Here is a 56840-nt window from a genome sequence, read left to right on the forward strand (position 1 = left end):
CCGCGCCTGGACGGGAGGGCTGGCGGCGTGCCTCGTCGCGGTGCTGCTCTTCCACGTCCAGGCCTTCGGCTTCCTCGCCTTCGGGCTGCCGTGGCTGCTGCTCACCACGGCCGTCCCGGAGGACGCCACCGCCAGGGGGCTCGCCGCGCGGCTGGGGCCCCGCGTGCCGGCGCTGCTGGGCGTGGTGCCCGGCGTGGCCCTCTTCCTGGGCTGGGTGGTGCTGCGCTTCGGCGAGCCACCGGACATCCAGCCCGGCCAGCCGTGGAAGGCGTGGGGCCCGACATTCTCTCCGCAGAACCTGGCCTGGAAGGGCTTCGAGCAGAACCGCGCCGAGTTCTTCGACGTGCTCGCCAACACGTTCCATGACGGCTCGGACCGGTGGGCGATGTACGCGGTGGGCGCGGTGGCCCTGGCCGGGTGGGTGGCGGGGCTCGCACGCCCGGCAGCGGCCGGCCCGCGACGGTGGTGGGCGTGGGCACGGCTGCCGGGGCTGGGCCTGCTGGCGCTGGCGCTCTACTTCCTGCTGCCCTTCGACATCCGCGGCTACGTCTACTACCTCAACACGCGCTACGCGCACCTGGCCGCCGTGCTGCTGGTGGCCACCGTGCCGGTGGCGGTGCCCCAGTGGCGGCGCCCCCTGGGGCTCGCCGCCGCCGCGTGCGCGCTGGTGCTGGCCTTCGTCATGGTGCGCGGCTACCGCGCCTTCTCGCGCGAGGCGGACGAGTGGGCGGGCCTGGTGGCCGCCACCGCGCCGAAGGCGCGCGTCATGGGGCTCATCTATGACGGGGGCTCGCGCGTGGTGCGCTTCCCCGTCTTCATCCACAGCGCGGCGGTGCTGGCGCGCGAGCGCGGGGGCGTGCCCAACTTCACCTTCGCCTCCACGCCCCACTCGCCCCTCAGGTACCGGGACGTGGTGCCTCCCACCTTCCCCTCCGAGTGGCGGCCGCACCAGCTGGACATGGAGACGCAGGGCGCCTGGTACGACCACTTCGTGGTGCGCGGCATCCACCCCTCGCGCGTGTTCGGTGAGCGACTCGGCTCCGAGCTGGTGGTGGTGACGCAGTCCGGCCGGAGCTGGCTGGTGCGCCGCCGCTGAAGCGCCCCCGGCCCGAGTGTGGGCCAGTGGGCGCACGTGCCGCGCGGTCCATGCCCCGCGCCGTGCGGCGTGCGGTAGAAGGCGCGGGCATGAGCCCCACCGAACCCCGCCCCCTCCTGGACGCGCTGCGCGCCGGCACCCCGCTGCCCACCTTCCCCGCCGACGCGGTGGAGGCCGCCCGGGCCCTCGCGCGCGACGTGGGCGCGGCCACGCCCGCCGCCGTGGAGGCCCTGCCCGAAGCCCTGGCCGCCGCCGTGCTGGAAGCCGCCGTGGTGGACGGCGTGCCCGCGCTGGCCGAGGCCCTGTCGGGCTCGGCGGTGAAGCCCCTGGCCAAGGCCGCGAAGAAGGCGCTGTACCGGCTGCGCTCGCGAGGCGTCGCCGTGGCCGAGGCCCCCCGCCCGGCGGCCGCCGCGACGCCCGAGCCCGCGCGCGCCGCCGCGTCGGCGCCTGAGGCCCTGCCCGCCATGGCGAGCACCATCACCAGCGCGGGCGAGCGGGCGCTCGTCCTGGGCCGCGTGCTGCGCGGCGGCGGCGTGGAGATGGTGCAGGCGCTGGTGTCGGACGTGGAGGGCGTGGTGGAGCTGCGCCTGGGGGAGAAGAGCCGCGGCAACTGGCGCCGCATCCTCCGGGAGGCGCTGGAGCGCGGCGGCGCGGTGGAGCTGCCCCAGCACGAGGCCGCCGCCCTGCTGGCGGAGGCCGCCGGCACCAACCTCCGCGCGCGCACGCCCTTCCCTCCTGACCTGGACGTGGCCCTGCGCCACTTCGGCGTGCAGGCCCAGGTGGAGCCCACCGTCCTGCCCCCGCCCGAGCCCGAGGACGTGCGCCGCGCCCTGGAGGGAGACCGCCTCCACGAGACGCCGGAGCTGGCCACCTGGCTGCCGCCGGAGGCCGACGTGAAGCGGCTGCTGCAGAAGCTGGACGAGGTGATGCACAGCCCGCTGGCCCTCAGCGACGTGCAGCGCCAGGAGCAGCTCCAGGCGGCGGTCCGCGCCGTGGCGCGCGAGGTCTTCGCGTCGGAGGCCCGCCCGCGCTACGCCCTGCGGCTGTGGCGGATGGCGGACTTCTTCGAGCGCACCGCCCGCCCGCATGAGGCCGACCTGGCCCGGGGCGAGGCCCGCCGCCTCTTCCACGGCGCCGACGAGCCCTTCTCGCGCTTCGCCGAGCGCCTCTTCGAGAAGGTGCTCGCCCTGGTGGCCGCCGCCGGTGCGCGGGCCGGGGCCGCCCAGGCCGCCGCCACGCCCCCCGCTGGAAATGCAGAGGCCCCCGCGGCGGCGGCGCCTGCTCCCTCGCAGGAGCGGCGCAGCCCAGGGGGCCTCATCCTCCCCTGAGCGCCGGGGAGGGAGCGCGCTCGCGTCACGCTGGCGAGATGCGGGCGCGCAGCAGCAGGTCCAGGTTCTCCCGCTCCCAGGCCAGGGCGCGCGAGTAGTCGTGGAAGCGCTTCTCGTGCTCCATCAGCTCGGGCGGGTGGATGCAGCGCCGCCCGTCCTCGCCCCGCCGCGTCCGGTAGATGTGGTGGAGCATCTCGTGGAAGACGATCCACTCCACGAAGTAGCGGGGCACCACCGGCTGATCCAACGCCGGGTGGATGCGGATGACCTTCGAGTCCGCCGAGTACGAGCCCATCTTGATGCTCTTGCGGGGGCCCTTCACCCGCGGCGCCGGGCCGTAGGTGATGGCCGCGTCGATGCGACTGGCGAAGTACCGCTCGTTCAGCCGGTCGAAGATGCGCTCCAGGTCATGGTGCTGTCCTTCTGGCTCCAGGCGGATGCGCTTGCGCATCTGCGCGGGGGACAGCCGTCGGATGTAGATGCGGTTGCGTTCGATGTAGCGGTCCAGCAGCACGCTAGCGTCCGGGTCGCCCTTGCGCACGAAGCTGGCGAGCGCCTGCAGCACGTCGTCCGGCGCGGCCAGGAACATGTGGTGCAGCCGCAGCCGCCACATCGCTCGCTGGCGCTGGAACGTCAGCATGGTGTGCGTGTTGTCGTGGATCTCCACCGCGACCTTCGCGCGCAGGCGCGTGCGCAAGCGGCGCTCGAGCACCCGTCGCCACACCTTCACGAGCCGGTTGGGCTCGGGAGCGACCGGAAGCTGCCGGGCCACCCGGCCGGCCGTGTAACTCCTCTTCTTCACTACGTTTTTCTGACTCTTCGGGCGCGCCATAAGGGTCTCGGATTCTAGAGACCCCTCTGACATGTGTAAACGCGCCCGGTAAGACGAAAACCTAGGAATTCCAACGACTTAAGGGCACTCAAGCCCACCCGTGCCCACTTGTCCGCCCCAGGGGCAGGATGCCGCATACGCGCCAAGTGCCCGACACGACTAGCGCCGGCTCCGGCATGGCACCTGGAGTACGAGCGGCCCTTCGCTCGCCGGCTCTACGAGGTAGGACTTGCTGCCCTTGGGTGCGCGACGTCCCGGGCAGGCGTAGCGGACCCGGAGCGAGCCGGGAGGTAGGGAGACGACCTTGTTGACGGGCAGCTTGTCGCCCCCCTCCTGGCGCAGGGCCGTCCGGGCCGGGGCATCGAAGCGGACGGCCACCAGGGTGGGGCCGGGAGTACCGGCGGCCGCGGTCGCGACGGACTCGCCCCCCGGTGCCGCGTCGCTGGCGCTGCCCGCGTCCGGCGCGGCGGCCGCGAGCGCACTGCCCGCATCGACGGCCGGAGCCAGCGGGGACGGCGCCTCGCCCGTCGCCGGCGGTGGCGTGTCGGTGCCGGGCGCGGAGTCCCCGGGAGCCGGCGACTCCGGGGGCTGCTGGCCGGCGGGCTTGGAGAGGTCCATCGGCGGCACCGTGGGCCGCGGGTACAGGGCCCAGACGACACCGGTGCCGAGCGCGAGGAGCACCAGTCCGCCCACGGCCGCCAGCAGCACGCCGGGCACCTTGCGGCGCGGCGCCGAGGGGGTGGCCTCGGTGCTCGCGTACAGCGCCTCGTCGTAGGTGGCGTAGCCCGCGGTGGACTCGTCGTCGTCCGGGTCCGGCCCCAGCGTGGGCGTGGGGTCGGTGTGCTCCACCGAGGACAGGCCCGAGTCGGTGGGGAAGTAGTCGTCCTCCTCGTCCGGCGCGGAGGCGCGGCGGGAGGCGAGCACGCTGGAGCGCGACACGGCCCGCTGGTTCACCGTGGCCGGGGTGATGGAGACCGAGCGCGACACCTCGTCCTCCACCTCCAGGTGCAGCGCGGAGGGGCGGCGCGGCGGGGACGGCGGGGTGAGGGAGACGGACTGGGACGCCTCCTCGTCCGGGCGCGGCGTGCGGCGCGGCGGCGCGGGCGCGGTGGTGGAGACGGACTGGGACGCCTCCTCGTCCGGGCGGGGCGTGCGGCGCGGCGGCGCGGTGAGGGGGGCCGGCGGCGGCGACACGCGGCGCGAGCGCGGGACGTCCTGGGCGGAGGACGTGCGCGGCGGCGGAGGCGGCGACGAGGGCTCGGCATGCGGGCCGGAGCGGCGCGCGGGCGGCTGCGCCACGGGCGGCGCGGTGGGCGGGTGCCGGGGGCGCTCCTCGCGGCCCCGGTAGCGCATGGAGATGGTGGACTCGGCCTCTTCCACGTCCTCCAGCTCCGCCGCCACCTCGGCCGCGAGCTTGTAGCCGGTGGGCGTGGTCTGGATGGCGGTGGACACGTCCGCCTCCTCGTCCTCCTCGTCCTGGCGCCCGCCGGTGGGCAAGTCCCTCGGACGCGCCATCAGCGTGGCGGGCTCGGGCTCGTCGGCGTACGGCGGGGGCACCGGCACCGCGTCACCGGACGTGCGGCGCGGGGTGGGCCGCGCGGTGAGGCCCGGCGTGAGCTGCGCGGCGGCGCCCGGGGCCAGCTCCCCCGCGGGCGTGGTGGACGACAGCGTGGGGGCGGTGGACTCCAGGGGCGGAGGCCGCCGGGGCGGCTCGGCCTCCTGGGCCAGGCGGGCCGGCAGCGGCACGGTGACGTCCCGCCGCCCGGCGCCCTTGGCCACGGGGATGTGGAGGATGGTGCGCTCCTCCTCCTCGCCCAGCAGCCGGGCGACGTACTCGGAGATGTCCAGGCTCTGCCGCAGCGCGCCCGACTCGAGGAAGGCCTCCAGGTCCGCGCGCACCGCCGAGGCGCGCTGGTAGCGCTGGGCGCGGTCCTTCGTCAGGCACCGCATGATGATGCGCGACAGCGCTTCCGGATAGTCGGCGCGCAGCAGGTGGGGCGGCGCCGGGTCCTCGTAGCGGATGGCGTAGAGGATGCCCTCCGTCGTGGGCTTGGCGAAGGGCTGCTTGCCGGTGGTGATTTCGTACAGCATGGTGCCCAGCGCGAAGATGTCCGCGCGGTGGTCCAACCGCTCCTGCGACACCTGCTCCGGCGCCAGGTAGAGGAACTTGCCCTTGATGACGCCCGGCTTGCTGCGCTCCATGAACGCGCCAGCCTTGGCGATGCCGAAGTCGACCAGCTTGACGCGCCCGTCATAGCCAATCATCACGTTCTGCGGGCTGACGTCCCGGTGGATGAGCTCCAGCGGGCGCCCGTCCACGCCCCGGCTGTGGTGCGCGTAGTCCAGGCCCCCGGCAATCATCGCGCAGATGCGCGCCGCCACGCCGCAGGGCACCGTGGCGCCGTACTTCGCCTCCTCCGCCACGACACGCCGGAGGTCCACGCCCTCCACGTACTCCATGGCGATGAAGATGTTGTCGCCCTCCTTCCCCAGCTCGTGCACCTGCACGATGTTGGGGTGGTGCAGCTGCGCGGCGATGCGCGCCTCGTCCAGGAACATCTGGACGAACTCCGGCTCCTCCGACAGGTACGGGAGGATCCGCTTCAGGACCACCAGCTCCGGCTCGGGCGGACGCTGCGCCAGGAACAGCTCCGCCATGCCGCCCACGGCGAGCCGCTTGATCAGCAGGTACTTTCCGAACGGGATGGCCGTCTGGGGCGAGCTCACGGAAGGGAATGCCGTCTGTCTGGGGGTGGATGACGCGGACTTTTCCTGAGCTTACCCACAATCAGAGGGTTGTGGGAGCCAGTGGCCCCACCCGCATCGGTAGGTACCGGACAGGAGCGGACAAACCCGGAAACGCGCCACCACTCCCAGTGCTGGCCCGGAGTGGATGATCATTCGAAGCCCCTGCTTCCGGAATGACAGGCCGTCCGCGAGAGGGAAATCACGGGCTTGTGACAGCTCCGTGCCCGGCCGCTCCGTGATTGGACGCCCCCCCGGGCTGCGGTGTAAGAGCGGGCCACCTACAAAGCATCCTGGAGGCATGACCCAATGGTGATTCGCAATGGGCGGTTGGCGCTGGTGGCTGGTCTCACCGCGCTCGCGGTGGCCTGCTCTGACCGTGATGACGGCAACGCGTGTGATGCCAATACCGACTGCGCCGACGGCCAGGTCTGCACGGCGAATGTCTGTGTAGCGCCGCCCCAGACGGATGCCGGGACGGATGCCGGCACGGACGCCGGCACGGACGCCGGGACGGATGCGGGCACGGATGCCGGGCCGACCAACACCGACATCCCGAGGGACCTGACCAGCCCCGAGAACACGCAGATCCAGGCGTTCCTCGCGGTGAGCACCACCGGCACCGTCGCGGTGAACCCGCCGCTGCCCATCAACAACGTGTTCGTCACGTACATCTCGCCCACGGTCGGCACCACGCCGGCGGGCTTCTACGTGCAGGCGACCGCGCCGGGCCCCTCCCTGTTCGTGAAGCTGAACGCCGCCACGCAGACCCCGCCGCTCGCGGTGGGTGACAAGATCTCCTTCAACGCGACGGAGAAGACCGTCTTCAACGGCCTCAACCAGGTGAGCGCCATCACCGGCCTCACCCGCGCGAGCGCGGGTGCCCCCGTGAAGAACCTGGTGGACGCCACGCCTGCGGGCCTCACCGTGGACATCAGCGGCCGCACGGACGTCAAGAGCGCCGCTGCGCTCGCGGCCTACGAGTCGGACCTCGTCCAGGTGCGCGGCACGGTGGCCAGCCCGCCCACCCCCTCGGGAACCAGCTTCACGACGTTCACCTTCGTCACCGCGGGCTCGCCCGCGCCGTCGCCCAACTTCATCCTGCGCATGCCCAACGCCGTGGCGACGGCCTCGGGCCTCGCCCAGCAGTGCAACTTCACCGCGGTGGCCGTGCCCTACAGCCGCTTCGGCACCACGGCGCAGCTCTCCCCCTTCAGCGCCGACGACCTCGTCGTGGCCTGCCCCGTCAACGTGACGGGCGCGCGCTCGGTGGGCCCGACCTCGGCGGAGGTGCTCTTCAACGTGGCCGTGGACGCGGCCACCGTGGCGGTCTCCGACTTCACCATCACCCCGGAGCTGGCCATCAGCGCGGTGGAGGTCACCGGCACCAAGGTGAAGCTCACCACCGCGGCCCAGGCCGAGGGCACCGCGTACACCGTGGCGGTGGCAGGCGTGAGCGGCACCAACGGGGCGCCCGTGAGCACCAGCGCCGCCAGCGCGAAGTTCTGGGGCGGCAGCGACACGGCGCCCGCCGGCCTGATCATCAACGAGCTGGAGTATGACAACTTCACGAACACGACGCCCCCCGCCGCGGATGACAAGGAGTACATCGAGCTCATCAACAACTCCGACGCGCCCGTGCACGTGGGCAACATGGTGGTGGTGCTCGTCAACGCGACCCCCAACGGCACCACGCCCGCCGCCAGCCGCCAGGAGTACCGCCGCATCGAGCTGACCTCCGTGACGGACGGCACCACCGCCACCGACACGCTCGCCCCCGGCGCGCTGCTCGTCGTCGGCCCCGCCACCGTGACCAGCTCGCTGCCCGCGGGCGTCCTGCGCGTCACCGTCGCCAGCCCGCTCAATGACCTCATCCAGAACGGCGCGGACGACTCGGTCGGCCTGCTCTACTACCCCACCGGCGTGCTGACCGACGCGCTCTGGTACGAGACCGAAGACGAGGCGCCCGTCACCACCTTCACGGCAACCATCGCGACGGGCGTGGGTGACAGGGAGGTCTCCTTCGTCGAGGGCACCCAGTCCGCGCTCTTCGAGAGCAACGGCAGGGACGTGTCCTTCCAGCGCAAGGTGGACACCGGCGCGCCCACCAAGGTGGTGGACGCGAACAACAACTCGACCGACTTCGAGGTCGTCGCGCCCACCCCGGGCACCAGGCGCTAGCCTCGGACGTCGCCTGAAGTACCAGGCCGCAGCCTCCTTCCGGGGGGCTGCGGCCTTCGTCTTTTCAGGGCCCGTGGCCAGGCCCGAGCGCGCCAGGGCCGGGGCCGCCGCTACAATGGCCGCATGTCCCCTCCCCTTCCCGCCTTCCTCCGGGGCCTGCGGCCCACGCTGCACATCTCCCACCGCGGTGGCGCGGCGCTCGCGCCGGAGAACACGCTGGCCGCCTTCCGGCAGGCGGTGGAGCGCTACCGCACGGACATGCTGGAGCTGGACGTCCACCTCACCCGCGACGGCGAGGTGGTGGTGGCCCATGACGACACCCTGGAGCGCTGCACCGACGCCACCGGGCCGCTGGCCGCCCTCACCCTGGCGGAGCTGCGCCGCGTGGACGCGGGCTTCGGCTTCAGCCCGGACGCGGGCCGCACCTTCCCCTTTCGCGGCCAGGGCGCGCGCATCCCCACCCTGCGCGAGGTGCTGCGCGCCTTCCCGGGCCTGCCCCTCAACGTGGAGCTGAAGCCGGACGTGCCCGGCATCGAAGAGGCCTTCGCCCAGCTCCTGAAGGAGGAAGGGGCCCTGGAGCGGGTGTGCATGGGCAGCGAGCAGGATGCGATTGCAGAGCGGCTGGCCGCGCGGCTCCCGGACGCGTGCCACTTCTACCCGCGCGACGCCCTGGCCGCCTTCGTCATCGCCCTGCGCGGCGGGGACACGCCCCCCGAAGAGGCGCGCTTCACCGTGCTCGACATGCCCCTGTACTTCGGCGACATCCGGCTGGTGGACCCGGACTTCCTGCGGGCGTGCGCCGCGCGGGGCAAGTGGGTCAACGTGTGGACGGTGGACGACGCCGGGGAGATGCGCAGGCTGCTACAGGAAGGGGTCGGCGGCATCATGACCGACCGGCCGGACGTCCTGAGGCAGATCATGGACGCCTCCACGAAGCCGGGTTAAGCCCAGGTTCCATGCCTCGCCCCACCTCGCGCCCGCGCCCGTCCGCCACTCCGGCCGCTCCCGCCGTGGAAGCTGCCCCGGCCTCCCGCCCCCGCAACACGGTGCGGGTGAAGGTGCCCAAGGCCCGGCGCTTCGTGGCGCTGGCGGGCAACATCGGCGCGGGGAAGACGACGGCCGCGAAGATGATCAGCCAGAGCTTCGGCTACCAGCTCTTCGACGAGCCCGTCATCGACAACCGCTTCCTGCGTGACTACTACGCGGACATGTCGCGCTGGTCCTTCACGCTCCAGCTCGAGTTCCTCATCCGGCGCGTGGAGCACCACGAGCTCATCCACACGTACAAGCGCAGCTGCGTGCAGGACCGCACGCTGTACGAGGACCCCGAAATCTTCGCCAAGTACCTCCATGGCCTGGGGCACATGACGGACGCGGAGCTGGACCTGTACTACGAGTACTTCCAGCGCCTGTCGCGCCACATCATCCGCCCCGACAAGGTCATCTGCTTCGAGGTGGGCAGCGTGGACGTGCTGCTGCAGCGCATCCGCACGCGGGGCCGCGAGGAGGAGAAGGGCATCCGCCACCAGTTCCTGCGCGGCCTCAACGGCTACTACGCCAGCTTCCCCCTGGTGCTGCAGGAGAAGTACGGCGTGGACTGCCTGGTGCTGGACGTGTCCAGCCAGGACATCCGCCGCGGCAAGGGGCGCGAGGAGTTCCTCGACCGCGTCTCCAGCTTCCTGGCCTGAGCGGGCGCCCTGACGAAAGGGCCCCTGCTTCGGCGGGCCCTCACTTCGCGGCGGGCGGCGGCGTCACCGACTGCTGGGACACCAGCACCCAGACGCTGTCCGTCTTGTCGCTGTACATCATGGTGATGGCCACGTTGCGCCAGCCATGGTCGAACTTGAAGACGAAGCCGAACGTCTCGTACAGGTTGCGCTTCGCCAGCCCTTCCTGGAAGCGGCCGTAGAACTCGCGCACCTTGGTGCACGGGGCCACCTGGTCGAAGAAGCTCCGGCCCAGCTGCCGGTCCCGGCTGATGCGCGCCATCCGGGCCTCCGTCTGGTTGAACTTGAGGATGCGGCCGTCGCGGTCCAGTTGGATCATCCCGAACGGCAGCGTGTCCAGGTCCGCGGTGTCCAGGTCCTCTACCTGGCGGAGCAGCTCATCCGCCGACGCCTGGGACGGAGGCACGGAACGCGTAGAAACCGACGGCGCGGGGGACAGGGCCACGGGGTGCTCCAGGGGAAGGGGGTTGCTTCCGGGGTGGAAAGCAATGCCCACACTGATAGGAACGTGGGCCTCGAATCGCAACCGGGTTCTCTCCGCCTTCTGGCGTCGAACCCCGCAGCCATCCACCGGACGACAGAGCGCCCGCAGGCCAGACGCCCCGTCCTACAACCGAAGGTGTGAGATGTCCGACCTGAGCCCCAAGAACCCGAAGGACACGGAGGTGGTGATGACGCAGCTCATCCTGCCTCCGGATGCCAACAACCTGAACGCCGCGTTCGGCGGGAAGGTGATGCAGTGGATCGACATCTGCGGGGCGGTGGCGGCGCAGCGCCACTGCCGGCAGGTCGTCGTGACGGCCTCCATGGACGACCTGCACTTCCACGCCCCCATCAAGGTGGGCTGGGTGGCGCTGCTGCACGGGCGCGTGCTGGCCGCCTTCCGCACGTCCATGGAAGTGGGGGTGACGGTGCACGCGGAGAACCCGCTCACCGGCGAGCGGCACCTCACCACCAGCGCGCTGCTGACCTTCGTGGCCATCGACAAGGACGGCAACCGCGTGCAGGTGCCGCCGCTGAAGATGGAGACGGACGCCGACCGCGCGGCCTTCCAGGAGGCCGAGGCCCGCCGCGCCCAGCGCCTGGCGCGCCAGAAGCAGAACCAGTCCTGGCTGGAGGTGATGAAGCCGGTCTCCGGAGCTTGAGGCGGAGCTTGAGGCGGAGCTCGAGGCGGAGCCTCTAAATGAAGAAGGCCGGGGGAGGCACCTGCGCCCCACCCCGGCCCGCTGTCGACAGCCCTTGCGGGCGTCAGGTCGCTCAGGTCGTGAACGACGTGCCGCAGCCGCAGGAGGACTTCGCGTTCGGGTTGTTGAACTTGAAGCCCGCGCCGGTGATGGCGGAGACGTAGTCGATCTCCGTGCCGGACAGGTACTGCTGGCTCATGGGGTCGGTGGCAATCTTCACGCCGTCCTGCTCCCACACGGCGTCGCCGGCCTTGGACTCCTTGACCAGGTTCAGGTCATAGCCCAGGCCGCTGCAGCCGGCCGGCACCACGCGGATGGAGAAGAAGTAGCCCTCGAAGCCCTGGGCCTTGATGACCGACTTCACCTGCTGGATGGCGGCCTCCGTCAGACGCACGGCCACCTGCTGGGCGGCCTGGGGGGCCTGCGAGTTGGCGGGGGCGGGGGTCGTGGTGGTGCTTTCCATGTGCGGAATCTCCTCTTGACGGGCCTTATAACGCCCGGCCCGGGAAAATCCATGCCCGAGACCACCACGGAGCCTACCGCCATGCCCATCCCGGAGATAACCCCCGCCCGGCTCGCCGAGCTGCTCGCCGGCCCGCCCGGAGCGCGCCCCGCCCTGCTCGATGTGCGCTTCCCGGACGAGCACGCGTGGGTGGCGCTCCCGGACTCGGTGCTCATCCCCCTGCCGGAGCTGGACGAGCGCGCCGAGGAGCTGGAGGCCCTGCGCGGCAGGCCCGTCGTCGTCTACTGCCACCACGGCGTGCGCAGCCTGGACGGCGCGGCCTATCTGCTGTCCCGGGGGCTGGAGGCCGTGTCCCTGCGCGGCGGCATCGACCTGTACTCGCGGCAGGTGGACCCCACCCTGCCCCGCTACTGACGCGGCGCCTTCGCTAGCCCACGAAGGCGGAGAGGTCCTGCTGCTCCTTGTTGATGATGCCCGGCTTGATGTCGACCTCGAAGATGAACGGGTCCTTCAGCGGTCCGCCGTGGAGCTCCAGCTTGTGGCGGCCCTCGAACAGGTCCATCTTCAGGCCCTTGCCGTTGTAGCTGCCCACCTCCTGGCCGTTGCGCCGCACGCTGATGCCGCGCAGGCCGTCGGGCTTCAGCGTGAGCTGGAGGTGGCCGCGGCGGAACTCGTAGGTGAGCACCTTGGGCTCACCCATCATCCCGAAGGCCAGCTGCTCGGCGTCCTCCTTGTAGATGCCCTGCTGCTCGTTCTCCAGGATGAGCGTGTCCTGCAGGTGCGCGCCGGCGGCCAGCGTCAGCGGCGTGAAGCCCAGCTCCGTCACCGGCTGCTCGCTGTGGCACTGGGGGCCGTGGCGCACGGACACCTTCACCCGCTCGTTGGAGTTGACGGTGACGTGCACGGGCTGCCCGTCCGCCGGCCGGGCGTTGAGCATGGCGATGATGGGCTTGTGGAAGACGCCCACCACGGCCAGCAGGCCCACGATGAAGCCCACCATGGCCACGTTGCGCGTGGCCATGTTGCGGCGCGTGCGCCGCGAGGAGTCCTCGAGGGCGCGCTCCACCTCGTCGTCGTCCTTGCGGCGGGCCGCCGGGGCAATGCCGGACACGCGGCGCGGCGGCGGCTCCGGCATCTCCGCCCGGCTGTCCACGCGGCTGGAGGTGCGCCGGCGCGGCGGCGGCGCTTCCGCCGCGGGCTGGATGGACGACTGCATGCCCGTCGCACGGCGGCGGGGCGGCGCGGGCGGGGGCTCCGGCGGCGGCGGGAGGATGGTCCGCTCGTCGTCGTGCTCCTCGTCCTCCATGCGGGTGCGCTCGTCCACCGCCTCCAGGTTGGCGCGGGAGCGCGGCGGCGGCAGCGGCGTGTTCTCGTCGGAGACGACCGGCGCGCGCGTCAGCGACGAGCGGCGCGGGGCGGGTGACTCCGTGGAGGCGCTCCGCAGGTCCGAGCGGGAGTTGGTGCGCGCCACCCGGGTGGAGTTGGGGTTGGAGGGCCGGCGGCGAGAGGGGTGCTCGTCGGTGCCCGACGGGGCCTCCCACTCGCCCGGGTCCTCCTCGGCCACCACCGGCGCGGCCACCGAGGTGGCGCGGCGCGGCGGCAGCGCGGGGCGCTGGCTCGACGCCCGCCCGCGCTCGCGGTGGGACGGCTCGCCCGGGGGCGCCTCCCAGTTCATCTCCGCGGCGGCGGAGGACTTGCCGCGGCCCCGCTCGGCGGGCGGCGGGGGCGGCTGCGGCGTGCCGGAGGGCGCGGAGTCCTCGCCCACCGGGTTGACCTGGCCCTGGGCCTTCTCGTCGGCCAGGCGGTCCGCGAAGAGCGTCTCCATCAGCTCGGAGATCTGCACCGAGCCGGCCACCCAGCGCTGCCCGACGAGGATCTCCTCCAGCGCCACCTGGAACTGCCGCGCCTCCCGGTAGCGGTCGTCCGCGTTCTTGGCGATGGCCCGCATCACCACCGGGTCCATCTCCTCCGGCACGTCCGCCACCTGCGACGGCGGGGCGATGGCGCACTCCATGGCGGCCTGCAGCGTGGCCAGCTCCGAGTCGCGCTTGAGCGGCCGCACGCCGGTGAGCAGCTCGTACAGCACCAGGCCGATGGCGAAGATGTCCGCGCGCCCGTCCAGCGGCTTGCCCGCGGCCTGCTCGGGCGCCATGTACGCGAACTTGCCCTTGATGGCGCCGGACTTCGTCAGGGACGCCTGATCCGCCGCCTTGGCGATGCCGAAGTCCACCAGCTTCACCGAGCCGTCGAAGCTGATCAGGATGTTCTGGGGCGAGATGTCGCGGTGCACCACGCGCAGCGGCCGGCCCGCGTCGTCCGTGCGGCTGTGGGCGTAGTGCAGCCCCTCGCACGCGGCGGCGACGATGCGGATGGCCAGCGGCCGGGCCACCCACTGCCCGGAGGCCGCCGCCTTGCGCATCACCCGGCCCAGGTCCTCGCCATGGATGAACTCCATGGCGATGTAGTAGGTGCCGTTGGCCTCGCCGAACTCGTAGACCTGGGCGATGTTCGGGTGGTTGAAGCGCGCGGCGATCAGCGCCTCGTTCCGGAACATCTCCACGAACTCACGGTCCTCCGCCAGGTGCGGAAGGATGCGCTTGACGACGAGGTTCTTCTGGAACCCCTCGATGCCCATCTGACGCGCAAGCCAGACCTCGGCCATGCCGCCCGTGGCGAGCTTCTTCAGAAGCTGGTATTTCCCGAATGATTGAGGGTTCATCCCGGGACTCTGGCCGCTGGGAGCAGCTCAGGTGGAATGCAGCAGGGCACAGCATCTTAGAGGAGCGCCGCCTCCATGGCAAAGGTGGCACGCATGGAAAACCGGCTGGGCCCTGGTTGCCTGCCTGGTCTTCGCCATGCCCGTGGGCGCGGCCCCCTCGGACGATCAGATCCGCGTGGAGCGCCGGGGCGACCTGCTGGAGCTGCGCTGGGCGGACTCGGAGGAGCGGCTGCAGGGGACCATCCACCCCGCCAATCCCCGTGAGGGCGAGCCCTTCACCCTGTCGCTGCATGTAGGCAACTTCCAGGGCCCCGAGTTCGACGGCCCCCTCACCCTCACCTTCCACCAGCAGGGCTCGCCCACGCAGGTGACGAAGACGCTGACGCGGCAGGGGGTCAACTGGCACACCGAACTGGTGCCGGACGAGGCGGGCCCGTGGGAGCTGGAGGTCCGCTACCGCCGCACCCACCTCAAGGTGCTCACCGCCCGCTTCACGGTGGTGGAGCCGCCGCTGCCGCGCGGGCTGGGCTGGGGCCTGGTGGCGCTGGCGGCCGGCACCGCGCTGGCGCTCGGGGTGCGCGCGGGCCTCCGGCGGATCCGCGCGGCCACGCCGGGGACGGGCCCCACGCCGCCGCCGGACGCCACCGTCGGAGCCACGGGCGCCGTGGTGCCCCCGGGCACGAGCGCGGTGTCGGGGGAAGGCACCGGAGCGGCCCCGGAGTCCCGGCCTGAGTCCACCACCGCACCCGAGTCCGGCACCGCCCCCACCCCGCCGCCCGATCCGCCGTCCAGCCAGTAACTCCTTCCAAACGGCGCGCAGTCGTTACAGGGCCGCCTGCCCGGGAAGTGGAACTTTCGTTCCCTCTTTCGGGCACGTCACCACCCTGTCACGGGGGTTTCGGGCCTCAGGGGCCTCTCTTCCGTCCACCACCTGACGCGCGAGGGCTGGCGGGCCGGCGGGCACCGGTGTTGCACAGGGTGCCTCCCGACTGCGGCGGGGAGGCGAAGGAATGGGCGGGTGGGGGATGGATGATCGGGCGAGGCGGGGCCTTCTCGCCGCAGTCCTGCTGGGCATGCCGGCGTTCGCGAGCGGTGGCGCTCCGGGCCTGGCGGCGGAGGACTCCAGCACGGAAGCGGCGGAGGACACGCTCTCGGGTGGAGTGGTGGACGGCGTGGAGGGGACCGAGGGCAGCGTGCCGGCAGACATGGCCGCCGAGGGGCCCACGGGCGACGACTCGGATGAGGTGATGGAGGGGGCGCTGGCCGAAGCGGTGCCAGCGAAGGGGGCTTCCGAGGAGCAGCTGTCGCCCGTGGGCCCGGTGCCGGGCAAGGCCGCGCCGGGTGCGGAGCAGAAGCAGGGCAAGAAGAAGAAGAAGGTGAAGGCCGGCGAGGCCCAGGACGACTCGCTGGGTGAGAACCCCGACGCCGCCGACGACAAGGCCGCGGAGGAAGCGCAGCCCGTGCGCGTCTTCGGCCGCGTGTACGCGAGGGCCCGCGCGGACGAGCGCCAGAAGTACCAGCGCTCGCTGAGCATCCCGTCCGCGCGCGTGGGCGTCAGCACGTCGCTGTCCAACCTCGAGGCGGAAGTCACGGCGGACCTGGCGGACGACTCGCTGCTCAAGGACGCCTTCGTGCGCCTGGCGGACGACTCCAAGCGCTTCCGGCTGTATGGCGGCCAGTTCAAGTCGCCCTTCCTCCAGCGCTCGCTGGAGTCCTCGTGGGATTTGCCCATCCAGGGCCGCGGGCTGGTGGAGGACTACCTCACGGACACGCACCAGCTCGGCGGTCGCCGGCTGGGGCTGATGGGTGAGATGCGCCTGAAGGGCGCGTGGAACCTGAAGCTGTCCGTCGGCCTCTTCGAGGGCGGCAAGGACGAGGCGGGCGTGCGGATGAAGGAGGACGCGGCGGCGCGGCTGAGCGTGCGCCCCTTCAAGCCGCTCACGCTGGGCGTCAGCACCTACGTGGCCGAGGCGCTGGAGGTGGTGCGCAAGCACGCCGTCGCCGCGGACGCGGAGCTGAAGCTGGGCAACCTGGCGGTGACGGGCGAGTTCACCACGGGGCGGCTGCCGCTGGGCCCGTTCACCTCGCAGACGCTGCTGGCGCACTGGCTGCTGCCGCTGGGCAGCGGCGAGTGGGGGCTCCAGCCGGTGGTGGGCGTCGAGGCGCTCCAGCTGCGCGGGGGCGTGGACGGCCGGGGCCATGGGCTGGTGGGTGGATTGAACGTGCTGCTGGCGGACCGCTTCAAGGCCCAGTTCCAGGCGGAGCGCGCGCTGCGTCCCGGGGACGAGGCGCCCGGGCTCGAGTACTCGCTGCAGCTGGCCACCCGTTTCTGAACACGGAGACCATGACGATGCTCTCGTTCGCCGAGGGGGAAGTCACCAAGCTCCGGCGTGAGTTCAAGCTGGTGCTGGGAGAGGAAGCGGCGGTGGCCCTCTGCGGGCGGCTGTCGCTGGAGCTGGGGGGGCACCTGCCGCCGCCCACCCGAATCGTGTCCGTCTACTTCGACCGGCCGGGCTGCCCGCTGGCGTCGCGCGCGCTGCGCACGCCGGACGACTGCCTCAAGGTCCGCACCAAGGAGTACTCGCCGGACCTGGGCGCCGGGGGACAGCAGCGCGTGGTGCTGGAGGTGAAGCGCGAGCGGCGCGGCCTCACCCAGAAGCGCCGGGTGTGGGTGCCCCGCCAGGACCTGGGCCGGGTGCTGCGCGGCGGCGCGAGCCTGCTGCCGCTCATCGCCGGGGGCAGCCTCGTGCCGGTGCTGGCGGTGACGTACAAGCGGCACGTGTACCAGGCCACGCAGGCGTGGCGGGTGACGGTGGACCGGGACATCGGCTACCACACGATTACGCCCGAGCTGGCGCTGTCGCAGCTGTCGCTGACGACGGAGCGGCTCGGCCCACCCCTGTGGCAGGACAGCCGGGTGGTGGTGGAGGTGAAGCACCTCGGGCACGAGCTGCCCGAGTGGCTGGCGTCGCTCAATCCGGGCGGAGCGCCGGCGTACAGCAAGTTCGCGGAAGGGATGGCGAGGGTTCACGCCTTCGCCTCGGATGGGGTCGTAGGGGGATAGGGCACCGTGTTCATCGACTTCGAGGGGATTGACGGCAGCGGTAAGACGACGCTCTCCAACCTGCTGGCCGCGCGGCTCAAGCGGCTCGGGTACCGGGTGGCGCATGCACGGGAGGGGGGGGAGCTGCAGGCGCCAGCGGCCCGGCGCATCCGGGACCTGACGCGCGACTCGCGGCTGTTGGAGCTGTCGCCGCGCGCCGAGTTCTTCCTCAACCTGGCGCGTGACGCCCAGCAGCTGGACGAGGTGGTGGCGCCCGCGCTCGCGCGGGGCGAGGTGTGCATCACCGACCGCTACCTGTACTCGCAGCTGGCCCTGACGGGCGGCGGCCGCGGGCTGCCCGCGCAGGCGCTGCGGCCGGCGTGCGAGCTGGCCGCGCAGGGGATGTGGCCGGACCTCGTCGTGCTGGTGGACGTGGACCCGGACCTGGCGCGCTGGCGCAAGCGGCTGGGCAAGCTGCAGAGCGCGAAGGCCAGCGACGGCGACAGCCGCAAGGGGCTGGCCGGCGCGGGCCTGGCGGTGCGGGTGCGCGAGTCCTTCCTGGAGATGGCGCGCCAGGACCCGCAGCGCTGGCTCATCCTGGAGAACAACGACGTGCCGCTGCGCGTGCTGGAGCAACGGCTGGTGGACGCGGTGGTGGCGAGGCTGGAGGGCCGTGACGTGCCGGTGCAGCGCATCGTCCCCGCCCCCGCCGCGCTCCCGACCGAGCCGACGACGGTGGAGAGCGCGGAGGAGCGCTTCTTCCAGGCCCTGGACGCGGTGGAGGTGCGCGAGCCGGCGCTGGCGGTGTGGATGCTGAGCGGCATGCCCGGCCTCCCCGCGCACCAGCGGCGGCTGGCCTTCGCCGAGCGCTACCCTGCCCTCACCGCGCGCGGCCTGCTCGGGCTGGACGACGAGGCGGCCTGGACGCTGCGCGAGGTGCTGGCGCCGGTGGCGCCGGCGGAGGTGGCCGCGAGCCTGGCGGGCCTGACGGGCCCGCGAGCGACGATGCTGCGCGAGCGCCTGTACGCGCAGGCCCCGGCGGAGGTGCTGGCCGGCCTGAAGCGGGACGGCTCGACCCAGGCGTGGGCGCTGCGCGAGCGCGCCATGCGCGACGGGCGGCTGGCGGACGTGCTGGCGGGCCTGAGCGGCGTGGACGACGAGGAGTCGTGGCTGGTGCGCGAGGCGGGCATGCAGCGCAAGCTGTACGCGGAGGTGGCGCGCAGCCTGGGCGGGCTCGCCACCGAGCGCGCGGACGCGCTGCGCGAGGTGCTGCTGCCGCATGACCGGCTGGCGGTGCTGCGCAGCACCACCGGGCTGGACACCCCGGTGGCGCGCGGCCTGCGCGAGGCGCTGGCGGGCAAGGCGATGAAGCTGGTGCTGCGCTCGCTCACCGGCCTCGCCACGGAGGAGGCCTGGGCGCTGCGCGAGCGGGGCGCGCCGCTGACGAAGGAGGCGCTGGACTCGGTGGACGGGCTGGATGACCCGCGCGCGTGGAAGCTGCGCGTGGCGTACGCCCACAAGTGGCCGTCCACCGTGCTGTCCTCCCTGAAGGGCCTGCCGCTGGGGCCGCATGCCCGGGCGCTCATCGACAAGGTGCTGTCGGAACAGCCGGGCCGGCTGCCCGTGCTGCGCAACGCCTACGCCGTCATCACCACCGCGCGGCACGCCGCGCCCACGCACACCCGAGTGCCCCGCGTGGACGCGGAAGCCGCTGCCCGGGTGGAGTTCCAGGGATAAGCAGACATGGACCCCTTTTCAGCGTTGTTCGAAGGCGCGAAGTCGGAGCTGGGCTCGGTGCCCGTGGCCGCCATCTTCCCGCGGATGCTGGCGGCGGCGCTCATCGGCGCGCTGCTGTCGCTGCGGCCCTGGCGGCTGGTGATGGGCAAGCCGCTGCCCAAGGCGGAGATGATCCAGGCGCAGGTGCTGCTGTGCGCGGCGGCGGCGGTCATCACCGCCGTCATCGGCGACAGCCTGGCCAAGGCCTTCGGGCTGGTGGGCCTGGGCGGCTTCGTGCGCTTCCGCTCCGGCCTCAAGGACCCGCGCGACGCGGCCATCCTGTTCCTGATGATTGGCCTGGGCATGGCGTGCGGTCACGGCAGCCTGGGGCTGGCGGGCATGGGCACGCTGTTCGTGGCCGCGCTGCTGGTGGTGCTGGACCTGTTCAACCGCGACGAGAAGAGCGCGCCGAAGCAGCGGCTGCTGGTGTCGGCGATGGCGGATGACCTGGTGGGCGCGGAGGCCACGCTGCGCCGCGCGCTGGGTGAGCGGAACGTCATGGTGAAGAGCTGTGCGCTCGACTTCGACGGGCGCCGGGTGGAGCTGGAAGTGGAGGAGCCGGAGCCGGGCTCCCTGGCGGCGGCATTGGGCCGCACCGAGGGGTCGTCCCTGCGGGGGCTGAGGTGGACGGCGGTGAGCCCGAAGGGGGCACGGGAGGACATGGTATGACGCGCAGGTGGGTGGCCGCGCTCGCGGCGGGCTGGGTGATGACGGCGTGTGGTGGGGGAAGCAGCCTGCCGCCCGGGCCGGATGGAACGCAGACCCCTCCGATAACGGATCCGGGCCTGCCGGGGGACCCGGTGGATCCGAATGACCCGCCCAAGGACCCGGACGGCAACGACCCTCAGGCGGCTGCCAGGCTGTGGCCGCTGACGGCGGGCTCCACGTGGGTCTACGACATCTCGGACCCCCAGGAGGGCAACTTCCAGAAGCGCGTGACGGTGCTGGGCGTGCGTGAGGTGCCGGACACGCAGGGGAAGGTGACGGGCGTGCTGATGCACAGCCGGCAGGACCGCACGCGCACCGGCGTCGTCTACGAGGAGTACTCGTGGCAGCTGGAGCTGACCAACGGCCTGGTGGTCCGCCTGCGCGAGGAGGACCACAAGGACGGCCAGAAGGTGCGCTCCACCACGTGGTCCCCGGCCACGGTGAAGTCCCTGGCGCGCGCGCCGGACTCGCTGCCCTGGTCCTACCAGAGCGCGGTGCGCGAGCTGGTGGTGATGGGTGACGGCAGCACCGAGGACAAGGACCCGACGTACAACTGGCGCGTGCTGCAGACGGGCCTGACGCTCCAGACGAAGGCGGGCACCTTCACGAACGTCATCAAGGTCCAGCGCGACAAGCTCAACGACGCGGGCGAGGTGAACCCGGAGAAGGTCCGTACCTACTGGCTCGCGCCCGGCGTGGGGAAGATTCGCGAGGAGGGCGAGCGCACCGAGGAGCTCTCCTCCTACGAGGTAAAGAAGTAGCGCCTGTCCGGAGAGGCGTCGGGTGCGGGAGCGCCCGCCCCGCCGCCTGCTTCGAGACTCACAATATTGGATGAAGGTTGGAGAATAGACGGTTGGGCCTCCGCCCCGTGCTTTCGCGGGAGGAGGCTTCATGCACCGGACTTCACCCTTCACCTTCGCGCCCGTCGTGGCCGCGCTGACACTGCTGGCGAGCGTGGCCTGCGCGGGCGTCCTGCCCCGTGACCCGTACCTGCAGAAGGTAGGTCCGGATACGGTCACTGTCGCCTTCCGCCTCGCGGCCGACTGCACGCCTGCCGTGCGCTTTGGTGAGGGAGCGGCCTCCCAGTCGGTGAACTCCACGGCCAAGGGGCGCATCCACGCGGTGGTGCTCACCGGCCTGAAGCCCGGCACCGAATACACCTACCAGGTGGATGCCTGCGGCAAGGTGACGGCGCCCAAGCGCTTCCGCACGGCGCCCGTGCAGGGGACGCGCAGCGTGCACTTCACGGCGGTGGGTGACTTCGGCACCGGCGGCACGGACCAGAAGAAGGTGGCCGCGGCGATGCTCGCCGTGCGTCCGGAGCTGTTCGTGGCGCTGGGCGACAACGCCTACTCGTCCGGCACCGAGTCGGAAATCCAGAGCAACCTCTTCGCGCCCATGGAGGCGCTGCTCGCGGAGGTGCCGCTCTTCGCCTCGCTGGGCAACCACGAGTACGTGACGAACCAGGGGCAGCCGTACCTGGACAACTTCTACCTGCCGTCCAACAACCCGGCGGGCACGGAGCGCTACTACTCGTTCGACTGGGGCCACGTGCACTTCGTGGCGCTCGACTCCAACTGCGCCATCGGCCTGGCCTCGGCGGACCGCTGCGCGCTGGCGGCGCAGAAGGCGTGGCTGGAGAAGGACCTGGCGGGCACCACGCAGCCCTGGAAGGTCGTCTTCTTCCACCACCCGCCCTGGTCCAGCGGCGAGCACGGCTCGCAGCTCGCGATGCGCCGCAACTTCGCGCCCATCTTCGAGAAGTACGGCGTGGACCTGGTGCTCACCGGGCATGACCACAACTACGAGCGCAGCAAGCCGATGAAGGGCGACGCGGTGGCGGCGACGGCTGGCACGGGCGTCCCCTACCTGGTGGTGGGCGGTGGCGGCGCGTCGCTGCGCCCCTTCGCCAACTCGCGGCCGGACTGGAGCGTCATCCGCGACGACAAGGCCCATGGCTTCCTGGACGTGAAGGTCGTGGACGGCCTGCTCACGGCGGAGCTGGTGAAGACGGACGGCAAGGTGCTGGACAGCTTCACGCTGCGCAAGGACCTGCCGCCGCTGGAGCAGCCGCCCACGGGCACGCTGACGCTCACCGTGGAGGGCGAGCGTGGCGTGGCCCCGCACCGTGCCCTCTTCCGCGCCACCCCGCCCCAGGCGGGCGCGAAGGTGACCTGGGACTTCGGTGACGGCGGCTCGGCCGAGGGCGAGGCGGTGGAGCACGTCTTCCAGAAGGCGGGCCAGCACACGGTGACGGCCACGGCCACCCAGGGCACCCAGGTCCAGACGGCCACCGCCGTGGTGCAGGTGACGGCGGCGCAGACGCCGGGCGAGCCCACGGACCCCACGGAGCCGACGCCGCCGACGGACCCCACGAATCCGACGAACCCGGACACGCGCCCGGGTCTGCCGTCGAACGAACCGGGTGCGGTGGACGACGACCTGGGCCCCGGGTCCGGCGGTGGTGGCTGCGCCGCGACCCCTACGACGGCCCTCCTGCCTGCCCTGGGCCTGCTGGTGGCCGGGCTGGTGCGCCGGCGCCGCCGGTAGGACTCTTTCCGGGCCATGCCCCTCACGGGGTGAGTGCCCCCCCTTCCGCCCCTCTGGGAAGCCGCTGAACCTGCCCGGGTGCACCGATGGACATTCCGTCCTCGGGCACCCGGGTTTGCTTTCCGCGCTTGTCAACCCGGCCCGGGCAATGCAAAGCCGCTCTCCGCCATGGCCATCAAACGCAAGTCCGGCCCGGTCTCCCGGCCGGCACCGAAGAAGTCCTCCGCTGACAGGTCCGGGAAGAAGCCCGAGCGCTCCGGTCGTCCCGAGCGCTCCGAGAGGGCCGGACGCCCCGAGCACGGTGGCGATTCCGAGCGCCCCGAGCAGGCTCCACGCTCCGAAAGGGGTGGGCGCCGCGAGCGTACGGAGGGGGCCGAGCGCCCCGAGCAGGCTGCGCGCCCCGAGCGGGGTGAGCGCCGCGAGCGTACGGGAGGGGCCGAGCGCCCCGAGCAGGCGGCACGCCCCGAACGGGGTGAGCGCCGCGAGCGCACGGAAGGGGCCGAGCGCCCCGAGCAGGCTGCACGCCCTGAAGGAAGTGGGCGCCGCGAGCGCACGGGCGGGACCGAGCCCTTCGAAAATGCCGAGCGCCCCGAGCGGACGGGCGGCTCCGAGCGCTTCGGCCGTCCCGGGCGCGGCGGTGGGCGTCCCGAGCGCGGTGGCGGCTCCGACCGGGCCAGGCACGGCGGTGGGCGTCCCGAGCGAGGTGGCGGCTCCGACCGGGCCGAGCGCTTCGGGCGTTCCGAGCGTCCCGAGCGGGGTGGCCGCTCCGGCCGTCCCGAGCACGCAGGCCGCTCCGACCGCGAGGACTCCACCGGCCGGCGCGAGCGCCCCGAGCGCCCCGTGCGCGAGGACCTGGTCCTCCAGGCCTGCCTGGAGGCCTACGGCGCCGTGCGCCACGAGGGCCGCCTGTCGGACCGGGCGCTCGACTTCGTCCTGCGCCACAAGAAGAACCTCTACTCCAACGAGCGCCGCGCCGTGGCCGAGCGCGTCTACGGCCTGCTGCGCCGCCAGCGCACCGTGGACTTCCTCCTGTCCCGCGCGCACACGCGCTTCGAGTCGCTCGACAAGTCGCGCCAGGACGTCCTGCGCCTGGCCGCCTCCCGCATCCTCTACGGCGAGCCCGCCGAGCTCGTCACGCGCACCTCGGCCCTGAACCCGGTGGATGCCGCGGCCCTGGGCGCCCTTCCGGACGCCGCCGCCGCGCTGGAGGCGCTGCCCGAGCGCGAGCGCTTCCCCATCGCCGCCTCGCTGCCGGACTTCCTCGCGGACCTGTTCCGCAAGCAGTTCGGCCGAGACGCCGCCCGCGCCGCCGAGGCGATGAACGAGCGCGCCCCCCTCAACGCCCGCACCAACCTGCTCAAGGGCGACCGCGACGCCCTGGCCCAGCGCCTGAGGGCCGAGGGCGTGGAGAGCACCCCCACCCCGCTGTCGCCCATGGGCCTCACGCTGGAGTCGCGCCTCAACGTCTTCTCGCTGGAGACCTTCCGCGAGGGCTTCCTGGAACTCCAGGACGAGGGCAGCCAACTGCTGGGCATGCTGGTGGACGCCCCGCCCACGCGCGTGGTGGACGCCTGCGCCGGCGCCGGTGGCAAGACGCTGCAGCTGGCCGCGCAGATGAAGAACCGCGGAGACCTCCACGCGCTCGACGTGGACGAGCGCCGCATGGAGGACCTCAAGAAGCGCGCGCGCCGCGCGGGCGTCCACAACGTGCGCACCCAGCTCATCCCCCTCGAGGGCCCGGACGCGGACGCCGCGCTGGAGCCCCTCAAGGGCAAGGCGGACCGCGTGCTCGTGGACGCGCCGTGCAGTGGCACCGGCACCTTCCGCCGCAAGCCGGACGCGCGCTACCGCCTCACGCCGGAGGATTTGGAGATGCACGTGGGCCGCCAGAAGGCGCTGCTCGCGCGCTTCGCCATGCTGGTGAAGCCGGGCGGCCGGCTCATCTACGGCACGTGCAGCGTGCTGCGCGACGAGAACGAGGCCGTCGTCGAGGACTTCCTGGCCAAGCACCCCGACTTCACCGTGCGCCCGGTGGCGGAGCTGCTGGGCCCGGAGCTGGGCGCGAAGGTGGGCCCCGGCCCCTTCATGCGGCTGGCGCCGCACACCCACGGCACCGACGGCTTCTTCGGCGCCGTCCTCGTCCGGGCGAAGTAGCCTTCCCGGCGGAGAGAGACCCCGTCCATGCCCCAAGCCGTCCACTACCGCGTATCCATGTCCCGGCCGCACTCGCACCTGCTGGAGGTGGAGGTCACCTTCCCGGCGGGGCCCGACGCGCTCGACGCCGTGCTGCCGGTGTGGACGCCCGGCAGCTACCTGGTGCGCGAGTTCGCCCGGCACGTGCAGGACCTGACGGCCACCGGCGCGGACGGCACGCCGCTGACGGTGCGGCGCGTGGACAAGCGCACCTGGCGCGTGAGCACGGCGGGCCGCGCCGCCACCCTGCGCTACCGCGTCTACGCCAACGAGCTGACGGTGCGCACCAGCCACCTGGACGGCACCCACGCCTACTTCAACGGCGCCTGTGTCTTCCTCTACACGGAGGCCACGCGCGGGCTGGAGCACCACGTCACCGTGGAGGCCCCGAAGGGCTGGCGGACGTTCTGCGCGCTGGGGCAGCGCGGGGAGGCCTTCGTCGCGAAGGACTACGACGAGCTGGTGGACAGCCCCTTCGAGGTGGGCCCGCACACGCCGCTCACCTTCACCGCCGCGGGCGTGCCCCATGAAGTCGTCGTCTGGGGCGACAGCGTCCCGGACGCGGAGCGGCTGACGTCGGACCTGGCGCGCATCTGCGAGGCCCAGGCGCGCGTGTACGGCGGGCTGCCCGTCCCCCGCTACCTCTTCCTGCTGTACCTGACGGACAAGGGCCGCGGCGGGCTGGAGCACCAGGCCAGCACCGCCCTGCTCTTCCCCCGCGCCGGGCTGTCCAGCACGCGCGGCTGGGAGGACCTGCTCACCCTCGCGGCGCACGAGTACTTCCACCTGTGGAACATCAAGCGGGTGAAGCCCCGGGCGCTGGTGCCCTTCGACTACTCGCAGGAGAACTACACGTCCCTGCTGTGGGCCTTCGAGGGCTCCACCGCGTACTACGACAACCTCTTCGTGCGCCGCGCGGGGCTGATGTCCGCGCAGCGCTACCTCACCCGCCTGGGGGAGACGCTCACCGCGCTCCACTCCACCCCGGGGCGCCGGGTGCAGACGCTGGCGGAGGCGTCGCTCGTCAGCTGGGTGAAGCACTACCGGCCCGACGAGCACTCCCCCGACAGCGCCATCTCCTACTACCTCAAGGGCGAGGTCGTCTCCGCGCTGCTGGACCTCGAAATCCGCCGCGCCACCGCGGACACGCGCGGCCTGGACGACGTGATGCGCCTGCTCTGGAAGCGCTACGGGGACGGCTCCGGCGTGCCCGAGGAGGGCGTGGAGGCCGCGGCCAGCGAGGTGGCGGGCACGGACCTGACGCCCTTCTTCGACCGGGCGCTGCGCACCACGGAGGAGCTGGACTACTCCATCTTCTCGTACGTGGGCCTGGAGGTGTCCTTCCGCCCGCGCGAGTCCACCGGCGACAAGGGCGGCACGCCGCCGCCCAAGGGCAAGCCCGGTGACGGCCGCTTCCGGGGCTGGCTGGGGCTCACCACGAAGGGCAGCGCCACGGTGGCCACGGTGGTGGACGGCTCGCCCGCGCAGGAGGCCGGCCTCTACGCCGAGGACGACGTGGTGGCGCTGGACGGCTGGAAGGTGGACGGCGCCGGCCTGCTGAGCCGGTGTGAGGACCGGAAGCCCGGCGAGACGGTGCGGGTGACGGTGTTCCGCCGGGACAGGCTGCTCGAGGTGCCCGTGGTGCTGGGGCCAAAGCCCGCGGATGCCGTCTGGCTCTCCCGGGTGGAGCGGCCCACGGACGCCCAGAAAGCCGCATTCCAGGCGTGGCTCGGCGCCCCCTGGGACGAGTCCCCCGCCCCGGCATAGGCTGGGGGCTGATGAATGCGCTGCCCTTCGACGTCCTCGCCCCCTCCTCTTCCCCGCCCCGCTGCAAGAAGCACCCGGAGGCGCCCGCCGGGTGGCGCTGCCAGGACTGCGACTCGGCGCTGTGTCCGGACTGCGCGGTGGGACGCCGCGCGCAGACGGTGGAGCTGGTGGGGTGTGGCCTCTGTGGAGGCGGCGCCCTGCCCCTGCTCGGGCACCGCAGCCGCGTGCCGCTGGCCTCGAGGCTGACGCGCGCCTGGCGCTACGTCTTCACCGCCTCCGGGCTCCAGGTGCTGATGGCCGTCAGCCTCAGCCTGGCGCTGCTGGGGTGGATGCTGGAGATGACGGTCGTCTTCCTGAAGGTGCTGCCCCTGGCGATGTACGGCAGCATGTTCTGGGGCACCTTCTTCACGCTGGTGCGAGACACCTCGCGGGGCCACACGGAGCTGGAGACGCCGGAGTTCACCGACTTCTTCCGCGACGCCGTCCTCCCCGGGTTCCGCGGCCTGTCGGCGGTCCTGGTGGTCTGGCTTCCCGCGGGCCTCTACGGCGTCTTCGCGCGCCCCGGCGGCGGCGCCTTCAACCTGGAGGCGCTTGCCGGCTTCACGGAAGGGGGCTTCTCCACGGCGGTCTGGGCGGACCCGGTGTTCTGGGTGCTGGTGCTGCTGGGCGTGGTGTGGCTGCCCATGGCGCTGCTGCTCACCGCGGCGGGGCACCCCATCACCTCCGTCCTCAACGTGGTGGGGGTGGTGCAGCGGGCGCGGCTGCTGGGCCGCGACTACCTGCTGACCTCGGGCGTGCTGGTGGGGCTCGCCGGGCTGCACCTGGCGGCGCACGGCCTCGCGTCCGGGGTGCGGTGGCTGAACGTGGTCCTCCTCTCCCGCGTGCTGGCGGAGGGCCTCACCCTGGTCGTCCCCTTCACGGCGGCGCACGTGCTGGGGCTGCTGCTGTACGTCCGGGGCGACGCGCTGGGGTATGGCGTGGCCCGCGACTACCTGGAGCCCGTGCTGGGCGAGACGAAGCCCCGCCGGGCCGCCCCGCCCATGAGCGGCGCAGCGCCCCTCCCCGAGGACGGGGCGGCGCCGGTGGTGGTGGAGAACGCCACGCAGAAGGCCGCCAGCGAGGGGCTGGCCGCGCTGGCCACGGCCGTGGACGCGCGAGACGTGCCCCAGGCAATGGCCTTGTATTCGACGTTGCGGGCCATTCCGAAGGTGCGTGTCCCTCCGGCGCACCACCTGTTCATCGGACAGGCCGCGGCCGTGGAAGGAAACTTCCCACTGGCGGTACAGGCGTTGGAAAGCGCGGCAGATGTGGCGCCAGATGACCCCACCGCCCCCCGCGCGTTGGTACTTCTGGCGCGTGTGTTGGGCGAGCGGATGCAGGACGCGGCGCGCGCGGAGGAGGTCTACCGCTACGTGCTGCACCGCTATCCGGACTCGAGCGCGGCCCGCTTCGCACGCGAGCGTGTGACGCCGTCCTCCGACTGACAGTCGCGTTGCCGCGAGCCCGTGTCAGCACCACCTTGCAGCCCATGGTTCGGGTTCGTGGATTCTCCTGGTTGCTCGGTCTCGCACTCCTCGGTGCGTGCGACGATGCGCCGCGCGTGGAGCGTGGCGGTGATGACTGCCAGGCGGAGCTGGTGGCGTTGAGGGTGGAGGTGGTGACGGCGGACGGCGCCCGCGTGAGTGGCGCCACCGTGACGGCCACCAATGTGACGTCGAACGTGAGCATCACCGGGGTGACGGATGAGCAGGGCGTGAGCACCGCCGTCAACGAGTCGCTCGCGCCCAGCCCGGTGCGCGTGGTGGCCCAGGCGGGCTCCAAGGTCTCCTCCGCCGAGCGCGTCGAGTGGACGTGTGACAGCTGCAACTGCGTACCGGAACCCGGCATCCTGACGCTGCGGCTCAACCCGTAGCGCGTGGGAGCAGGACCGCGGCGTCCCCACACCGGACGCCATGGCCTTCTTGGCGGCCCGGTACCAGGGTGGTTGTGTCAGCCCCTCCGCCTGGGGTACCTCTGTCGCCGTGCGTCATGCCTGCCTGCCCTCCGGCCCTCCGGCCTCCTGCGCCTCCAGGGCGTCCCGCCAGCCGGGCGTCCCCGCGCATGCGGCGCGAGGGACGTGTCACGGCGGCCGCAGGGTTCCCTCTCCACGAGGTCACTTCGGAGCGCTACCTCCGAGGTAGGCCAGGTCACCGCCATGTCCGCAGACACCGTGGAACAGCTTCTTCTCTGCGCGCTCTCCGAGCTGACGGAGCGCTTCGTCACCCGCTCGCAGCCCGTGCCGGCCGGGCTGCTGGAGGCCCTGGATGGGGACTCGCGCAGAGGGGCGCGTGAGCTTGCCCGGCGCATCCGGGGCCGGCAGGAGCGCAACCGCTCCGAGGGCCAGCGCCTGCGCCACCTGCTGCGCTTCGAGGTGGAGCTGTGGGAGCAGGGCCTGACGCACGTGGCGGGCGTGGACGAGGCGGGCATGGCGCCGCTGGCCGGGCCGGTGGTGGCGGCCGCGGCCGTGCTGCCGAAGGGCTACCGCCTCAAGGGCCTGGACGACTCCAAGAAGATCCTCGACGCGGAGAAGCGCGAGGAGCTGGCCGTGGCCATCAAGCGGGACGCGGTGGCCTGGGCCGTGGGGCGGGCGGAGGTGGAGGAGATCGACCGCATCAACATCTACCACGCGGGCCTGCTGGCGATGCGCCGCGCGGTCGAGGGGCTGGGGCTGAAGCCGGACTTCGTGCTGGTGGACGCGCGGAAGATTCCGGAGTGCCCCGCGCCCCAGCGCGGCATCATCAAGGGGGACACGCTCTCCATGAGCATCGCCGCGGCCTCCGTCATCGCGAAGACGACGCGGGACAGGCTGATGGCGGAGCTGGACGCGCAGTACCCGGGCTACGGGCTGGCGGCCCACAAGGGCTACCCGACGCCGCAGCACGTGCAGGCGCTGAAGGAGAAGGGCGTGCTGCCCATCCACCGGCGCAGCTTCGCGCCGGTGCGTGAGGCGCTGGGCCTGCCGGGGCCGGAAGCGGCCGCCGCGCCTTCCTCCATGCAGGTGGAGCTGTTCCCCGCTATGCCTTCCGTGAAGACGAAGGAACCGTGAGCTCCGACCAGGAAATCGACACATGGATGGCCGCGCGGGGCATCACCCTGCCTGACTCCCGCACGCGCGCTCGCGCGGTGCTGGAGGAGGCGGGGCTGACCCGGGCCGGCAAGCAGCGCATGAGCGAGCCCAAGCTGCTCAAGGCGGCCGAGGTGCTGGACGGCCGCTTCTTCCCGGTGTGTGCGGACGGGGCGTGTCTCAAGGTCGCCCAGGCGAGCGGCCGCGAGCCGCTCCAGGTGGAGCCCCGGAGCCACTGTGCGCGGTGCGGCGGCTCGGCCAACCGGCGCGCGGAGGTGGCCTTCGTGGAGAGCTGCCGTCGCCACGGCGTGCGCCGGGTGGTGGTGGTGGGCGGCTCGCCCGCCGTCCGCGAGGAGCTGGACTCGAAGCTGGGCAACGAAATCGACCTGCGCATGGTGGACGGCACCGAGCGGCGCACGTCGGACCGGGCGCGGAGTGACTTGGACTGGGCGGACCTGGTGCTGGTGTGGGGCGCCACGGAGCTGCACCACAAGGTGAGCGGGCACTACACGCACGGCGGGCCGGCCTACAGCCACAAGGTCGTGCACGTGGTGCGCCGGGGCGTGGCCGCGCTGCTGGAAGAGGCGATGACCCACCTGGAGCGTTCGCGCTGAGCGGCGCGGCGGGGACACGCACACCGTCCTTGCCTGGCGTCATGCCCCCGGACACGCTCACGCGCCATGAAGACCGAGCTCATCCTCCTCCGTCACGGTGAGACGGAGTGGAACTCCCAGAACCGCCTGCAGGGGCACCGGGACAGTCCGCTCAACGCCGAGGGCCAGCGCCAGGCGGACGCGCTCGCGGCGCGGCTGGCATCGACGGCCGCCCGTGCGCCCTTCCAGGCCCTGTACTGCAGTGACCTGGGCCGGGCCGTGGAGACGGCGCGGCGCATCGCCTCGCGCACGGGCCACGCCGTCACCCAGGACGCGCGGCTGCGCGAGCGGGGCCTGGGCATCATGGAAGGGCTGACGCGCGAGGAGGCCCGCGAGCGCCACCCGGACGTCTTCGCGGAGTACTCGGCGGGCGCGCCGGACTACGTCGTCCCCGGGGGCGAGAGCACGTCCCAGCGGCTCCGGCATGCGGTGGAGTGCCTGGAGGAGCTGGGCGCGCGCCATGCCGGAGCGCGCATCGTGGTCGTCACGCACGGCGGCGTCCTCAGCCTGCTGTTCCGCCACAGCCTGGGGATTCCCACCGCCGCCCCGCGCACCTTCTCCGTGCTCAACGCGGGGTGGAACCAGTTCGACTACCACGACGGGGCGTTCCGGCTCGTCACCTGGGGCGACGTCACCCACCTGCACGCCGACAGCCGCGACGACACCTGAGCGGCGGGGTCCTGCCCTACGAGCTGGCGACCGCGGTCCTGCGCGAGCAGAGGGCCGCCAGCGCGCACCACCCCAACACGGGACCGGCGCCCGCCCCCATCACCGGAACCGGGAAGTTCCCGAAGAACGTCACCGCGATGGTCGCACAGAAGTAGAGGGCAAGGCTCAGGGCCAGCCCCGCGCTCGCGCCTCCGGAGCGCCTGACGGCAGGCCCCATCGGAGCGAGCAGCAGCAGGCCCGCGACGACGGCAGCCGCCGCCCACGCAAAACCACGGGAGAGCGCCAGCACGAGGATGCGCTCCACGTGCTCGACGGGGGGGAGTGGATCGACCCGCAGCCAGGTGTACGCGGCGAGGCCCACGACGGTCAGCCCCACGGCGACGCGGGCCCACCCTCGCAGCACCGTGCCGGTGGCGAGCATGGCCAGCGCCCCCACCGCGAGCGCGGTGGCCTGCCCCGCGTCCGGCTGCGCCACGTGAAGCAGCTGCGCGCCGAGCACGAGCCCCACGGCCATTCCACGCGCCTTCGCGCTCGAAGCTCCCAGCCCCGCGAGAATCCACGGCAGGAAGCTCGCGGACGCATTCAGCCGCAGGGGCCCGAGCCGAATCCAGCGGTGCACGCCCTCGATGCCCGCGAACCCCAGCGTCGCCACCAGCGCGAGGAAGGCGGCGGCGCCCAGCCAGGGCAGCGCGCGCTCCTGCGTGGCCGGAGCCAGGCGCAAGCAGGCGAAGAGGCCCAGTCCCCCCAGCAGCAGGCCCAGGAGGTTGGGGAGGAATGCCATCAGGGGGACGTGGCTCGCACCCGCCACGGCGGCCCCGAGCAGGATGGCCGGAAGCGGCGCGACGAGGAGCCACACGTGACGGGCAGGAGCCATGGGCCGCGCTCCTACCACGTGGGCCAGTCCTGGACCGACGGGAAGCTCGCGCCGTGAGCCGGCGCGGGCCTGCCTCGACTACCCGGCCATCACAGCTCGGCCAGGGGCCGGTCCTCGCGGAGCGCCGCGCGGGCGGAGCGGCCCTGGGTCTTCACCAGCCGGCGGGCCTCCTCGATGGCGCCGGCCACCACCTCGGCCGCCTGACGCGCCTGCTCCGGCGTGTGGGCCGCCATCACCTGCATGCGGAAGCGAGTCTCGCGCAGGCGCACCGCCGGGTACTCCACCAGGTTGGTGAACACGCCGCGCTCGAAGACGAACTTCGCGGCCAGGCGGGCCACCTTCGGGTCGCCCACCGGCACGGGCACCACGTTGGAGACGTCACCCAGGCACTCGATGCCGCGCTCGGCGAAGGCGCCGCGCAGCGCGGTGCTGTTCTCCCGCGCCTTCGTGCGCAGCGCCTCACCCTCCTCCGAGCGGACGATGCGCAGCGACTCCAGCACCACCGCGGCCTGCGTGGGCAGCAGCGCGTTGGAGAAGATGTGCGGCCCGCCCATGACGCGCACGTACTGGCGCACCGCCGGCGAGTTCGTGGCCATGAAGCCGCCGTTGGAAGCGAACGTCTTCGAGAAGGCCCCCACCACCAGGTCCACCTTCCCCAGCATCTCCTGCGCGCCCAGGCTGCCCGTGCCCTTCGGCCCCGTCGCGCCCAGGTCGTGGGCCACGTCCACCAGCAGCGTGGCGCCGTACTCGCGGCAGATGCCCTGCAGTTCCTCGATGCGCGGCACGTCCGAGTCCATGGAGAACAGGCCCTCGGTGACGACGAGCACGCCGTTCTTCGTGTCGCGGGCGCGAATCTCCTGCAGCTTGCGGCGCATGGCCCGGTTGCTCAGGTGCGGCACGCGGCTGACGTTCTGCGTGGCCGCGGCGGCCCCCTGCTGCAGGCACTGGTGCGACAGCGCGTCCAGCACCACGTGGTCCCCCGGACGCACCAGCCCGACGATGGTGCCGAACCCCGCGCCCCAGCCCGTGGAGAACAGCGCCACGTGCTCCATCTGCAGGTGCTCCGCGATGGCCTTCTCCAGCATCAGCGACGGCGTCGTGTTTCCCCCCAGCATCGCCGAGCCCGCGCTGTGCAACCCGTACTGCTCGATGGAGCGGTGGGCCGTCGCGATGACCTCCGGGTGCGTGGACAGCGACAGGTAGTCCTGCGAGCCGAAGTTCAGTCCCAGCCGCGCCTGCCCCGTCTCGCTGCGCACGCCACACTCCGCGTTGGGCGCCGCCTCCAGGCTCCGCGAGTACGGCCACAGCCCCGTCTGCCGCCGCGCCTCCTGCCACTCGAAGAACTCCTCCGTGCGCGCCAGCAGGTCCGGCCCCGTGGGCTGCGCGTAGTTGGAGATGAAGTGGGTGAAGAGAGGTGATTCGAGCTGATCACGGAGATCCATGAAGCACATCCGGGGGGTAGGGGGGACGCTGGGGGAGGAGGCGGGCGCTCGGGGGGCGAGCAGCACCATTTAATGCCCTTGCATCTTTCCAGTGTCAACCGGCCTACCCTGACTGCCGGGCTGTATTCGTTTGTTCAGACTCAACTGGATGTACCGCCCAGAGGGAAAACCTGCGCTTGCCTGCTACTCAAGGAAGCGACCAGAGGCTTGCCTGCTGTTCAGTCTTCACCGGCACTCCAGGAGTCTGGGGACGTGTGGAAATGAACGAAAGACACCGCTCCCGGAGGCGAGGTGCGCTCGGGCCGGGGCGGTTTAGAGAGAAGGGCCGGCGGAGGCAAGAGCCGAATGCGGACTCCTGCCCCCGGGTCCCTGTCCGGGGGTGCGAGGGATTGCCCACTACTCGTCGTTCTGGCGGAGCGTGGCGAGCACGTTGAGGTCTTCCAGCGTGGTGGTGTCCTGGGAGGACTGCTTGCCCGCGGCCACGTCGCGCAGCAGCCGGCGCATGATTTTTCCGGAGCGCGTCTTCGGCAGCGCCTCGGCGAAGCGCAGCTCATCCGGCCGGGCAATGGCGCCAATCTCCTTCACCACGTGCGCGGCCAGCTCCTTCTTCAGCTCCGCCGACGGCGCGTTGCCCTGCTTCAGCGTGACGAAGGCCACCAGCGCGGTGCCCTTCAGCTCATCCGGGCGGCCCACCACGGCGGCCTCGGACACGCGCGGGTGCGCCACCAGCGCGCTCTCCACCTCGGCGGTGCCCAGGCGGTGGCCGGCCACGTTCACCACGTCGTCCACGCGGCCCATCAGCCAGAAGTAGCCGTCCTTGTCCGTGCGCGCGCCGTCGCCGGTGAAGTACTTGCCGGGCAGCTCGCTGAAGTACGTGCGCACGTAGCGCTCCGGGTCGCCGTACACCGTGCGCAGCATGGAGGGCCACGGCCGGGTGATGAAGAGCAGGCCGCCCTGCCCCTTCGGCACCGGGTTGCCCTGCCGGTCCAGGATTTCGGTGTGGATGCCGGGCAGCGGCAGCGTGGCGGAGCCGGGCTTGGTGGGCGTGGCGCCCGGCAGCGGGGACACCATGATGCCGCCCGTCTCCGTCTGCCACCACGTGTCCACCACGGGGCAGCGGCCGCCGCCGATGACGTCGCGGTACCACATCCACGCCTCGGGGTTGATGGGCTCGCCCACGCTGCCCAGCACGCGCAGCGAGGACAGGTCGCGCTTGCGCGGGTGCTCCTCGCCCAGGCGCATGAAGGCGCGGATGGCGGTGGGCGCGGTGTAGAGGATGGTGGCCTTGTAGCGCTCGATGATTTCCCAGAAGCGGTCCGGCCCCGGGTACGTGGGCGCGCCCTCGTAGAGCACGGTGGTGGCGCCGTTCATCAGCGGGCCGTAGACGACGTACGTGTGGCCCGTCACCCAGCCCACGTCCGCGGTGCACCAGTAGATGTCCTCTTCCTTCAGGTCGAACACCCAGCGCGTGGTGAGCGACGCCATCACCGCGTAGCCGCCGGTGGTGTGCAGCACGCCCTTGGGCTTCCCGGTGGAGCCGGACGTGTAGAGGATGAACAGCGGGTGCTCGCTCTCCACCCACTCCGGCTCGCACGCGTCGGACTGGCCCTGCACCAGCGTGTCCCACGCCACCAGCCGGGGGCCGGACAGCGCCAGCGAGCCGCCGGTGCGCCGCAGCACCACGACCTTCTCCACGGTGGGCATGTTGGGCATCGCCGCTTCCACGTTCTTCAGCAGCGGCACCACCGCGCCCTTGCGCCAGCCGCCGTCGGCGGTGAGCAGCACCTTGGCGCCCATGTCGCTCATGCGCTCCTGGAGCGCCTCGGCGGAGAAGCCGCCGAACACCACCGAGTGCACGGCGCCGATGCGTGCGCACGCCAGCATGGCCACCGCGGCCTCGGGAATCATGGGCAGGTAGATGCCCACCCGGTCTCCCTTGCGGATGCCGAGCGACTTGAGCCCGTTGGCCAGCCGGTTCACCTCCGCCGCCAGCTCGCCGTACGTCACCCTCCGCCTGTCACCCGGCTCCCCCTCGAAGAGGATGGCCGGCTTGTCGCGGCGCTTCGCCAGGTGACGGTCCAGGCAGTTGTAGGTGAGGTTCGTCCGGCCCTCGACGAACCACTTCGCGTGCGGCGGCTGCCAGTCCAGGACCGTGCGGAAGGGCTCCTTCCAGTACAGCTCCTCGCGCGCCCGGTCGCCCCAGTACTTGTCCGGGTTCTTCTCGGCCTCGGCCCACAGCCGCTGGTAGTCCTCCATGCTCCGGATATGGGCGCTTCGCGAGAAGGCCTCGGGAGGGGGGAAGACGCGCGTCTCCGTCAGGACCGACTGGATTTCATGCTGCGTTTCAGCCATGGGCTCCTCCGAGGGGAATGCCAACCACCCCTCTTTGTAGGAACCCCCGGGCCCGGGCTCAAGCTCGCTAGTCGCAGCGCTTCGAATCCTTGACGGCTTCGTAGCGCATCCACAGCTCGCACACGCACGAGTCCGGGCGCTGTGCCTCGTAGCGGACCCGCAGCAGGCCGTCGAACTGCGTCTCGCACCGGGTGGTGCCTTCCAGGTGGATGTTGACCTGGTCCAGCAGACACTCCTGGCCGTTCACCTCGGTCACCGCGTTCACGATGCTGCCGTCGATGGAGAAGTCGTCTCCTCCCTCGAGGAAGTAGCCCGTGAGGCGGCTGTCCAGCAGGCCGAAGTCCAGGCTGACGACACGGCCGGTAATCTGCAGGGTGCCGCGGAACCGGTCCCGGTTGGACTCCGCCAGGCCGCACTCGTCGCGGAAGACCTCGACGGGCGTGAGAAGATATTCGCCCTGGTCCTGCGGGTAGGGCAGGCAGCCGGCCATGCCGGCCACGAGCAGGGCGGGGACGAGGAGGCTGAAGCGTCTGCGGGTAGACACGGGGCGCACCATACCCCACGGGCGCATTGGGTCGAGTGCCAGCATGGGGCTGGGGTTAGACTCCGGCACATGGTCGAGTACCGCAACCCCAAGCCCACCGTGGACTGCATCATCGAGCTGGCCGGTGAACGCATCGTCCTCATCCGGCGGAAGAATCCGCCCATCGGCTGGGCGCTGCCCGGGGGCTTCGTGGACGAGGGCGAGGCCCTGGACGCCGCGGCCGTGCGCGAGGCCCGGGAGGAGACGGGCCTGGAGGTGAAGCTGTCGGAGCAGTTCTTCACGTACTCGGACCCGAAGAGAGACCCGCGGCAGCACACCCTGTCCACGGTGTACCTCGCCACGGCGGACGGTGAGCCCCGGGGCTCGGACGACGCGGCGGAGGCGAAGACATTCGCCCTGGACGCGCTGCCGAAGGACCTCTGCTTCGACCACGGCACCATCCTCGCCGACTACCGGGCCTACAAGCGGACCGGGCAGCGGCGGAAGCTGTAGGCCGCGGCGCTCTCCGGATGCACTACGCGCTCGTCCTGCTGGCCCTCGGGGCCCTGCTGGCCCTGCATGAGCTGGGGCACCTCGTCGCCGCGCGGCTGCTCGGGGTGCGGGTGCCGCGCTTCGTGTTCGGCTTCGGCCCGCCGCTGGTGTCCTTCCGGCTGTGGGGGACGCAGTACGTGCTGGCGGCGGTGCCGCTGGGAGCCACCGCCCACATCCAGGGGATGAACCCGCACCGCGCGGACGCGGAGGAGCCCGCCAGCTTCGGTACGCTGGGCCCGCTCAAGCGCATGGCCATCATCCTGGCGGGTCCGCTGGCCAACTACGTGCTCGCGCTGGGCATCCTCTTCTCGCTGTACACGTCGGGCACGCACGTGGTGGTGCCGCTGACGGTGGGCACGGTGCAGCCGGGCTCCGAGGCGGCGCGGGCGCAGCTGCTGCCCGGAGACCGCATCGTCAGCGCGGATGGGCAGGCGCTGCGGAGCTGGTCGGACTTCGTGGAGAAGGTGGCGGAGTCGCCGGGCCGCACGCTGGCGCTGGCGGTGGAGCGGCATGGCGAGCCGCGCGCGGTGCAGGTGCGCCCCCGCCCGGACGAGCGCGGCGCGGGCCGCATCGGCGTGAGCCAGCAGTACGTGTACCGCGAGCACGCGGCGGGGGAGGCGCTGGGCCACTCCTTCGCGCACACGGGCAGCGTGGCCACCGAGGGGCTGGCGATGCTGGTGCGCCTGGTGCAGGGGCCGAAGCGCTCGGACACGGTGGGGCCCGGGGCGCTGATGCGGCAGGAGTCGTCGGATGCGGCGTCGTCCGGCGCGGATGCGCTGCTGCGCACCCTGGTGGCGGCGTCCGTGGCGCTGGCGCTGCTGACGATGCTCCCCGTGCCGGGCCTGGACGGCGGCCGGGTGCTGCTGCTGATGGTGGAGGCGGCGAGCGGACGGCGGCTGCCCACGCGCGTGGAGACGGTGGCGCAGACGGTGGGCTTCCTGACGATTGCGGCGGTCATCCTGGTGATGGCGGGAGCGGAGATCCGCCGCGCGCTGCCCGAGCGCCCGGCCCCGGCGGCGCAGGCGATGGTTCCGAGTGGAGGGGACGCCGGTCCAGGCACCCCGCCGCAGGCCGCGACGGGGGCACCCTCCGCCGGGGCCGCGACGCCGGGCACCCGCTCCGGGGGGGCGCCGCCCGGGCCGGCCACCGTCGCGGGCGTGCTGGATGCCTCGACACCGGCAGCGAATGCGACGGTTGTCACGCCGGCACTGACGGACTCGGGCACGCCGACCGAGGGCGTCGCCACGCCGGCACTGACGGACTCGGGCACGCCGACCGGGGGCGTCGCCACGCCGGCACAGCTGGACGCCGGGGCGCCGGCCACGGGCGTCGCCACGCCGGCACAGCTGGACGCCGGGGCGCCGGCCACGGGCGTTGCCACGCCGTCGCTGACGGATGCCGGTACGCCCATCGTCGGCGGCGCCGCGCAGGCCCCGGCAGGGACCGCGCCCCCGGCCGTCGGAGCCGCGGCGCCCTCACCGCCGACGGGCACGGCACCGGCCGGCGGAGCCGCCGTGCAGTCCCCGACAGGAGCCGGCGCACAGAGCGCCGGAGCCGGCGTTCCGGCGCAGCCGGCTGTCGGCGCACCGGCCACCGCGAATGTGCCTTCACGCACGAGCGCGGGAACCGGGCCCGCCGGGAGCGCGCCCTCCCCCTCCCCCTCCACCACCGCCGGCACCCGCCCCGCCACCCTGGACGCGGGGGCCTCCGCCGCCAGCCCTCCCCCATAGCGAGCGCTCCCCTCCCCGGGAACTTCTGGCGCTCCCGGCTGTCCAGGGAGCGGTCAGGCGTTGGTAGTTGCCTGAGGGACGTCTGGGAGCACTTCGAAGGGCCGTGGACCGGTGAAGGACCTATGCTTCAGCGCGCGATGAACACGACGAAGGGCGGAGGGCTGTACTGCGAGCTGTACTGGGGCACCAACCTGTCCGAGGCCTGGAGCTACGGCCCGGAGCAGGCGAGTGTCCACGCCGCCCCGGACGAGAAGGCGCCGCTGCCGCTCTACGGCTTCACGCTGCCGGAGGAGCCCTTCCTCCTGGCCGAGCGCACCGAGCGCGGCTGGCGCATCCACCTGCCTCCCGCCGCGCGCATGGAGCGCAAGGTGCGCGGAGACCACTTCGCCACCGTGCCGGAGTCCGAGCTGCGCCAGCAGGACGGCCACCGCTCCGTCGAGCTGGCCGAGGACACGACGCTCCGCCTCATGGAGGGCCAGCTCACGCTGGTGGTCCAGGGCTCCGTGGTGAAGGAGCGCGTGGGCCGGCTCCAGGCGAAGGACTTCGGGTGGCTCATCGTCGTCAGCGCCCTCTTCCTCAGCCTGCCGGTGGGCTTCCTCATCGCGGGGCCCACGCCCGAGCGTCAGCAGGAGGCCAACACCCGCGCCCTGAAGCTGGCGGCGGAGAAGGAAGCCGAGCGCCGCAAGGCCCTGGGCGTGGACACCCCGCTGCGCCCGCTCACCGACACCGAGCGCGCCCAGCAGTCCGACGGCGGCACCGGCATCAACGTGCCCGGCTACTTCCGCGTGCGCTGAGTCAGGGCCCCAGGCCCACCCAGACCTCGCCGTCCTCGAAGAACTCCTTCTTCCAGATGGGCACGTCCTGCTTGAGCCGCTCAATCGCGTGCTCACAGCCGCGGAACGCCTCCTTCCGGTGGGGCGCCGCCGCGGCGATGACCACCGCCAGCTCCCCCGGCACCAGCGTGCCCACGCGGTGGACGATGGCCAGCCGCGCCCCCGGCCACTGCGCCGCCACCTCCGCGCCAATCTCCGCCAGCTTCTTCTCCGCCATGGGCGCGTAGGCCTCGTACTCCAGCCGCATCACCCGCCGGCCCTTCGTCTGGTTGCGCACGGAGCCGCTGAAGGTGACGAGCCCGCCGTACGCCTCGCCGCCCACCGCCTCCACCACCTCTTCCAGCCGCAGCGGCCGGTCCACCACGGAGAACAGCCCCGGCGAGCCGCCCGCCACCGGCGGAATCAGCGCCACCTCCGCGCCCACTCGCACCGGCGCCTCCGGGCCCACGAACTCCTGGTCCACCGCCACGCGCAGGTGCGGCAGCAGCGGCGCCAGCGCCGGGTGCCGCTCCGACACCAGCCGCAGCACGTCCCGCACCCGGGCGCCCTCGGGCACCTCCAGCACCTCGCGCGCTCCACCCGCGCGCTCGCGGGCCGCGGCGAAGTAGAGGACGGTGATGCTCCCGGGCCCGCTCACCGCGAGGCCTCCGCCGCCGGGCGCAGCGACACCCGCCCCTTGAGCCGGGCCCCGCCCTCCGCCAGCGAGAAGTCGAGGAAGGCCGAGTCCAGCGGCGTGAGCTGGTCCATCAGCGCGCCGGTGAAGGCCTTCGCCGCCTCCAGCTGTCCCGGCGGCACGCCCGGCACGTCCTTCGCCGCGCGCAGGTCCTCGCGCAGCCGGCCCAGGTCCAGCATCACCGACACGTGGCCCGCGCCGAAGGCCTCGCCACCGAAGCGCTCGCGCAGCGCGGTGCCCACGTCTCCGCGCGCGCGGCCCTCCAGCACCTCCCCCGCCAGCAGCGTGGCCCGCTGAGAAGTGATGCGCAGCTCCACCGGCTGCTCCCGCAGCACCGTCCGGTAGAGCATGCCGTCCGGCAGCTTCTGCGAGCTGACCCGCGCCGAGAGCAGCGAGAGGTCCTCGAGCTGCCGGTCGATGAGGGCCAGCACCGGCTCCGCGGAGGCCAGGCCCGCCTCCACCACCACGGTGCCCCGGGGCTCCGGCCGCTTCTCGCGCAGGAAGTTCCGGAAGAAGGCCCCCGCGTCGAAGTACACCAGCATCGCCACGTCGCCGCGCAGCGCCTTCAGCAGCGCCTCCGCGTCCAGGCCCTGCTGGCGCCACCGCTCCAGCGTGCGCGCGCGTCGGGGAGAGCCCGGCGAGCCGAAGGCCAGCTTCGCCAGCTCCTCGGGCGGCACGGACAACTGCGCCGCCGCCATGGGCCCCATCGCCGCCTGCTGGAGCAGCGCGGACGCCGGCGCGGTGGCACCGCTCAGCAGCGGCCGGGAGGAAGACAGGAAGCCATCCAGGTCCAGCCGCTCCGGCCGCACCACCAGCGAGGCGAAGAAGCCGCGCACCGGCCCCGCCTCCTCGCCCGCCTCGTCCGGCGGCGCGCCCGAGTACAAGTACACGCTGCCCTCGGCCACCTTGCCGCGCAGCTCGCCCAGCAGCGGCACCTCGGAGATGCCCGCACCCGACAGCCCCCTCACCGCGGCGCGCGCCACCTCCACGTCCGGGGTGCCCTCGAGCTGCGCCTGCACCGGCACGCCCTCCTCCGGCGCGTCCGGGCTGTCCGGCACCGCGAGGTAGAGGTAGCCCCGGTCCTCGAACAGCAGCATCGGCGGCCCGCCGTCCCCGGGCACCACACGCGCCGAGCCGTCCGAGCGGGGCAGCACCTCGTGGCCGGCGCCCTCCAGCTCGCCCACCACCGCGTCCAGCGCCTCCTTCGGGTCCTGGATGCCCAGCAGCGCCACCACGCCGTCGAAGTCGGGGAGCAGGAAGAAGCCGAAGCCCTCCTCCGGGTCCACCACGCTGGGGCCGCCGTCCAGGCCGCGCAGCAGCAGCGACACCAGCGGGGCCTCCTCCAGCGTGCGCCGCGCGTTCTCCGGGCCGATGAGGCGCTCGTAGAAGTCCACCAGCGGCTCCACGCCGCCGCGCACCTGGGACACCCACAGCACCGTCTGCGCCTCGGCGGGCACCGCGCGCAGCACCGGCCGCGGCACCACGGTGAGCCGCACCCGGCCCACCTCCTCGCCGTCATGCAGCGCGCGCACCGTGTACGCGCCCGGCCGGGCGAAGGCATGGGACACGCTGGCGGCCTGCTGGGGCGGGGTGCCATCCCCCAGCTCCCACGTCACGGCCGCCGCGCCCTCTTCCCGCGAGCCGAGCTCCACCGGGACGCCCGCCTCCACCGCGCGGTCCTGCCCCAGGTCCGGCTTCACCGCCCGCCGGCAGCCGGAGCCTCCGAGGCCCACGGCTGCCACCAACAGGACTGCGAACAGCGGGAGGAAGGGGCGCGGAGCAAGCGGCATGAGCCGCTTAGTAGTCCAGCGCCAGTCCGAACATCCAGCGCCGGCTGGACAGGACGAGCCCTCCGGCGCCGAAATTGTCCACATCCGCGTAGGTGTACTCGGCGAACAGGTAGCTGTGGTTCACCCCGAGGTCGGAGTCGAAGTCGCGTGCGAAACGCGGCTCCAGCACGTCCAGCATGAAGGCCAGGCCGCCGGTGGCGCCCCAGCCCCACTTGGCGCCGGAGGCCTTGTTGCCCCGCGCCACCTCGGTGCTGTCACCCTTGGTAATCCACCACGGCGTGTAGATGAGGCCCAGCTTGCCGTACGGCACCAGGGGGATGCCCCACTCGAACGCGGCGTAGTCGAACTTGTAGAAGGCGTTGAGGCCCAGCGGAATCACCTTCAGCGCCGTCTGCTCCGCCGCCCGGCCACCGCCCGACGCGAGCCGCGAGGCCGCGTACTTCTCCGCGTAGCCGGCCGACAGGCCAACGCCCGCGGTGCCGATGCCCTGGTAGAAGTAGCGCTGCAGCTCCATCTCGAACAGCAGCAGCGACGCGTCGCCGAAGGTGTCCTCGTAGGGCTTGTTGTCCCCGAGCCCCGGCTCCTCGTCGACCAGGGGCTTGTACCCGCCCAGGCGGAGCAGCACCGCGCCCGAGCGGGGCGACTGCAGCGTCACCTCGTCCGCCGTCACCGACGACGTATCCTGCCCCCACGCGGGTAGCGCGGACAGCAGCGCCGCGACACCGAGGGTGATTGCCCGACTCATGACTGCTTCCTCCTCGACGACAACCAGAACCCGAAAGCCGCCAACGCCCCTGCCGCAAGGCCCCCTCCCGCCGCGCCACACCCGCCCGACTCGGCACCGCCGTCGTTGAGGTACTCCTCGTAGAACCCGAAGCTCGCCACGGGCGTGCCCAGCGTCGCATCGGAAGGCTTGCTCGGGTTGCCCGCCTGGTCCACCGCGATGGCCTGTACGGCGTACTCGACGCCGTTCTGCAGATTCTCCATCCGGAAGGTGGTGTTGTCGGTCGACTGCTCCTTCCTGGAGACCGGCTCACCGGTCGGCTCCACGCCGCCGTCGGCACCCGTGCCCAGCGCCCGCACCTCCACCACCATCGTCGTCGTGTCACCCGGTGGCGTCACCGTGACGCTCAGCGCCTTGTCCAGGCCCGTCACCGACGGCGCACCGGGAATCGTTGGCGCCTTGGAGTCGAACCTCACGGTGACGGACGGGCTCCCGATGGTCTCAGCGGTGGTCCTGCAGTTCGTCGTGGTGGCGGAGTCGAACAGGCGCGTGGTCGCGCAAAGCTTGAAGTCGCGCTGCACCTCCTCCTCGTCGCAACTGGAACCGTTGCGCGTCAGGATATCCGACACGACGATGTTCTCGGTCCCCGTGGTCGTGGTGGAGGTCTTGCTGAGCTCCTCCAGGAGCACGTCATCGGTCCCGGGGATTCCCGTACAGGTGTCGTTGGAGATCCAGATGTAGAGGGTGTCGCACAGAGTGCCGGTCGACCGCGTCCAGGTGATGGTCCGAGGAGTCGAGCAAAGCTCCTTGGACACGACGATCCGGTCGCCTTGCTGGATGACCGTGCCCGAGAAGGTCACAGTCTGTCCCAGGGCGGTCGACGCGAAGAGCAGGAGGCCAACGAATGTGAGGCGCATGGGTAGGCGGACGCTAGCAAGCGGGAGGCCATCCACAACCCCCATGCGGATGGCGCATTCCCCTCTGGGAAAGCCCCCTGGGCGCGCCAAACAGGCACGGCGGCCCGGAGGGCCTTGCCAAATTGTCAGGCGGGGCGCTCGGCCAGGCGGAGGCCGGCCTCCACCAGGTTGAGGGCGGCGCCCCGGCCGGCGTTGTCCACGGCGGCGAAGAGCGTCACCCACTCGGGGGCCTGGGGGAAGGAGCGCACCCGGCCCACATGCACGGCGGGGTCCGACGTGACGAGCATGGGCATGGGGTAGACGCGCTCGCCCGGGACGTCCAGCACCTTGAGCGCCCGGTGCGTCTTGAGGGCGGCGCGCACCTGCTCGGCCGGGGCGGCCTTCTTGAGCTGCACGCTGACGGTGAGGCCGTGGCCGTAGAAGGTCGGCACCTGCACGGCCGTCCCGGCGATGACGGGCGCGTCGCCCTTGGTGGCGAACAGCCGGGCGGCCTCCAGCGTCCAGCCACCCTCCTCCTCCGTCCAGGGCGAGTTCACCATGAAGCCGCCCACCTGCGGCACCAGGTTGAAGCCCACCCGGTTGGGCAGGGCCTGGGGCTCCGGCTCGCGGCCGGAGAGCAGGTCGGCCGTCTGCTTCTCCAGCTCCGCCACGCCGCGCACGCCCGCGCTGGACACGGCCATCATCGCCGTCACCTGCGCGCGCACCACGCCAAACACCGTCCGCAAGGGCTCCACCACGTGCACCGCGGCGGTGGTGATGGCGCCCGGCAGGCACACCACGCGGCCCTTGAACGTCGCGGCCAGCACGTCCGTGTTGAAGCCCGGCAGGACGAGGGGCACGGCACCGTCGCCCCGGAAGGCGTTGCTGGCGTCCACCACCCACGCGCCCGCGGCCTGCGCCAGCGGGGCCAGCCGGCGGGACGCCTCCGCCGGAGTGGCCAGCAGCACCAGGCCCAGGCCCCGGAAGGCCTCCGCCGACGCCTGCTCCACCTCCAGCGAGTCCTCGCCGTACTCCACGTCCAGGCCCTTCGAGCGCTCGGAGCCGAAGGCGCGCACGCGCTCTGCGGGCACGTCCTGCGCGTACAGCGCGGCCAGCACCTCGCGGCCCACCACGCCGGTGGCACCCACCACGCCGATTTTCAGGTCATCTCTCATGGCGCGTCCTTTAGCGTCCCGGGCGCACGGACGCGAGCGCCGCGAGGGCGCCTCAGTCTTCCTTCAACCGTGCCACGGGCGCCGGCCCGGGCAGCGGGGGAAACTTCGGATTGCGCTCCGGCTCGGAGGCACGCACGTAGTGCGGCTCCATGGCGAAGAGCGCCTGCAGCGAGCGCTCCTCCGGGAAGCGCACCAGCCGCGCCAGCTCCACCGCCGAGGGGAAGTCGTGCCCCGAAAGCAACCGGTGCGCGGCCACGCCGTGCGACTCCAGCGCGGCGCGGTAGTCCACCAGCGCGGGGCCCAGCGCCACCGCGCGGGGCTCGGCGGCCAGGCGCGCGGCGACCTCGGGGGGCGACATGGCCGTCTCCGGCTCCAGCGCCTCCACCGTGCCGCCCTTGCGGACGTAGGCGCCCAGGTACAGGTCGTCCTTGCGCGCCACGGCCAGGCAGTACAGCGGCACGTCCTCGGGGCCCCGCAGCGCCAGCGCCGCCAGCGACGACGCGCCCGCCGCCTTGAGGCCCGCCGCGTACGCCAGCGACTTCACCGTGGCCAGGCCGATGCGCAGCCCCGTGAAGGAGCCTGGCCCCAGGCCCACGCCCAGCCCCTCCAGCTCCGCCAGCTTCACGCCGTGGCGGGTGAGCAGCTCCCCGACGACGCCGGGCAGCAGCTCGCTCTGCTTCTGGGGCGGAGGCACCACCACGTGCTCCACCGTGCGCAGGCCGCCCCCGGGCTCGCGCTCCATCAGGGCGAGCGACAGCGTCAGCGTGGAGGTGTCCAGCGTGAGGAACATGGGACGGCTCCCTACACCGGAGCGGTCCACGAAGCTTGGGGAATCTGGGACACGGGGGTGCCGCAGCGGTACAGCCGCACGCGCACCACGCCCTTGTCGAGCATGCCCAGCTTCTCTCCGGCGGCCTTGGACACGTCGATGATGCGGCCGTCCACGAAGGGGCCGCGGTCATTCACGCGCACGTCCACCTTGCGCCCGTTCTCCATGTTCACCACGCGCACGCAGGAGCCAAAGCGCTCCTTGCGGTGCGCGGCGGTGAGGGCGTTCTGGTTGAAGCGCTCCCCGCTCGCGGTGGGCCGGCCGTGCAGGCCCGGGCCGTAGAAGGACGCCAGGCCCTCGCCCAGGTACGAGCGGGGCATCTGCTCGCGCCGCGTCACGCCCGGCGTGGGCGCGCGGGTGGAGCCCTCCTTCGCGGTGGACGCTTCCGGCGGCTGGGGCTTCGCCGCGCGCTGGGCGCAGGCGGTGAGCAGGCTCGTCCCCAGCAGTACGGCAACGGCAATTCCTCGCATGGAACCTCTAGCGGGTCACGTCGTTCGTCACGGCCAGCAGCATCAGCAGGATGAGCAGCGCGAGTCCGACCATGTTGGCGACTTCACGCACCCGAACAGGGATGGGGCGGCGGCGGATTCCCTCCCAGGCAGCCGAGAGCAGATGGAAGCCGTCCAGCACGGGGATGGGGAGCAGGTTCATCACCCCCAGGTTGATGGAGATCAGGGCCATCAGGTGCAGGAAGCTGTCGAGCCCCTGCTCGGCGCTCTTGGAGGCCATCTGGTACATCATGATGGGCCCGCCCACGGTGCTCAGGGGCACGGAGCCCACGAAGAGGCCGCCGATGACCTTCACCATCTGCCCGACGATGGTGGGGACCACGAGCGCCGCCTGCTTGAAGGCCGCGCCCGGCCCCAGGTGCACCGTCACCTCGTCCGGCGGGGGCACGTCCGACGGCGTCACCATCCAGCTGCGCACCCCGAGGGCCAGCGGCGCGCTCTTGGTGCCCATGCCGTCTTCCGTCGGCAGCGGCGCCTGCGCCAGCTTCTCCGTGCGCTCCCCGCCCTCGCCCCGCCACACCAGCGTGAAGGGCGTCTCCTTCAGGGCATTGAGCCGCACCGCCAGCTGGTGGAAGCCGTGCAGCTTCTCCCCGTTGATGGAGATGACGCGGTCACCGGCCTTGATGCCCGCCTTCTCCGCCGCGCTGCCCGGCGCCACCGACGCGAGGTACAGGTCCGCGGGCTCCGCGCCCAGCGCCGCCAGGCCCTCGCCCGCCTGCCGGGCCACGGTGAACTCCAGCACCTTGGGGACGCGCCCCGTCACCACGCCGGCCGCCACCGTGTCCAGGCGCCGCACGGTGAGCTTCAGCGGCGTGCCTTCCGGGTGCTTGCTCACCGCATGGTGGAGCCGTCCCTCGTCCTGCACCGGCACGTCGTTGACGGCCAGGACTCGGTCGAAGGTGCGCAGGCCCGCCTGCTCGGCGGGCGAGCCCGGCGGCACGCCGACAATCGCCGCCCGGGACGCCGGGCTCACGCCAATCTGCCCCCGCTCCACCGTGTCGATGGGGGACGTCTCCACGCTCTTGTCGGGCGTCACCTGGATGGTGCGGCGCTCGCCGCCCCGGTCCACCACGATGGGCACGGGCCGCCCGAAGCGGCCGACGAACGCGTCGGTGAGGTCGTTGAAAGTGCGCACCTCCACGCCATCCACGGAGAGAATCCTGTCACCCGGGCGGATGCCGGCGGCGACCGCGGGCATGCCCGGGCTGACGTTGCCCACCAGGGTGGAGGTGGTCTGGTGTGGCCCCAGGTAGACGAAGAAGTAGATGAGGATGGGGAAGATGAGGTTGAAGGCCGGCCCGGCCAGGACGATGAGGCCGCGCTTCCAGGGGGGCTGCGCCAGGAAGCCCCGGCTGGCCTCCTCCGGGCTGAGCTCCTCGTGGGGCAGGTCTCCCGCCATCTTCACGTAGCCGCCCAGGGGCAGCAGGGCAATCTGGTACTCCGTCTCGCCCTTGGTGAAGCCAATCAGCTTCGGTCCGAAGCCGATGGAGAACTTCAGGACCTTCACCCCGCAGGCCTTGGCCACGAGGAAGTGGCCGAGCTCGTGGACCGTCACGAGCACGCCGAGCAGCAGGATGAAGAACCCGGTGTTCTGGATCTGGAGCATGGGCGCAAGAGTAATCGTGGGCGCCGATGCGGACAACGCACAACGCCCCAACCCAGCGGGCGAGCAGGCGGAAATCCGGGGGGCTACGGGAGCAGGCCGCGCACGAACTGCACGTAGACGAACACCAGGGGGGCGTTGAACAGCAGCGCGTCGATGCGGTCCAGGATGCCGCCGTGCCCGGGGATGAGGAAGCCCGAGTCCTTCACCCCATAGGCCCGCTTGAGCATGGACTCACACAGGTCGCCGATGGGGCCGAGGATTCCGCCGGCGATGCCCAGCAGCACGCAGTCCCACACGGTGAAGACGGGGAAGAAGAAGCCCCGGGCGATGAACATGCCGCCCACCGAGCCCACCATGCCCCCGAAGAACCCCTCCCACGTCTTGTTGGGGCTCACCTCGGGGTAGAGCTTGTGCTTCCCGAGGAACCGCCCGAAGAAGTAGGCGGCGGTGTCGTTGGCCCAGGTGATGACCAGCGCACAGATGACCCACGCCAGGCCGTCCTGGGGCAGCAGCCGCAGGGCGGACAGGGCGGTGAGGCCCACCGCGCCCAGCAGGAAGCCGTTGACCAGGTGCGCGGTGCGGGTGGGGGCCTCGGCGAGCGGGCCCTTGAAGAGGTGGTAGATCCACGCGAAGAACGCGAAGACGATGGTCAGCCAGAAGGCCGTCTCGCCCGTGCGGGCCGCGTCCTTCAGCGGAAGGAACGGGAGGACGGCGGCGAAGGCCATGCCCACCCAGGCGGCCACCGTCAGCCGCTTCTGGACGATGAGGTAGTACTCGCCGACGCAGGCCGCGGCGGCCACCCCGAGCAGCCCGGCGCTCCACACCCCGCCCAGGAAGAGCAGCAGGAGCACCAGCGGCAGGAGGGTGACTGCCGAGACGACGCGGATGACGAGGTTTCGGTTCTTGTCGTTCACGCCTTGGCCCGCTGGGGAGGATCCTCCCGCTTCACCTGGGCGGAAGTGAGTCCGAAGCGCCGCTCACGCTGCTGGTACTGCGACACGCAGCGGAGGAACTCCTCGGTGCGGAAGTCCGGCCAGAGGGCGTCCGTGAAGCAGAGCTCCGCGTATGCCGCCTGCCAGAGGAGGAAGTTGGACACGCGCAGCTCACCGCTGGTGCGCACCATCAGGTCCAGCGGCGGCAGACCCTTGGTCCACAGGAACTGCTCGAAGTCGCTCTCCTCCACCCGGCTGGCCACCAGCTCGCCCCTGGCGATGGCTTCGGCCATGCGGCGCGCTGCGTGGAGGATTTCCTCGCGGCCGCCGTAGGACAGGGCCAGGGAGAGGACCATGCCGGTGTTGTGCGCGGAGTCGGCGATCAGCCGGTCCAGCGGCTCGCGCACGTAGCGGGGCAGCCGGTCCACGTCACCCACTGCATTGAGGCGGATGCCGTTGTCGAGGATTTCGGCGCGCTCGCGCTCGAGGTAGTCGCGCAACAGCTCCATCAGGCCGGCGACCTCCTCGGCGGGCCGGGCCCAGTTCTGCGAGGAGAAGGCGTAGAGGGTGAGGGCCTGGATGCCCACGCGGCGCGCGGTGCGGGTGACCTCGCGGACGCTGGCGCTGCCCTCGCGGTGGCCCTCCAGCCGGGGCAGCCCCCGGGACTCCGCCCAGCGGCCGTTGCCATCCATGATGATGCCCACGTGGCGCGGCATGGGCCGGGCCTTCACCTGCAGCTCGAGGGCGGAAACCACTACGGGGCGTTCCATGAAGCCGCGCACCCTATCGGCGACGCCGCGCCGCGTCCACGGGCGCGTGGCCCAACCGTCACTCGGGGGCCCTGGTCGGTCGCTTCCCCGGGCCAGCCGGCGCGAGGGCCCGGAGGATGTGGGGCGGAGTAGGCACGCCCCGTCCCCACTCCGCCGGCCGCCCGCTCACCAGGTCGGCCAGTTGGGCCTGACGACGTCGATGGGGCTGTTGAGCCAGGCGGTGTACGCGGTGTCCTTCGCGACGTTGTAGGGGGTGCCGTAGGTGCGCTCGAAGTACTCGGCCCAGTGGGGCTGGGAGCCGTCGAGGTCGGTGAAGCCGTACTCACGCGCGAGGTCCCAGGAGGAGAAGACGCGGCCGGCCTTGGCCTTCACGTCGGGGTCGGCGGCGAGCGCGGCGACGGCGCGGCCCACGAAGGAGGGAGACTCCGAGCTGATGAAGTCCTTGTCCACCTTGGTGCCGTCGCGCCAGGTGGCCTCGGTGACGCCGAAGGCGTCGAGCATCTCCTCGGAGCGCAGGAAGCCCGGCGTCACGGCGAGCGCGGTGACATTCGTACGGCGCAAATCCCGCGACATGCCGAAGGCCAGGCGGATGACGGTCATCTTGACGAGGTCGTACCAGAGGCTGCCGCGGTAGCCGAAGTGGTCGCCGTCGGTGATTTCGACGACGAGGCCGCTGTTCTTCTCGACCATCAGGGGGACGGCGTACCGGCTGGTGAGCAGGTGGGTGAAGATGGCGCGCTCGAGCATGAGCTGCCCCTTCTTGGGGTCCTGCATCCAGAAGGGCGGGCCGAACTCGACGAGCTGCTCGCCGCCCCAGATGTCGTTGACGAGGATGTCCAGCCGGCCCTGCTCGCCGCGGATGCGGTCGCACAGGGCAACGACTTCTGCCTCCACGGAGTGGTCGACGCGGATGGCGATGCCCTTGCCACCCTTCGCGGTGACGAGCTCGGCGGTCTCGTCGATGGTCTCCTGGCGCTTGTCGCCCGAGGCGAGGCGGCCGCGCACGCTACGGCCCGTGCAGTACACGGTGGCGCCGGCCTCGCCGAGCATGGTGGCGATGCCACGCCCGGCCCCACGCGTGGCTCCGGCGACGAGGGCGATGCGTCCTTTGAGTGGCTTCATGGCGGTCTCTCCAGGTGGTGGAGCCGGGAGGAGTCCCCCCGGTCGTGAAGACACCCTACGGGTGGAATCATGACACCTCCTGTCATGATTCCCCGCCTAGAGTGCGTGTGGGGTCTCCGACATGCGTGCCGACCGATTGATGAGCCTGACGCTGTTGCTCCAGAACCGCCCGAAGATGACGGCGGGCGAGCTGGCGAGGGAGCTCCAGGTCTCGGAGCGGACCATCCACCGCGACTTGGATGCGCTCTCCAGCGCGGGCGTGCCGGTGTACGCGACGCGGGGGGCGACGGGCGGGGTGGCGCTGATGGAGGGCTGGCGCACGGAGCTGACGGGCCTGACGCGGGCGGAGCTGCACGCCCTGGCCACGGTAGGGGCGCCCGGGGCGCTGGATGACCTGGGGTTGTCGGCGCCGCTGCGGACGGGGCTGGTGAAGCTGGCGGCGTCCCTGCCTGCGATTCAGAAGCCCACGCTGGAGTACGCACGGCAGCGGCTGCACGTGGACACGTCGTCGTGGTTCTCTGAAAGGGAGCCGGTGCCGCACCTGGCGGTGCTGCGGGACGCGGTGTGGCAGGACCGGCGGGTGTCGCTGGAGTACCGAGACTTCGAGGGCAAGAAGGGACAGCGGGTGGTGGCCCCGTACGCGCTCGTCATCAAGGCGGACCGCTGGTACCTCGTCGCGGGAAATGGGGAGGAGCCGCGCGTGTACCGGGGCTCGCGGGTGGAGGGAGCGCGGATGTTGGCGGAGACCTTCGCCCGGCCACCGGGCTTCGACCTGCCGTCGTTCTGGAGGGAGTGGTGCAAGCGCTTCGGAGAGAAGCGGGCCAGCTACGAGGCCACGCTGCGGCTCAGCCTGGAGGCGGAAGAGGCTCTGCGACGGATCCGCCCGCCCGCGGACCATGCGCGCATCGACGCAGCACCCAGGGCAAGGGATGGCACGAAGACCGTCACGGTGGACTTCGAGCGCGAGTCGATTGCCGTGGGGCAGCTCTGTGAGGTTGGAGCCGGTGTCGAGGTATTGGCACCGGAAGCACTGCGGGGCCGACTCATCAAGCTAGCAACTGTGCTGCTGGAGAATCATGGCGACCCTGCGGTACGGCAGCGTGCCCCCCGCCCCCGGAAGACAAAGCGCTGACTGCTTCAATTTCTGGCGCTGGCGGGCAAGCGGTTCTGTACCACGGATGCGCCAAGATCATCGTGTTAGGGTGGCCTTACATGGAAAGCATTCTTTTCACGGGAGCCTGCGCCCGCTCTCTGCTCCTGAGCCTGACCCTGGTGCTGCCAGGGTTCGCGCTCGCCCAGGGAGCTTCGTCCACGCCGCTGAAGGCCACGGGGCAGGACGGTGGGTTCCGGGCTCGGTTGCAGGCAGCAGCCCGGCTCTATGAGGAGCTGGAGTACGAACAGGCACTCAAGGCGCTGGCCCAGGCGAAGTCGCTGGCGAAGACCGACAACGAGCGGGTCCAGGTGGCGCTCTACGAAGGAATCGTGCTGGCGGACCTCGGTCAGCGGCCCCGCTCGCTCAGGGCCTTCCGCGAAGCGCTGACTTTGGAGCTGGATGTCCGGTTGCCGGTGAAGGTCTCTCCCAAGGTGGAGAGAGATTTCGAAACAGTGCGCAAGGAGGTGCGGAACGAGCGCGAGGTGATTGCCCGTGCGAAGCCGCTACCGGCTCCACGACAGCGCCCCTCTGTCGAGGCACCGCCAGCCACCACCGACCGTCCGGTCCAGTCCCCGAGTGTCGTGGTCACCCCGACTCCACTTCCTCCCGTGTCCTCGCCAGCTGATGTCGGCCTGGACCAGCCCATGCCAGACGTGGAACGTGCTCGCGGCATTCGCCCACTCCCACTGGCGCTCCTTGGGGCCGGGGTGGTGGCTGGCGGAGTGGGGAGCTACTTTGGACTCCAGTCTCGGGGCGACATTGATGACGCTCGGGCGAACATCTCCGTCGGCGAGAGGAGCAACCATCTGGAGGAGGCCAGGGGGAAGGCGCTCGCTGCCAACATCCTCTTCGGAGTTGCCATCACCGCTGCCGCTGGAGCCGCCATCACCTGGTTGACCGGCAACGACACAGGGAGCACGGCGGAGGTGTCTCCATGATTCGTGCGACTGCTTTTGTCCTCTTGTTCTTCACCGCGTGCACTGTGCCGAGCCTCGATGAACTCGAGGGCTGTGCCCTGTCTTCGGATGACTTGGATGCCGTCCTTGGAGACGGGAGCACCTGCGCTCCCGTGCACATGACCATCACCTACTCGGGTTTCCGTCCCCGCTGCGTCCTCGTACTGGCTCGTGATGTGGCCAGTGGGAAGGAGATCTCGAAGACCGTGGAGGGAAAGGGCGAGCCCACGGGTGGCTCCCTCGTCGTGGCCGTGCTTACGCCGGACGACTGGGGCAGCTCGGTGGCCATCGAGGCCCGCGCATTCGAGCGCGCCAACTGCGAGGGGAATCCGGTGGCGAGCCAGGCGTCGAGCGCCACGCTGACGCCGGGCGTCCCGAGCCCGGTGACGCTGACGCTGACCGCGGTGGACGACGACGGAGACGGCTTCGTCTCCCCTGCCACCAACGGCACGGATTGTCAGGACAAGGCGCCCACCATCCACCCCGGCGCGGAGGAGCGCTGCAACGACGTGGACGACAACTGCGACGGCGTGCTGGACGTGACGACGTTCCAGTTGGGCCAGTCGTGCAGGGAGGGCGACAGCTGCCAGGGCACGTACCGCTGCAACGCGAGCGGCGCGGCGTACTGCGACCTTCCGACGGCCACCCTGGCCTATCCGGACGGTGACAGGGACGGCCACGGCAGGAAGGGCGCCGCCGCCGAGCTCTTCTGCGGCTCCGTGCCCGCCGGCTACACCACCGGGGCCGCCGACGACTGCGACGACTCACGCATGAGCGTGCTCCCTGGCGCCCAGGAGCTGTGCAACGACGTGGATGACAACTGTGACGGCACCAAGGACGAGAACTACGCCGCGCAGCTCGGGGTAGCGTGCACCACGGCCCAGCAGTGCGGTGGTCGGACCATCTGCGATACCAGCACTGGAACCGCGGTCACCTGCATGGGCACGGAGGCTCCGCAGTCCTGGTACCTGGATGGGGACAGCGACACCTATGGCGGCGCCACCGTGGAGCTGTCCTGCCAGCGCCCGAGCGAGCGGCACCTCGGCGTGGGCGGTGACTGTAATGACGGCAACCGGTTCACCTATCCGGGTGCGCAGGAGCTGTGCGACCAGGAGAACAACGACTGCAATGCCGCCACCGAGGACACCAGCGTGTGTCCGGAGGGTGGACCGCGCTGGGTGGCCCAAGTCATCCCTGGCGGCGCTATCCTCATTGGCATCTCTCTGTGGAATGGTGGAACGTGGGTGTCAGGTACCGGTGGCGCGCTCGCCGTCAAGAAGCCGAGCGAGTCCACCTTCACGTCTCGCACCGGCATCTGCGGCACGAGCCCCTGGTATGGCATCTGGGCGGACCCGCGCAGTGGCCGCGCCTATCTGGGAGGTACTGGTGCCCGCTTGGGCATTGTCGCAGACGCGGATGCGACTACCTGCCAGCAAAATCCACCTAGCGCACGCGACGACACCTGGGGTCTGGTGGGATTCCCCGATGGATCCGGTGTGAGGATTTTCGGGGCTGGTTACATCCCTGGCACGATTGATCCACCGAGTGGACATGGCTTCGTTTGGGACGGCAGTGCCTCTGCGGTGACCACCACACGGTTCAACATGCTGCCCCTCTACGACGTCCACGGCCTGGCCAATGGCCCCATCTTCGCTGTTGGAGGAAACGCGGCCGCCCAGGCTGCCATCCACCGGTTCGATGCCATGCAGGGAACCTGGGTGCGGATGACCAATGGCGTGAGCGGCGGAACGTTGAACGCCGTCAGGGTCGTCCACCCGCAGCTGGCCTACGCCGTGGGCAACAACGGCACCGTGCTGAAGTGGGAGGGCGGCGACTGGGCTGCCATGACGAAGCCCACCAACGACACCCTGGGCGGCGTGGAGGCCTTTGGCCCGTCATCCGTGTACGTGGCGTCCCGCACGGGGAAGCTCTACCGCTTCAACGGGACCCAGTGGAGCGAGGTCGGCAATCCAGGCGGCAGCCTCTTCCGGATGGCTGGTACTCACCCCGGAGATCTCTGGGTCGTCGGCGATGGCGGCCGTGTCATCCACTGGCCACAGTGACCCCGGCCATGCAAGGCAAGGCTACGGGCCTTACGCATGGGAAAGGCACCGGCGAGGTCAGGATTGGGCTCGTGTGGCCCCCTCGCCGGATGTCCTGACCAGGAATTGGAGAATCCCGAACAGGCGAACCTGCATGCCTGCAATGCACGGCACTCCGTGTTCCTTCCGCCCTACTCCGCTTCCAGGTTGAGCTTGAACACGGTGGTCTGCCCCGCCTTCACCTCGACGGTCCTCGACACGTCCTTCCCCAGCTCCTTGTTGAAGAGCCGGAGTTTGTGCGTGCCCTCGGCGACCACCACATTGTCGATGGGCGTCTGGCCGAGGTCTCTCCCATTGAGCCACACGTTGGCGTAGGGGCGGATGCGGAACGACAGCGTTCCCCTGGCCGCGGCAGGCTCCGCGCGAGGCGGTGACCGCTTTCGCTCGACGGGAGCGGCGGGTTGCTTCTCCGTGGGGGCCTTGGCCACCGGCTCGGAGGCAGGCGCCGCGGGAGGAGTCCTTTCGGCAGGCACACTCGCGGGAGGAGCAGGAACAGCCGCCGTCTCCGCAGACGGACCGCCCTGCGCAGCCGGTTCCTGCACGGCAGCCTTCCCCGTCGCGGGCTGCGCCTCGGAAGCCGGCGCCGCCGCGCCCCTGGGAGGCGCGGCAACAGGAGCCGCCTCAACGGGACGAGGCTCCTGCGGCAGCGGCTTCACCCCCACCGGCACGGCCTTCTCCGAGCCCGAACCGAACAGCACGAACGCTCCGCCCACCGCGAGCAGCACTCCACCCACCGCCACGGCCACGAGCTTCCCGGACCGCTTCGGCGCCCCGGGCGCGCGGAACTCGGAGCTCCGCGTATGCACCGCGTCCTCGGCATCCGCTCTCGGGTCGGCGTCCTCATCCAGCGCTGGCAACTCCGCCCCAGGCGAAGGCAGCCCCGGCTCCATCACCACGGCCGGAGGCACCTTCCACGCCTCCCCTGCCCCACGGCCTCCAGCCGCCGCCAGGCCGGGCTCCGCACGGCTGACCGCCGCCCCCCTCGCCGAAGACACCGACCGCTCCTGCGTGGTGGGCCGCGCCGTCCCGCCCCCCGCCGGAAGCGCCCGCGCGGTGGGACGCGACGACGCATCCACCGCCGGCTCCTCCAGCGTCTCCCGCTCCAGCTCCGCCGACTTGAAGTCCGGAGGCAGCTCCCGCGCCATCGACACCATCGACCTGGGCATCGGCGTCGTGGGCGACGTCGAGTCCACCGGCATCTGCATCGAGCTTGGCGCCGTCGCCGGCTTCGGCCCCGTCTGCACGCGCGGCTGCGGCGTTGCCCCCACCGTCCCGCCCGCGGCCTCCGCCACCAGCGGCGCCACGAACCGGGCAATCTGGTACGCCCCCACCGACTCCCCGGTGGACATCACGAAGCGCTCCAGGTCCGCCTGGAGCGCATGACAGTCCGGGTAGCGCCTGTCCCGGTCCTTCGCCAGCGCCCTGTCCAGCACCTGCTGCAGCGCCACCGGCAGGTCCGGCCTGCGCTCCACGGCGGGGACGAACTGCTCGAAGAGAATCGCCTGCATCACGCTGACGTCCGTCGTCGCGTTGAACGGCCGCTTCCCCGTGAGCAGCTCGTACAGCACCACCCCGAGCGCGTAGACGTCCACCCGCCTGTCCAACGGCTTCGTCTGCAGCTGCTCCGGTGGCATGTACGCCACCTTCCCCTTCACCACCCCCGTCTGCGTCCGGTGCCCCTGCCCCGCCACCTTGGCGATGCCGAAGTCCACCACCTTCACCGCGCCCTGCCGCGACACCAGGACGTTGTCCGGGCTCACATCCCGGTGAATCAGCCCCAGCGGCTCGCCCGTGAGCGGGTCACAGAACTCGTGCGCATACCCCAGCCCCTCCGCGGCGAAGGCCACCAGCTTCGCGCAGATGGCCGGCGGCAGCGGCGCCTCCACCGCGCGCTTCACCAGCCTGCGCAGCGTGATTCCGTCGATGAGCTCCATCGCCAGGAAGTAGCTGCCCTCGGCCTCGCCGAAGTCGAAGATCTGCACGATGTTCGGGTGCTCGAGCTGGGCGGCGAGCTTCGCCTCGCCCAGGAACATCTCCACGAACGCCGGGTCCTCGGCCAGGTGCGGGAGGATGCGCTTGAGCACGAGCGTCTTCTCGAAGCCCATGGGACCGGCCGCCTTCGCGAGGAAGACCTCCGCCATCCCCCCGGACGCGAGCTTGCGCACCAGCTGATACTTCCCTACTTGCATGGGGCGAAGGTTCTCCCAGGTTTGCCGGAAAAGTGAAACTCCCCGCCGTCCGCACTGACCAACTCCCGGCAAACGGGCGTCGATGAAGTTTGACCCTGACCCGACGCGCTCCGTAGGATCCTCCCACCCATGCACCCGAAGGAGATCGGCCCCTACCGCGTCCTGGAGACGCTCGGCAGTGGCGGGGCCGGAACTGTGTACCGGGCCCTGGACCGCCGCACCAACGACGAGGTCGCGCTGAAGCTGCTCTCGGCCGGCCCCTCGCTGGACGCGCGCGCCGCGCGCCGGCTCGCCCGTGAGTTCGAAACGCTCGCCGACCTGTCCCACCCCAACGTGGTCAAGGTCTTCGAGTCCGGCGTCCACCAGGGCTG

49 protein-coding genes (2 of these 49 running past the window's edge) are annotated in these 56840 nt (G+C 71.8%); 28 read left to right on the forward strand and 21 right to left on the reverse strand.

Annotated features, from left to right (window positions below; translation table 11 throughout):
• Both LXT23_RS28420 and LXT23_RS28425 read left to right on the forward strand, forming a co-directional pair.
• Positions 1 to 1096: the 3' portion of a hypothetical protein gene (locus LXT23_RS28420; protein ID WP_253983458.1), read on the forward strand. 470 nt of this gene lie to the left of the window's left edge; only the last 1096 of its 1566 coding nucleotides appear in the window; its start codon lies beyond the left edge, outside the window; it ends in the stop codon at positions 1094 to 1096.
• 89 nt (positions 1097 to 1185) lie between these two features.
• A complete protein-coding gene (locus LXT23_RS28425) occupies positions 1186 to 2424 on the forward strand; it encodes a hypothetical protein (RefSeq protein WP_253983459.1) in 1239 nt (412 codons plus the stop codon).
• 25 nt (positions 2425 to 2449) lie between these two features.
• Here LXT23_RS28425 and LXT23_RS28430 read toward each other — a convergent pair whose 3' ends face one another.
• Both LXT23_RS28430 and LXT23_RS28435 read right to left on the reverse strand, forming a co-directional pair.
• Complete coding sequence (locus LXT23_RS28430) at positions 2450 to 3196, reverse strand: hypothetical protein (protein WP_253983640.1); 747 nt, start codon at positions 3194 to 3196, stop codon at positions 2450 to 2452.
• A gap of 219 nt (positions 3197 to 3415) precedes the next feature.
• Positions 3416 to 5983: a serine/threonine protein kinase gene (locus LXT23_RS28435; RefSeq protein WP_253983460.1), complete on the reverse strand. Its 2568-nt coding sequence runs from the start codon at positions 5981 to 5983 to the stop codon at positions 3416 to 3418.
• Between the two features lie 327 nt (positions 5984 to 6310).
• On the opposite strand from LXT23_RS28435, the gene LXT23_RS28440 reads away from it, so the two are divergent.
• The 3 genes from LXT23_RS28440 (at position 6311) to LXT23_RS28450 (ending at position 9870) form a co-directional block, all read left to right on the forward strand.
• Complete coding sequence (locus LXT23_RS28440) at positions 6311 to 8182, forward strand: hypothetical protein (RefSeq protein WP_253983461.1); 1872 nt, start codon at positions 6311 to 6313, stop codon at positions 8180 to 8182.
• Between the two features lie 123 nt (positions 8183 to 8305).
• Positions 8306 to 9127, forward strand: a complete 822-nt coding sequence (locus tag LXT23_RS28445; RefSeq protein ID WP_253983462.1) for a glycerophosphodiester phosphodiesterase — start codon at positions 8306 to 8308, stop codon at positions 9125 to 9127.
• A gap of 11 nt (positions 9128 to 9138) precedes the next feature.
• Entirely contained in the window at positions 9139 to 9870 is a 732-nt protein-coding gene (locus tag LXT23_RS28450; RefSeq protein ID WP_253983463.1) for a deoxynucleoside kinase, read from the forward strand.
• A gap of 40 nt (positions 9871 to 9910) precedes the next feature.
• On the opposite strand, the gene LXT23_RS28455 is transcribed toward LXT23_RS28450, so the two are convergent.
• Positions 9911 to 10354, reverse strand: a complete 444-nt coding sequence (locus LXT23_RS28455; RefSeq protein ID WP_253983464.1) for a PAS domain-containing protein — start codon at positions 10352 to 10354, stop codon at positions 9911 to 9913.
• Between the two features lie 181 nt (positions 10355 to 10535).
• Here LXT23_RS28455 and LXT23_RS28460 point away from each other — a divergent pair, with 181 nt between their 5' ends.
• On the forward strand, positions 10536 to 11054 hold the full coding sequence (locus LXT23_RS28460; RefSeq protein ID WP_253983465.1) for an acyl-CoA thioesterase: 519 nt from the start codon (positions 10536 to 10538) through the stop codon (positions 11052 to 11054).
• 112 nt (positions 11055 to 11166) lie between these two features.
• On the opposite strand, the gene LXT23_RS28465 is transcribed toward LXT23_RS28460, so the two are convergent.
• Entirely contained in the window at positions 11167 to 11556 is a 390-nt protein-coding gene (locus LXT23_RS28465; RefSeq protein WP_253983466.1) for a HesB/IscA family protein, read from the reverse strand.
• A gap of 81 nt (positions 11557 to 11637) precedes the next feature.
• Between LXT23_RS28465 and LXT23_RS28470 the strand changes: the two genes are divergently transcribed.
• Complete coding sequence (locus LXT23_RS28470; RefSeq protein ID WP_253983641.1) at positions 11638 to 11970, forward strand: rhodanese-like domain-containing protein; 333 nt, start codon at positions 11638 to 11640, stop codon at positions 11968 to 11970.
• A 13-nt stretch (positions 11971 to 11983) separates the two neighbouring features.
• Here the strand turns inward: LXT23_RS28470 and LXT23_RS28475 are convergent, their stop codons facing one another.
• The gene (locus LXT23_RS28475) at positions 11984 to 14275 is read right to left on the reverse strand and encodes a serine/threonine protein kinase (RefSeq protein WP_253983467.1); all 2292 of its coding nucleotides are present in this window, start codon (positions 14273 to 14275) and stop codon (positions 11984 to 11986) included.
• Positions 14276 to 14411: 136 nt separating this feature from the next.
• Here LXT23_RS28475 and LXT23_RS28480 point away from each other — a divergent pair, with 136 nt between their 5' ends.
• The 14 genes from LXT23_RS28480 to LXT23_RS28545 all read left to right on the forward strand — a co-directional run bounded on the left by LXT23_RS28480 (position 14412) and on the right by LXT23_RS28545 (position 30737).
• On the forward strand, positions 14412 to 15074 hold the full coding sequence (locus tag LXT23_RS28480) for a hypothetical protein (RefSeq protein ID WP_253983468.1): 663 nt from the start codon (positions 14412 to 14414) through the stop codon (positions 15072 to 15074).
• A 211-nt stretch (positions 15075 to 15285) separates the two neighbouring features.
• The gene (locus LXT23_RS28485; RefSeq protein WP_253983469.1) at positions 15286 to 16608 is read left to right on the forward strand and encodes an OprO/OprP family phosphate-selective porin; all 1323 of its coding nucleotides are present in this window, start codon (positions 15286 to 15288) and stop codon (positions 16606 to 16608) included.
• A 17-nt stretch (positions 16609 to 16625) separates the two neighbouring features.
• Positions 16626 to 17339: a VTC domain-containing protein gene (locus LXT23_RS28490; RefSeq protein WP_323379095.1), complete on the forward strand. Its 714-nt coding sequence runs from the start codon at positions 16626 to 16628 to the stop codon at positions 17337 to 17339.
• Positions 17340 to 17345: 6 nt separating this feature from the next.
• Positions 17346 to 19055, forward strand: a complete 1710-nt coding sequence (gene tmk, locus LXT23_RS28495; RefSeq protein ID WP_253983471.1) for a dTMP kinase — start codon at positions 17346 to 17348, stop codon at positions 19053 to 19055.
• Positions 19056 to 19061: 6 nt separating this feature from the next.
• Positions 19062 to 19763 (forward strand): DUF4956 domain-containing protein, encoded by a 702-nt coding sequence (locus LXT23_RS28500; protein WP_253983472.1) that lies wholly within the window; start codon positions 19062 to 19064, stop codon positions 19761 to 19763.
• A complete protein-coding gene (locus LXT23_RS28505; RefSeq protein ID WP_253983473.1) occupies positions 19760 to 20563 on the forward strand; it encodes a hypothetical protein in 804 nt (267 codons plus the stop codon). The genes LXT23_RS28500 and LXT23_RS28505 overlap by 4 nt, the downstream gene beginning before the upstream one ends.
• 130 nt (positions 20564 to 20693) lie before the next feature.
• On the forward strand, positions 20694 to 22352 hold the full coding sequence (locus tag LXT23_RS28510) for a metallophosphoesterase (RefSeq protein ID WP_253983474.1): 1659 nt from the start codon (positions 20694 to 20696) through the stop codon (positions 22350 to 22352).
• Between the two features lie 840 nt (positions 22353 to 23192).
• Positions 23193 to 24506 carry an RsmB/NOP family class I SAM-dependent RNA methyltransferase gene (locus LXT23_RS28515; RefSeq protein ID WP_253983642.1) on the forward strand — a complete coding sequence of 438 codons (1314 nt, stop codon included), beginning with the start codon at positions 23193 to 23195 and terminating at the stop codon, positions 24504 to 24506.
• A gap of 27 nt (positions 24507 to 24533) precedes the next feature.
• Positions 24534 to 26312: a M61 family metallopeptidase gene (locus LXT23_RS28520; protein ID WP_253983475.1), complete on the forward strand. Its 1779-nt coding sequence runs from the start codon at positions 24534 to 24536 to the stop codon at positions 26310 to 26312.
• Positions 26313 to 26323: 11 nt separating this feature from the next.
• Entirely contained in the window at positions 26324 to 27796 is a 1473-nt protein-coding gene (locus LXT23_RS28525) for a B-box zinc finger protein (RefSeq protein ID WP_253983476.1), read from the forward strand.
• Between the two features lie 71 nt (positions 27797 to 27867).
• A complete protein-coding gene (locus tag LXT23_RS28530; protein ID WP_253983477.1) occupies positions 27868 to 28224 on the forward strand; it encodes a carboxypeptidase-like regulatory domain-containing protein in 357 nt (118 codons plus the stop codon).
• Between the two features lie 282 nt (positions 28225 to 28506).
• A complete protein-coding gene (locus LXT23_RS28535) occupies positions 28507 to 29397 on the forward strand; it encodes a ribonuclease HII (RefSeq protein ID WP_253983478.1) in 891 nt (296 codons plus the stop codon).
• Complete coding sequence (locus tag LXT23_RS28540; RefSeq protein WP_253983479.1) at positions 29394 to 30029, forward strand: hypothetical protein; 636 nt, start codon at positions 29394 to 29396, stop codon at positions 30027 to 30029. Before LXT23_RS28535 ends, LXT23_RS28540 begins: the two co-directional genes overlap by 4 nt.
• Before the next feature lie 66 nt (positions 30030 to 30095).
• Entirely contained in the window at positions 30096 to 30737 is a 642-nt protein-coding gene (locus tag LXT23_RS28545; protein ID WP_253983480.1) for a histidine phosphatase family protein, read from the forward strand.
• A 16-nt stretch (positions 30738 to 30753) separates the two neighbouring features.
• Here LXT23_RS28545 and LXT23_RS28550 read toward each other — a convergent pair whose 3' ends face one another.
• From LXT23_RS28550 to LXT23_RS28565, 4 genes are all read right to left on the reverse strand, one after another.
• Positions 30754 to 31611, reverse strand: a complete 858-nt coding sequence (locus tag LXT23_RS28550; protein WP_253983481.1) for a putative peptidoglycan glycosyltransferase FtsW/RodA — start codon at positions 31609 to 31611, stop codon at positions 30754 to 30756.
• Between the two features lie 89 nt (positions 31612 to 31700).
• On the reverse strand, positions 31701 to 33053 hold the full coding sequence (locus LXT23_RS28555; protein ID WP_253983482.1) for an aminotransferase class I/II-fold pyridoxal phosphate-dependent enzyme: 1353 nt from the start codon (positions 33051 to 33053) through the stop codon (positions 31701 to 31703).
• Positions 33054 to 33449: 396 nt separating this feature from the next.
• On the reverse strand, positions 33450 to 35405 hold the full coding sequence (gene acs, locus LXT23_RS28560) for an acetate--CoA ligase (protein ID WP_253983483.1): 1956 nt from the start codon (positions 35403 to 35405) through the stop codon (positions 33450 to 33452).
• A gap of 67 nt (positions 35406 to 35472) precedes the next feature.
• Complete coding sequence (locus LXT23_RS28565) at positions 35473 to 35949, reverse strand: hypothetical protein (protein WP_253983484.1); 477 nt, start codon at positions 35947 to 35949, stop codon at positions 35473 to 35475.
• 69 nt (positions 35950 to 36018) lie between these two features.
• On the opposite strand from LXT23_RS28565, the gene LXT23_RS28570 reads away from it, so the two are divergent.
• The 3 genes from LXT23_RS28570 (at position 36019) to LXT23_RS28580 (ending at position 39004) form a co-directional block, all read left to right on the forward strand.
• Positions 36019 to 36441: an NUDIX domain-containing protein gene (locus LXT23_RS28570; RefSeq protein WP_253983485.1), complete on the forward strand. Its 423-nt coding sequence runs from the start codon at positions 36019 to 36021 to the stop codon at positions 36439 to 36441.
• 17 nt (positions 36442 to 36458) lie between these two features.
• Positions 36459 to 38210 carry a site-2 protease family protein gene (locus LXT23_RS28575; RefSeq protein WP_253983486.1) on the forward strand — a complete coding sequence of 584 codons (1752 nt, stop codon included), beginning with the start codon at positions 36459 to 36461 and terminating at the stop codon, positions 38208 to 38210.
• A 122-nt stretch (positions 38211 to 38332) separates the two neighbouring features.
• Positions 38333 to 39004 (forward strand): hypothetical protein, encoded by a 672-nt coding sequence (locus LXT23_RS28580; RefSeq protein ID WP_253983487.1) that lies wholly within the window; start codon positions 38333 to 38335, stop codon positions 39002 to 39004.
• 1 nt (position 39005) lies between these two features.
• Here LXT23_RS28580 and moaD read toward each other — a convergent pair whose 3' ends face one another.
• The 11 genes from moaD to LXT23_RS28640 all read right to left on the reverse strand — a co-directional run bounded on the left by moaD (position 39006) and on the right by LXT23_RS28640 (position 50069).
• A complete protein-coding gene (moaD, locus tag LXT23_RS50420; protein WP_323379089.1) occupies positions 39006 to 39680 on the reverse strand; it encodes a molybdopterin converting factor subunit 1 in 675 nt (224 codons plus the stop codon).
• Entirely contained in the window at positions 39677 to 41506 is a 1830-nt protein-coding gene (locus tag LXT23_RS28595; protein WP_253983488.1) for a PKD domain-containing protein, read from the reverse strand. Before LXT23_RS28595 ends, moaD begins: the two co-directional genes overlap by 4 nt.
• A 7-nt stretch (positions 41507 to 41513) precedes the next feature.
• Entirely contained in the window at positions 41514 to 42251 is a 738-nt protein-coding gene (locus tag LXT23_RS28600; RefSeq protein WP_253983489.1) for an MXAN_2562 family outer membrane beta-barrel protein, read from the reverse strand.
• Complete coding sequence (locus LXT23_RS28605; RefSeq protein ID WP_253983490.1) at positions 42248 to 43147, reverse strand: MXAN_2561 family MXYO-CTERM-anchored protein; 900 nt, start codon at positions 43145 to 43147, stop codon at positions 42248 to 42250. The genes LXT23_RS28600 and LXT23_RS28605 overlap by 4 nt, the downstream gene beginning before the upstream one ends.
• Positions 43148 to 43272: 125 nt before the next feature.
• Positions 43273 to 44301, reverse strand: a complete 1029-nt coding sequence (locus LXT23_RS28610; protein WP_253983491.1) for an aspartate-semialdehyde dehydrogenase — start codon at positions 44299 to 44301, stop codon at positions 43273 to 43275.
• A 52-nt stretch (positions 44302 to 44353) separates the two neighbouring features.
• A complete protein-coding gene (gene tsaB, locus LXT23_RS28615) occupies positions 44354 to 45091 on the reverse strand; it encodes a tRNA (adenosine(37)-N6)-threonylcarbamoyltransferase complex dimerization subunit type 1 TsaB (RefSeq protein WP_253983492.1) in 738 nt (245 codons plus the stop codon).
• An 11-nt stretch (positions 45092 to 45102) separates the two neighbouring features.
• Positions 45103 to 45600, reverse strand: a complete 498-nt coding sequence (locus tag LXT23_RS28620; RefSeq protein WP_253983493.1) for a septal ring lytic transglycosylase RlpA family protein — start codon at positions 45598 to 45600, stop codon at positions 45103 to 45105.
• Positions 45601 to 45607: 7 nt separating this feature from the next.
• The gene (gene rseP, locus LXT23_RS28625; protein ID WP_253983494.1) at positions 45608 to 47245 is read right to left on the reverse strand and encodes an RIP metalloprotease RseP; all 1638 of its coding nucleotides are present in this window, start codon (positions 47243 to 47245) and stop codon (positions 45608 to 45610) included.
• A gap of 83 nt (positions 47246 to 47328) precedes the next feature.
• Positions 47329 to 48159, reverse strand: coding sequence for a phosphatidate cytidylyltransferase (locus LXT23_RS28630; RefSeq protein WP_253983495.1), 831 nt, complete (start codon positions 48157 to 48159; stop codon positions 47329 to 47331).
• Positions 48156 to 48947, reverse strand: coding sequence for a polyprenyl diphosphate synthase (gene uppS, locus LXT23_RS28635; protein ID WP_253983496.1), 792 nt, complete (start codon positions 48945 to 48947; stop codon positions 48156 to 48158). The genes LXT23_RS28630 and uppS overlap by 4 nt, the downstream gene beginning before the upstream one ends.
• Before the next feature lie 165 nt (positions 48948 to 49112).
• Positions 49113 to 50069, reverse strand: coding sequence for an SDR family oxidoreductase (locus tag LXT23_RS28640; protein ID WP_253983497.1), 957 nt, complete (start codon positions 50067 to 50069; stop codon positions 49113 to 49115).
• Positions 50070 to 50190: 121 nt separating this feature from the next.
• Between LXT23_RS28640 and LXT23_RS28645 the strand changes: the two genes are divergently transcribed.
• The 3 genes from LXT23_RS28645 (at position 50191) to LXT23_RS28660 (ending at position 54241) form a co-directional block, all read left to right on the forward strand.
• Positions 50191 to 51201, forward strand: coding sequence for a helix-turn-helix transcriptional regulator (locus tag LXT23_RS28645; RefSeq protein ID WP_253983498.1), 1011 nt, complete (start codon positions 50191 to 50193; stop codon positions 51199 to 51201).
• 80 nt (positions 51202 to 51281) lie between these two features.
• Entirely contained in the window at positions 51282 to 52160 is an 879-nt protein-coding gene (locus LXT23_RS28650) for a tetratricopeptide repeat protein (RefSeq protein WP_253983499.1), read from the forward strand.
• Positions 52157 to 54241, forward strand: a complete 2085-nt coding sequence (locus LXT23_RS28660) for a putative metal-binding motif-containing protein (RefSeq protein WP_323379090.1) — start codon at positions 52157 to 52159, stop codon at positions 54239 to 54241. Before LXT23_RS28650 ends, LXT23_RS28660 begins: the two co-directional genes overlap by 4 nt.
• A 170-nt stretch (positions 54242 to 54411) precedes the next feature.
• On the opposite strand, the gene LXT23_RS28665 is transcribed toward LXT23_RS28660, so the two are convergent.
• Positions 54412 to 56469: a protein kinase domain-containing protein gene (locus tag LXT23_RS28665; RefSeq protein ID WP_253983500.1), complete on the reverse strand. Its 2058-nt coding sequence runs from the start codon at positions 56467 to 56469 to the stop codon at positions 54412 to 54414.
• A 129-nt stretch (positions 56470 to 56598) separates the two neighbouring features.
• Between LXT23_RS28665 and LXT23_RS28670 the strand changes: the two genes are divergently transcribed.
• Positions 56599 to 56840: the beginning of a serine/threonine-protein kinase gene (locus tag LXT23_RS28670; protein WP_253983501.1), read on the forward strand. It continues 886 nt past the right edge of the window; the window shows 242 of its 1128 coding nt (coding positions 1–242); its start codon is at positions 56599 to 56601; the stop codon falls past the right edge of the window.

Origin of the sequence: Pyxidicoccus xibeiensis, assembly GCF_024198175.1 — a bacterium.
GTDB classification, from domain to species: domain Bacteria; phylum Myxococcota; class Myxococcia; order Myxococcales; family Myxococcaceae; genus Myxococcus; species Myxococcus xibeiensis.

What these genes read in the sequence shown, in the direction of transcription:
- LXT23_RS28480 (WP_253983468.1), top strand. Translation starts at nt 14,412, where the DNA reads ATGCCCGTGGGCGCGGCCCCCTCGGACGATCAGATCCGCGTGGAGCGC.
- acs (WP_253983483.1), bottom strand. Translation starts at nt 35,405, where the DNA reads ATGGCTGAAACGCAGCATGAAATCCAGTCGGTCCTGACGGAGACGCGC.
- LXT23_RS28555 (WP_253983482.1), bottom strand. Translation starts at nt 33,053, where the DNA reads ATGGATCTCCGTGATCAGCTCGAATCACCTCTCTTCACCCACTTCATC.
- LXT23_RS28475 (WP_253983467.1), bottom strand. Translation starts at nt 14,275, where the DNA reads ATGAACCCTCAATCATTCGGGAAATACCAGCTTCTGAAGAAGCTCGCC.
- LXT23_RS28640 (WP_253983497.1), bottom strand. Translation starts at nt 50,069, where the DNA reads ATGAAGCCACTCAAAGGACGCATCGCCCTCGTCGCCGGAGCCACGCGT.
- LXT23_RS28600 (WP_253983489.1), bottom strand. Translation starts at nt 42,251, where the DNA reads ATGAGTCGGGCAATCACCCTCGGTGTCGCGGCGCTGCTGTCCGCGCTA.
- LXT23_RS28605 (WP_253983490.1), bottom strand. Translation starts at nt 43,147, where the DNA reads ATGCGCCTCACATTCGTTGGCCTCCTGCTCTTCGCGTCGACCGCCCTG.
- LXT23_RS28570 (WP_253983485.1), top strand. Translation starts at nt 36,019, where the DNA reads ATGGTCGAGTACCGCAACCCCAAGCCCACCGTGGACTGCATCATCGAG.
- LXT23_RS28440 (WP_253983461.1), top strand. Translation starts at nt 6,311, where the DNA reads ATGGTGATTCGCAATGGGCGGTTGGCGCTGGTGGCTGGTCTCACCGCG.
- rseP (WP_253983494.1), bottom strand. Translation starts at nt 47,245, where the DNA reads ATGCTCCAGATCCAGAACACCGGGTTCTTCATCCTGCTGCTCGGCGTG.
- LXT23_RS28660 (WP_323379090.1), top strand. Translation starts at nt 52,157, where the DNA reads ATGATTCGTGCGACTGCTTTTGTCCTCTTGTTCTTCACCGCGTGCACT.
- LXT23_RS28525 (WP_253983476.1), top strand. Translation starts at nt 26,324, where the DNA reads ATGAATGCGCTGCCCTTCGACGTCCTCGCCCCCTCCTCTTCCCCGCCC.
- uppS (WP_253983496.1), bottom strand. Translation starts at nt 48,947, where the DNA reads ATGGAACGCCCCGTAGTGGTTTCCGCCCTCGAGCTGCAGGTGAAGGCC.
- LXT23_RS28465 (WP_253983466.1), bottom strand. Translation starts at nt 11,556, where the DNA reads ATGGAAAGCACCACCACGACCCCCGCCCCCGCCAACTCGCAGGCCCCC.
- LXT23_RS28620 (WP_253983493.1), bottom strand. Translation starts at nt 45,600, where the DNA reads ATGCGAGGAATTGCCGTTGCCGTACTGCTGGGGACGAGCCTGCTCACC.
- LXT23_RS28445 (WP_253983462.1), top strand. Translation starts at nt 8,306, where the DNA reads ATGTCCCCTCCCCTTCCCGCCTTCCTCCGGGGCCTGCGGCCCACGCTG.
- tsaB (WP_253983492.1), bottom strand. Translation starts at nt 45,091, where the DNA reads ATGTTCCTCACGCTGGACACCTCCACGCTGACGCTGTCGCTCGCCCTG.
- LXT23_RS28460 (WP_253983465.1), top strand. Translation starts at nt 10,536, where the DNA reads ATGTCCGACCTGAGCCCCAAGAACCCGAAGGACACGGAGGTGGTGATG.
- LXT23_RS28485 (WP_253983469.1), top strand. Translation starts at nt 15,286, where the DNA reads ATGGGCGGGTGGGGGATGGATGATCGGGCGAGGCGGGGCCTTCTCGCC.
- LXT23_RS28665 (WP_253983500.1), bottom strand. Translation starts at nt 56,469, where the DNA reads ATGCAAGTAGGGAAGTATCAGCTGGTGCGCAAGCTCGCGTCCGGGGGG.
- LXT23_RS28645 (WP_253983498.1), top strand. Translation starts at nt 50,191, where the DNA reads ATGCGTGCCGACCGATTGATGAGCCTGACGCTGTTGCTCCAGAACCGC.
- LXT23_RS28520 (WP_253983475.1), top strand. Translation starts at nt 24,534, where the DNA reads ATGCCCCAAGCCGTCCACTACCGCGTATCCATGTCCCGGCCGCACTCG.
- LXT23_RS28490 (WP_323379095.1), top strand. Translation starts at nt 16,626, where the DNA reads ATGCTCTCGTTCGCCGAGGGGGAAGTCACCAAGCTCCGGCGTGAGTTC.
- LXT23_RS28595 (WP_253983488.1), bottom strand. Translation starts at nt 41,506, where the DNA reads ATGCCGCTTGCTCCGCGCCCCTTCCTCCCGCTGTTCGCAGTCCTGTTG.
- LXT23_RS28650 (WP_253983499.1), top strand. Translation starts at nt 51,282, where the DNA reads ATGGAAAGCATTCTTTTCACGGGAGCCTGCGCCCGCTCTCTGCTCCTG.
- LXT23_RS28510 (WP_253983474.1), top strand. Translation starts at nt 20,694, where the DNA reads ATGCACCGGACTTCACCCTTCACCTTCGCGCCCGTCGTGGCCGCGCTG.
- LXT23_RS28550 (WP_253983481.1), bottom strand. Translation starts at nt 31,611, where the DNA reads ATGGCTCCTGCCCGTCACGTGTGGCTCCTCGTCGCGCCGCTTCCGGCC.
- LXT23_RS28425 (WP_253983459.1), top strand. Translation starts at nt 1,186, where the DNA reads ATGAGCCCCACCGAACCCCGCCCCCTCCTGGACGCGCTGCGCGCCGGC.
- LXT23_RS28575 (WP_253983486.1), top strand. Translation starts at nt 36,459, where the DNA reads ATGCACTACGCGCTCGTCCTGCTGGCCCTCGGGGCCCTGCTGGCCCTG.
- LXT23_RS28610 (WP_253983491.1), bottom strand. Translation starts at nt 44,301, where the DNA reads ATGAGAGATGACCTGAAAATCGGCGTGGTGGGTGCCACCGGCGTGGTG.
- LXT23_RS28580 (WP_253983487.1), top strand. Translation starts at nt 38,333, where the DNA reads ATGCTTCAGCGCGCGATGAACACGACGAAGGGCGGAGGGCTGTACTGC.
- LXT23_RS28450 (WP_253983463.1), top strand. Translation starts at nt 9,139, where the DNA reads ATGCCTCGCCCCACCTCGCGCCCGCGCCCGTCCGCCACTCCGGCCGCT.
- LXT23_RS28535 (WP_253983478.1), top strand. Translation starts at nt 28,507, where the DNA reads ATGTCCGCAGACACCGTGGAACAGCTTCTTCTCTGCGCGCTCTCCGAG.
- LXT23_RS28470 (WP_253983641.1), top strand. Translation starts at nt 11,638, where the DNA reads ATGCCCATCCCGGAGATAACCCCCGCCCGGCTCGCCGAGCTGCTCGCC.
- LXT23_RS28505 (WP_253983473.1), top strand. Translation starts at nt 19,760, where the DNA reads ATGACGCGCAGGTGGGTGGCCGCGCTCGCGGCGGGCTGGGTGATGACG.
- LXT23_RS28500 (WP_253983472.1), top strand. Translation starts at nt 19,062, where the DNA reads ATGGACCCCTTTTCAGCGTTGTTCGAAGGCGCGAAGTCGGAGCTGGGC.
- LXT23_RS28545 (WP_253983480.1), top strand. Translation starts at nt 30,096, where the DNA reads ATGAAGACCGAGCTCATCCTCCTCCGTCACGGTGAGACGGAGTGGAAC.